Origin of the sequence: Actinomycetospora sp. TBRC 11914, assembly GCF_012933465.1 — a bacterium.
Lineage (GTDB): Bacteria > Actinomycetota > Actinomycetes > Mycobacteriales > Pseudonocardiaceae > Actinomycetospora.
On record NZ_JABBND010000024.1, the window covers coordinates 1 to 57671 of the forward strand.

Annotated in this window: 53 protein-coding genes (1 of these 53 running past the window's edge); 27 read left to right on the top strand and 26 right to left on the bottom strand. The window is 73.5% G+C overall.

Annotated elements, in window-relative coordinates; genetic code table 11:
• Positions 1 to 94 precede the first annotated feature (94 nt).
• Entirely contained in the window at positions 95 to 697 is a 603-nt protein-coding gene (locus HH311_RS27215; protein WP_211190889.1) for a hypothetical protein, read from the top strand.
• Here HH311_RS27215 and HH311_RS27220 read toward each other — a convergent pair.
• Entirely contained in the window at positions 580 to 2082 is a 1503-nt protein-coding gene (locus tag HH311_RS27220) for an MFS transporter (protein WP_312030439.1), read from the bottom strand. The genes HH311_RS27215 and HH311_RS27220 overlap by 118 nt on opposite strands.
• A 147-nt stretch (positions 2083 to 2229) precedes the next feature.
• Between HH311_RS27220 and HH311_RS27225 the strand changes: the two genes are divergently transcribed.
• Both HH311_RS27225 and HH311_RS32880 read left to right on the top strand, forming a co-directional pair.
• Positions 2230 to 2832 carry a YqgE/AlgH family protein gene (locus HH311_RS27225; RefSeq protein ID WP_169186860.1) on the top strand — a complete coding sequence of 201 codons (603 nt, stop codon included), beginning with the start codon at positions 2230 to 2232 and terminating at the stop codon, positions 2830 to 2832.
• Positions 2833 to 2858: 26 nt separating this feature from the next.
• The gene (locus HH311_RS32880) at positions 2859 to 3359 is read left to right on the top strand and encodes a DUF427 domain-containing protein (RefSeq protein WP_169186861.1); all 501 of its coding nucleotides are present in this window, start codon (positions 2859 to 2861) and stop codon (positions 3357 to 3359) included.
• Positions 3360 to 3381: 22 nt separating this feature from the next.
• On the opposite strand, the gene HH311_RS27235 is transcribed toward HH311_RS32880, so the two are convergent.
• Entirely contained in the window at positions 3382 to 3879 is a 498-nt protein-coding gene (locus HH311_RS27235) for an SdpI family protein (RefSeq protein ID WP_169186862.1), read from the bottom strand.
• A 214-nt stretch (positions 3880 to 4093) separates the two neighbouring features.
• Between HH311_RS27235 and leuS the strand changes: the two genes are divergently transcribed.
• Together leuS and HH311_RS27245 are read left to right on the top strand one after the other, a co-directional pair.
• Positions 4094 to 7012: a leucine--tRNA ligase gene (leuS, locus tag HH311_RS27240; RefSeq protein ID WP_169186911.1), complete on the top strand. Its 2919-nt coding sequence runs from the start codon at positions 4094 to 4096 to the stop codon at positions 7010 to 7012.
• Positions 7013 to 7195: 183 nt separating this feature from the next.
• Positions 7196 to 8164 (top strand): hypothetical protein, encoded by a 969-nt coding sequence (locus HH311_RS27245; RefSeq protein ID WP_169186863.1) that lies wholly within the window; start codon positions 7196 to 7198, stop codon positions 8162 to 8164.
• 141 nt (positions 8165 to 8305) lie between these two features.
• On the opposite strand, the gene HH311_RS27250 is transcribed toward HH311_RS27245, so the two are convergent.
• Together HH311_RS27250 and HH311_RS27255 are read right to left on the bottom strand one after the other, a co-directional pair.
• Positions 8306 to 9379, bottom strand: coding sequence for an inositol-3-phosphate synthase (locus HH311_RS27250; protein ID WP_169186864.1), 1074 nt, complete (start codon positions 9377 to 9379; stop codon positions 8306 to 8308).
• Between the two features lie 135 nt (positions 9380 to 9514).
• On the bottom strand, positions 9515 to 10111 hold the full coding sequence (locus tag HH311_RS27255; RefSeq protein WP_169186865.1) for a PadR family transcriptional regulator: 597 nt from the start codon (positions 10109 to 10111) through the stop codon (positions 9515 to 9517).
• Between the two features lie 153 nt (positions 10112 to 10264).
• Between HH311_RS27255 and HH311_RS27260 the strand changes: the two genes are divergently transcribed.
• The 9 genes from HH311_RS27260 to dnaB all read left to right on the top strand — a co-directional run bounded on the left by HH311_RS27260 (position 10265) and on the right by dnaB (position 20496).
• Positions 10265 to 10672 carry a DUF5318 family protein gene (locus HH311_RS27260; protein WP_169186866.1) on the top strand — a complete coding sequence of 136 codons (408 nt, stop codon included), beginning with the start codon at positions 10265 to 10267 and terminating at the stop codon, positions 10670 to 10672.
• Between the two features lie 60 nt (positions 10673 to 10732).
• Positions 10733 to 13588, top strand: coding sequence for a transglycosylase domain-containing protein (locus HH311_RS27265; protein ID WP_312030440.1), 2856 nt, complete (start codon positions 10733 to 10735; stop codon positions 13586 to 13588).
• A gap of 18 nt (positions 13589 to 13606) precedes the next feature.
• Positions 13607 to 15274, top strand: coding sequence for a glycosyltransferase 87 family protein (locus HH311_RS27270; protein ID WP_169186867.1), 1668 nt, complete (start codon positions 13607 to 13609; stop codon positions 15272 to 15274).
• A gap of 152 nt (positions 15275 to 15426) precedes the next feature.
• Positions 15427 to 16494: a hypothetical protein gene (locus tag HH311_RS27275; RefSeq protein WP_169186868.1), complete on the top strand. Its 1068-nt coding sequence runs from the start codon at positions 15427 to 15429 to the stop codon at positions 16492 to 16494.
• A gap of 177 nt (positions 16495 to 16671) precedes the next feature.
• Positions 16672 to 17004, top strand: coding sequence for a 30S ribosomal protein S6 (gene rpsF, locus HH311_RS27280; RefSeq protein WP_312030441.1), 333 nt, complete (start codon positions 16672 to 16674; stop codon positions 17002 to 17004).
• Positions 17004 to 17531 carry a single-stranded DNA-binding protein gene (locus HH311_RS27285; RefSeq protein WP_169186869.1) on the top strand — a complete coding sequence of 176 codons (528 nt, stop codon included), beginning with the start codon at positions 17004 to 17006 and terminating at the stop codon, positions 17529 to 17531. The genes rpsF and HH311_RS27285 overlap by 1 nt, the downstream gene beginning before the upstream one ends.
• Before the next feature lie 48 nt (positions 17532 to 17579).
• A complete protein-coding gene (rpsR, locus tag HH311_RS27290) occupies positions 17580 to 17816 on the top strand; it encodes a 30S ribosomal protein S18 (RefSeq protein WP_169186870.1) in 237 nt (78 codons plus the stop codon).
• Between the two features lie 17 nt (positions 17817 to 17833).
• Positions 17834 to 18286: a 50S ribosomal protein L9 gene (rplI, locus tag HH311_RS27295; RefSeq protein ID WP_169186871.1), complete on the top strand. Its 453-nt coding sequence runs from the start codon at positions 17834 to 17836 to the stop codon at positions 18284 to 18286.
• Between the two features lie 794 nt (positions 18287 to 19080).
• The gene (gene dnaB, locus HH311_RS27300) at positions 19081 to 20496 is read left to right on the top strand and encodes a replicative DNA helicase (protein ID WP_312030442.1); all 1416 of its coding nucleotides are present in this window, start codon (positions 19081 to 19083) and stop codon (positions 20494 to 20496) included.
• Between the two features lie 142 nt (positions 20497 to 20638).
• On the opposite strand, the gene HH311_RS27305 is transcribed toward dnaB, so the two are convergent.
• The 6 genes from HH311_RS27305 to HH311_RS27330 are packed head-to-tail and all read right to left on the bottom strand — an operon-like array spanning position 20639 to position 25879.
• Positions 20639 to 21130: an NUDIX hydrolase gene (locus tag HH311_RS27305; protein ID WP_169186872.1), complete on the bottom strand. Its 492-nt coding sequence runs from the start codon at positions 21128 to 21130 to the stop codon at positions 20639 to 20641.
• Positions 21127 to 21984: an SAM-dependent methyltransferase gene (locus HH311_RS27310; RefSeq protein ID WP_248304278.1), complete on the bottom strand. Its 858-nt coding sequence runs from the start codon at positions 21982 to 21984 to the stop codon at positions 21127 to 21129. Before HH311_RS27310 ends, HH311_RS27305 begins: the two co-directional genes overlap by 4 nt.
• 34 nt (positions 21985 to 22018) lie before the next feature.
• Positions 22019 to 23035: a sigma-70 family RNA polymerase sigma factor gene (locus tag HH311_RS27315; protein ID WP_169186873.1), complete on the bottom strand. Its 1017-nt coding sequence runs from the start codon at positions 23033 to 23035 to the stop codon at positions 22019 to 22021.
• A 20-nt stretch (positions 23036 to 23055) separates the two neighbouring features.
• The gene (locus HH311_RS27320) at positions 23056 to 24261 is read right to left on the bottom strand and encodes an MFS transporter (protein ID WP_169186874.1); all 1206 of its coding nucleotides are present in this window, start codon (positions 24259 to 24261) and stop codon (positions 23056 to 23058) included.
• Positions 24262 to 24283: 22 nt separating this feature from the next.
• Positions 24284 to 24616, bottom strand: a complete 333-nt coding sequence (gene cutA, locus HH311_RS27325; protein ID WP_169186875.1) for a divalent-cation tolerance protein CutA — start codon at positions 24614 to 24616, stop codon at positions 24284 to 24286.
• A 9-nt stretch (positions 24617 to 24625) separates the two neighbouring features.
• A complete protein-coding gene (locus HH311_RS27330) occupies positions 24626 to 25879 on the bottom strand; it encodes an MFS transporter (protein ID WP_169186876.1) in 1254 nt (417 codons plus the stop codon).
• Positions 25880 to 25998: 119 nt separating this feature from the next.
• On the opposite strand from HH311_RS27330, the gene HH311_RS27335 reads away from it, so the two are divergent.
• Complete coding sequence (locus HH311_RS27335; protein ID WP_312030443.1) at positions 25999 to 27438, top strand: MFS transporter; 1440 nt, start codon at positions 25999 to 26001, stop codon at positions 27436 to 27438.
• A 155-nt stretch (positions 27439 to 27593) separates the two neighbouring features.
• Positions 27594 to 28448, top strand: a complete 855-nt coding sequence (locus HH311_RS27340; RefSeq protein WP_169186877.1) for an aldo/keto reductase — start codon at positions 27594 to 27596, stop codon at positions 28446 to 28448.
• Between the two features lie 68 nt (positions 28449 to 28516).
• Here HH311_RS27340 and HH311_RS27345 read toward each other — a convergent pair whose 3' ends face one another.
• On the bottom strand, positions 28517 to 30181 hold the full coding sequence (locus tag HH311_RS27345) for an SDR family oxidoreductase (RefSeq protein ID WP_169186878.1): 1665 nt from the start codon (positions 30179 to 30181) through the stop codon (positions 28517 to 28519).
• A 364-nt stretch (positions 30182 to 30545) separates the two neighbouring features.
• Between HH311_RS27345 and HH311_RS27350 the strand changes: the two genes are divergently transcribed.
• The 3 genes from HH311_RS27350 (at position 30546) to HH311_RS27360 (ending at position 33409) form a co-directional block, all read left to right on the top strand.
• On the top strand, positions 30546 to 31142 hold the full coding sequence (locus HH311_RS27350) for a hypothetical protein (RefSeq protein ID WP_169186879.1): 597 nt from the start codon (positions 30546 to 30548) through the stop codon (positions 31140 to 31142).
• A gap of 235 nt (positions 31143 to 31377) precedes the next feature.
• A complete protein-coding gene (locus HH311_RS27355; RefSeq protein WP_169186880.1) occupies positions 31378 to 31971 on the top strand; it encodes a DoxX family protein in 594 nt (197 codons plus the stop codon).
• Between the two features lie 124 nt (positions 31972 to 32095).
• On the top strand, positions 32096 to 33409 hold the full coding sequence (locus HH311_RS27360; protein WP_169186881.1) for a D-arabinono-1,4-lactone oxidase: 1314 nt from the start codon (positions 32096 to 32098) through the stop codon (positions 33407 to 33409).
• Here HH311_RS27360 and HH311_RS27365 read toward each other — a convergent pair.
• Positions 33352 to 35847 (bottom strand): FUSC family protein, encoded by a 2496-nt coding sequence (locus HH311_RS27365; protein ID WP_169186882.1) that lies wholly within the window; start codon positions 35845 to 35847, stop codon positions 33352 to 33354. The two genes, HH311_RS27360 and HH311_RS27365, sit on opposite strands and share 58 nt — an antisense overlap.
• A 202-nt stretch (positions 35848 to 36049) precedes the next feature.
• On the opposite strand from HH311_RS27365, the gene HH311_RS27370 reads away from it, so the two are divergent.
• Complete coding sequence (locus HH311_RS27370) at positions 36050 to 37927, top strand: acyl-CoA dehydrogenase (protein ID WP_169186883.1); 1878 nt, start codon at positions 36050 to 36052, stop codon at positions 37925 to 37927.
• 121 nt (positions 37928 to 38048) lie between these two features.
• Entirely contained in the window at positions 38049 to 39464 is a 1416-nt protein-coding gene (gene argG, locus HH311_RS27375; protein WP_169186884.1) for an argininosuccinate synthase, read from the top strand.
• A gap of 38 nt (positions 39465 to 39502) precedes the next feature.
• Here argG and HH311_RS27380 read toward each other — a convergent pair whose 3' ends face one another.
• The 5 genes from HH311_RS27380 to HH311_RS27400 form a co-directional block, all read right to left on the bottom strand.
• On the bottom strand, positions 39503 to 40393 hold the full coding sequence (locus HH311_RS27380; protein ID WP_169186885.1) for a DUF1206 domain-containing protein: 891 nt from the start codon (positions 40391 to 40393) through the stop codon (positions 39503 to 39505).
• Positions 40386 to 42344, bottom strand: a complete 1959-nt coding sequence (locus HH311_RS27385) for a VanW family protein (RefSeq protein WP_169186886.1) — start codon at positions 42342 to 42344, stop codon at positions 40386 to 40388. The genes HH311_RS27380 and HH311_RS27385 overlap by 8 nt, the downstream gene beginning before the upstream one ends.
• On the bottom strand, positions 42341 to 42667 hold the full coding sequence (locus HH311_RS27390) for a co-chaperone GroES (RefSeq protein WP_169186887.1): 327 nt from the start codon (positions 42665 to 42667) through the stop codon (positions 42341 to 42343). Before HH311_RS27390 ends, HH311_RS27385 begins: the two co-directional genes overlap by 4 nt.
• Positions 42668 to 42910: 243 nt before the next feature.
• Positions 42911 to 44101 carry an ATP-binding protein gene (locus HH311_RS27395; RefSeq protein WP_169186888.1) on the bottom strand — a complete coding sequence of 397 codons (1191 nt, stop codon included), beginning with the start codon at positions 44099 to 44101 and terminating at the stop codon, positions 42911 to 42913.
• Positions 44102 to 44506: 405 nt separating this feature from the next.
• Positions 44507 to 45190, bottom strand: a complete 684-nt coding sequence (locus tag HH311_RS27400; RefSeq protein ID WP_169186889.1) for a TetR/AcrR family transcriptional regulator — start codon at positions 45188 to 45190, stop codon at positions 44507 to 44509.
• 92 nt (positions 45191 to 45282) lie between these two features.
• Between HH311_RS27400 and HH311_RS27405 the strand changes: the two genes are divergently transcribed.
• The gene (locus tag HH311_RS27405) at positions 45283 to 45822 is read left to right on the top strand and encodes an SCP2 sterol-binding domain-containing protein (protein WP_169186890.1); all 540 of its coding nucleotides are present in this window, start codon (positions 45283 to 45285) and stop codon (positions 45820 to 45822) included.
• A gap of 10 nt (positions 45823 to 45832) precedes the next feature.
• Positions 45833 to 47044 carry an acyl-CoA dehydrogenase family protein gene (locus HH311_RS27410; protein WP_169186891.1) on the top strand — a complete coding sequence of 404 codons (1212 nt, stop codon included), beginning with the start codon at positions 45833 to 45835 and terminating at the stop codon, positions 47042 to 47044.
• Positions 47045 to 47157: 113 nt separating this feature from the next.
• On the opposite strand, the gene HH311_RS27415 is transcribed toward HH311_RS27410, so the two are convergent.
• From HH311_RS27415 to HH311_RS27445, 7 genes are all read right to left on the bottom strand, one after another.
• A complete protein-coding gene (locus HH311_RS27415; RefSeq protein WP_312030444.1) occupies positions 47158 to 48354 on the bottom strand; it encodes a site-specific integrase in 1197 nt (398 codons plus the stop codon).
• Between the two features lie 39 nt (positions 48355 to 48393).
• Entirely contained in the window at positions 48394 to 48582 is a 189-nt protein-coding gene (locus HH311_RS27420; protein ID WP_169186893.1) for a helix-turn-helix domain-containing protein, read from the bottom strand.
• The gene (locus tag HH311_RS27425) at positions 48579 to 50273 is read right to left on the bottom strand and encodes a replication initiator (RefSeq protein ID WP_169186894.1); all 1695 of its coding nucleotides are present in this window, start codon (positions 50271 to 50273) and stop codon (positions 48579 to 48581) included. The genes HH311_RS27420 and HH311_RS27425 overlap by 4 nt, the downstream gene beginning before the upstream one ends.
• Positions 50270 to 51808 (bottom strand): FtsK/SpoIIIE domain-containing protein, encoded by a 1539-nt coding sequence (locus tag HH311_RS27430; protein ID WP_169186895.1) that lies wholly within the window; start codon positions 51806 to 51808, stop codon positions 50270 to 50272. The genes HH311_RS27425 and HH311_RS27430 overlap by 4 nt, the downstream gene beginning before the upstream one ends.
• A 129-nt stretch (positions 51809 to 51937) precedes the next feature.
• Positions 51938 to 52405, bottom strand: coding sequence for a WhiB family transcriptional regulator (locus tag HH311_RS27435; RefSeq protein WP_312030445.1), 468 nt, complete (start codon positions 52403 to 52405; stop codon positions 51938 to 51940).
• Positions 52402 to 52677, bottom strand: a complete 276-nt coding sequence (locus HH311_RS27440; RefSeq protein ID WP_169186896.1) for a hypothetical protein — start codon at positions 52675 to 52677, stop codon at positions 52402 to 52404. Before HH311_RS27440 ends, HH311_RS27435 begins: the two co-directional genes overlap by 4 nt.
• Positions 52677 to 53114 carry a plasmid replication, integration and excision activator gene (locus HH311_RS27445; RefSeq protein WP_169186897.1) on the bottom strand — a complete coding sequence of 146 codons (438 nt, stop codon included), beginning with the start codon at positions 53112 to 53114 and terminating at the stop codon, positions 52677 to 52679. The genes HH311_RS27440 and HH311_RS27445 overlap by 1 nt, the downstream gene beginning before the upstream one ends.
• 139 nt (positions 53115 to 53253) lie before the next feature.
• On the opposite strand from HH311_RS27445, the gene HH311_RS27450 reads away from it, so the two are divergent.
• The 4 genes from HH311_RS27450 (at position 53254) to HH311_RS27465 (ending at position 55921) form a co-directional block, all read left to right on the top strand.
• Positions 53254 to 54474 carry a helix-turn-helix domain-containing protein gene (locus HH311_RS27450; RefSeq protein WP_169186898.1) on the top strand — a complete coding sequence of 407 codons (1221 nt, stop codon included), beginning with the start codon at positions 53254 to 53256 and terminating at the stop codon, positions 54472 to 54474.
• A 46-nt stretch (positions 54475 to 54520) separates the two neighbouring features.
• Positions 54521 to 54997: an NUDIX hydrolase gene (locus tag HH311_RS27455; protein WP_169186899.1), complete on the top strand. Its 477-nt coding sequence runs from the start codon at positions 54521 to 54523 to the stop codon at positions 54995 to 54997.
• Between the two features lie 261 nt (positions 54998 to 55258).
• A complete protein-coding gene (locus HH311_RS27460) occupies positions 55259 to 55621 on the top strand; it encodes a hypothetical protein (RefSeq protein WP_169186900.1) in 363 nt (120 codons plus the stop codon).
• A gap of 108 nt (positions 55622 to 55729) precedes the next feature.
• Positions 55730 to 55921, top strand: coding sequence for a hypothetical protein (locus HH311_RS27465; protein WP_169186859.1), 192 nt, complete (start codon positions 55730 to 55732; stop codon positions 55919 to 55921).
• 340 nt (positions 55922 to 56261) lie between these two features.
• On the opposite strand, the gene HH311_RS27470 is transcribed toward HH311_RS27465, so the two are convergent.
• Both HH311_RS27470 and fxsT read right to left on the bottom strand, forming a co-directional pair.
• Positions 56262 to 57269: a tetratricopeptide repeat protein gene (locus HH311_RS27470; protein ID WP_211190890.1), complete on the bottom strand. Its 1008-nt coding sequence runs from the start codon at positions 57267 to 57269 to the stop codon at positions 56262 to 56264.
• A 32-nt stretch (positions 57270 to 57301) separates the two neighbouring features.
• Positions 57302 to 57671, bottom strand: partial view of an FxSxx-COOH system tetratricopeptide repeat protein gene (fxsT, locus tag HH311_RS27475; RefSeq protein ID WP_312030447.1) — the final stretch only. Its footprint extends 1151 nt past the window's final position; the window shows 370 of its 1521 coding nt (coding positions 1152-1521); the start codon falls outside the window, past its right edge — the gene reads right to left on this strand; it ends in the stop codon at positions 57302 to 57304.

A 57671-nucleotide genomic window follows, 5' to 3' on the forward strand; every position in this document is an offset into this window, starting at 1 on the left:
GCCCGGTGGGCTGGATGAGGTGCCCCTCGCCGCACCGGGCCCACGGCCGGTCGGGCCTCGGGAACCGCCGCGCCCCGGCCGACGTCGGGAACCCGTGATCCGCTACCACTTCGGCACCGGCCGCGGGCCCGTGCACCGGCACGCCTCGCCGGCCGACCTCGACCTGCCGGGCGGCGCCGTGGACGGCCGCCCCGACGCCGTGCGCCTCGACTTCGACGGCGACGGCCGGGCCGACGACGCGCTGTGGGACACCGACGGGGACGGCACCGCGGACCGGGCCCTGCTCGACCTCGACGACGACGGCCGCCCGGAGCGGGCCTTCACCGACCCCTCCGGCCGCGGGGTGTGGGACGCGCCGGCCGACGTGGCGCTCCGGCCGCTCCGCTTCACCGACGTGCGCGGGCGCGCGGGGAGTGCCCGCCCGGAGATCGACACCGACGGCGACGGCGTCCCCGACGGCGCGGTCGTGGACGTCGACCACGACCCGTCGACCCAGGAGACCGTCTGCGACCTCGACGGCGACGGGGTGGGCGAGGAGCTGCTGGTCGACGCCGACGGGGACGGGCTCGCCGAGCGCGCCTACACCACGTCCGACGTGGCCTCGCCGCGCTGGGACGTGCTGCTCTCCGACGTCGACCGCGACGGGGCGGCCGAGGTGGTGGTGACGGAGGGCGCGGCGGGCTGGCTGCCGCCGTGAGCGTCGTCGGGGCCGCGGCCGGCGCCGGAGCCGGCGCCGGGGGTGTGGCGCCGGGTCGTGCGCAGCGCGACCTCGTGGACGACGAGCCCGAGCAGGTACACCGCGGCCGCCGTCGAGATGAGCGGCACCGAGCGGCCGTCGAGGGGCGAGAACAGCGCGGCCAGGGCGACGGCGAGGACGTAGGTGACGTTGAAGACGGTGTCCGAGAGCGCGAAGACCCGACCGCGGTGGGCGTCGTCGACCTCGCGCTGCACCGCGGCGTCCGAGCACAGCTTGATCGCCTGCCCGACGAGCCCGAGCAGGAACGACGCCCCGAGCAGCGCGGGCAGCGTCATCGGCAGCCCGAGGACCAGGAGGGTGGCCGCCGCCAGCACGAGCATGATCCGGACGGTGGCCGGCCGACCCACCCGGGCGGTCAGCCACGGGGTCACCAGGGCCGCGACGCCGAGCCCGGTGGCCGCCGCCACCACCGTCTCACCGAGGCCGGCGACCCCCGCGTGCAGCGCGCCCCAGTCGGTCAGGCCGCGGCGCATGAGCAGCAGCATCACCAGCGTCGCGATGCCGAACGCCAGCCGGTGCGCGGCGACCGCCCAGAACGCCGCGACGACGCCGGGTGCCGCCCGGGCCGCCCGCCCGCCGTCGGCGAGGCCGTGGGCGACGGCGCGCACCGCCCGGACCGCGGTCTCGTCGGGCCCGGCGTCGTCGGGACCGAGCGCGCCGCGGGGGAACCCGAGCGCGACCAGGACGATCACCACCGACCCGACCACCGACACCGCGGTCGCGATCCCCGAGCCGGTGTCGCCCGTCCCGATCACTCCGGTGAGGGCGAACGCGCAGGAGGCGCCGACGGCGGCGGCGACCGCCCCGCTCGTCGTCACCAGGGAGTTCGCGGCGACGAGGCGGCGCGGCACGACGACGTGCGGCAGCGCCGCGGACAGGCCGGCCTGCACGAACCGGCTGACCCCGATCGTCGCGAGAGCGCCGAGGTAGAGCCAGGCGCCGGTGACGCCCGCGGCGACCACCGCCGCCGTCGCCAGCGTCAGGAGCGCCTTGAGCACGCCGGCGACGACGAAGACCCGCCGCCGGTCCCAGCGGTCGAGCAGGGCTCCGGCGAACGGGCCCACGAGCGAGTACGGCAGCAGCACGACGGCGAGCCCCATCGCCACGAGGACCGGGTCCGACTGGCGCTCCGGGTTGAACAGCACGGCGCCGCCGAGGGCGGCCTGGAAGACACCGTCGCCCCACTGGGCCCCGAGGCGGACCGCGAGCAGCCGCACGAAGCCCGGGTGGGCCACCAGCTCGCGGCGCCGGACCCGCTCCGTGCCCTGTCCTCCGTGCACGGACGACCCGGCGTCCTGCTGCGGTGCGGAGGGAGGAACGGACACGCAGCAGCACGCTACGCGCCTGCCCGCCGGAACGGACTCGGACGCCCGGACCGGGCATCCCGGCTCCCCGTCGCGGCGGACGCCGGATCGGTGTGACGGCGGGTGGCCCGGCTGCCCGGCGGTCGGCCGGGGTGCCACGATGGGTGCGTGGCGGAGGGAACGAGGGACGAGCCCACCGAACGCTCGGCCGACGCCGTCGAGGCCGGCACGCTCCTGGTCGCCGCGCCCACGCTGACCGACCCGAACTTCGTCCGCTCGGTGGTGTTCGTGATCGACCACCGGCCGGAGGGGACCCTCGGCGTCGTCCTGAACCGGCCGAGCGAGGTCGCGGTCTCCGACGTCCTTCCCCACTGGGGCCCGTTCACGACGCGGCCCAGCGCGGTCTTCGTCGGCGGCCCGGTGGAGCAGAAGACCGCGCTGTGCCTGGCGGCGCTGCGGACCGGGGAGGACCCGGCGCGGACCGAGGGGGTCGTGGGGGTCCGGGGGCCGGTGGCGCTGGTCGACCTCGACGGTGACCCCGACTCGCTCGCGCCCCGGGTGCGCGGCCTGCGGGTGTTCGCCGGCTACTCGGGGTGGGACCGGGGGCAGCTCGCGGCGGAGATCGGGCGCGGGGACTGGTATGTCGTGCCCGCCCTGCCCGACGACGTCCTCGCCCCGCCCCGCCACGACCTCTGGGGCGGCGTGCTGCGGCGCCAGGGCGTCCCGCTCGCGCTGCTCGCCACCCACGTCGCGGAGCCGACGCGCAACTAGCCCCGCTCGCACGCACACTCGACACCGTGGCGATCACGCGCGAGCAGCCGGGGCCGGGCCAGGAATCGGTGTGGGACTACCCCCGCCCGCCGCGGACCGAGCCCGACCACCGGCGGGCCGTCGTGACCCACGCGGGCACGGTCCTCGTCGACACCACCGACCTGGTCCGCGTCCTCGAGACCAGCCATCCGCCGACGTTCTACCTGCCCCGCACCGCGTTCACCGACGGCGTCCTGCGCCCGGCCGAGCGCCGCACCGTGTGCGAGTGGAAGGGCACCGCGCGGTACGTCGACGTCGTGCTCCCGGGCACGACGCTGGCGGCGGTCGGCTGGTGGTATCCCGAGGGGGACGTCTCCGCGACCTACCCGGAGCTCGCCGACCGCGTCGCGCTCTACCCGGCCCCGTTCGACGAGATCACCCTCGACGGCGAGCGGGTCGTCCCGCAGCCGGGCGGGTTCTACGGCGGCTGGATCACGGCCGACGTCGTCGGGCCCTTCAAGGGCGGCCCGGGCAGCTGGGGCTGGTAGGGCTGGTCGGGCTGGTTGGTCCTCAGCCCTGCTGCGCGCCGGCCCGCGGGCACAGCGCGCACGCGCCGCCGCACGTGCCCGCGCCCGAGCCGCAGTCGGCGGCCTCGGCCCCGGCGTCGCCGGTGCCCTCGTCGAGCGTGCACGGCCCGGCCGCGAGGCCCTCGGCGGCGAGGGTCTGCTCCCGGTCGACCGCCGCGAACCGGGACCCCACCGCGCCCGCGACCCCGGTGAGCACGACGAGCCCCACGAACCCGACGACGACGAGCGTCACCGCGGCCGCCGTCGTCGGCGCCAGCAGCGCGACCAGCCCGGCGGCCAAACCCACCACGCCCGCCGCCGCGAACGCCGGCGCGGCGACCTGGTTGGCGCGGCGGAACGAGTCGACGCGGGACATCGTCCAGACGGTGCGCACCCCGATCACGCGGTTCCGCGGCAGCCGGTGCGCGGCGGCGAGGATCCCGACGACGAGGACGGCGGCGGCTGCGACGACGAGCACGACGGCCAGGACGGGGACGACCATGGCCCCAGAGTAGGCTCGGGGGCCGAGGGACCCGGCCGTGACGTCCGCTTCTCGCCGCGGATCGTCGGCGCGGGCCGCCCCGGTCGCCGCAGCCGCCGCGCGGGCGCCGGGCGCAGCGCATCGTGTGGTGACCAGGAGGAACGCCGTGACCGCCCAGCCCGACGTCGCCCGGAGCGGGAACCCCGGGTCCGACGCCTCCGAGCCCGGCCGCGGCGTGCCGCCGTACCGCTACACCGCCGCGCTGGCCGGGGAGATCGAGGCCCGCTGGCAGGACCGCTGGGAGGCCGAGGAGACCTTCGCGACGCCGAACCCGACGGGGCCGCTGGCTCCGCCCGACGATCCGGACGGCTCGACCCTCGACCCGGCCGAGAAGTTCTACCTGATGGACATGTTCCCGTACCCGAGCGGCGCGGGGCTGCACGTCGGGCACCCGCTGGGCTTCATCGGGACCGACGTGCTGGGCCGGTTCCTGCGCATGTCCGGGCGGACCGTGCTGCACACGATGGGCTTCGACGCGTTCGGGCTGCCGGCCGAGCAGTACGCGGTGCAGACCGGGACGCACCCGCGGACCACCACCGAGGCGAACATCGAGCGCTACCGCGCCCAGATCCGCCGGCTGGGCCTGGCGCACGACAAGCGCCGTTCGGTGGCCACCACCGACGTCGAGTTCTACCGCTGGACGCAGTGGATCTTCCTGCAGATCCACGGGTCGTGGTTCGACGAGGCCCAGGGGCGGGCGCGGCCGATCGCCGAGCTCGAGGCGGAGTTCGCCTCCGGTGCGCGGCCGCTGCCCAGCCATCTGGTCGAGCAGGGCCGCGCCTGGTCGGCGCTGTCGCGGCCCGAGCAGGACCGCGTGCTGGACGGGTTCCGGCTGGCCTACCTGGCCGAGGCGCCGGTGAACTGGTGCCCGGCGCTGGGCACGGTGCTCTCCAACGAGGAGGTCACCGCCGACGGGCGCTCCGAGCGCGGCAACTTCCCGGTGTTCCGGCGCCGGCTGCGCCAGTGGATGATGCGGATCACCGCGTACGCCGACCGCCTGGCCGACGATCTCGACGGCGTCGACTGGCCGGAGTCGGTCAAGGCGATGCAGCGCAACTGGATCGGCCGCTCGCAGGGGGCGCAGGTGCGCTTCCGGGTGGTCGGCTCGGACCGCGACGTCGAGGTCTTCACGACGCGGCCCGACACCCTGTTCGGCGCGACGTACATGGTCGTGGCGCCCGAGCACCCGATCGTCGACGCCATCGCGCCGGCCGCGTGGCCGTCGCCGAACACCGGCGAGGAGCTGGACGGCCGCTGGACCGGCGGTCACGAGACCCCCGCCGAGGCGATCGCGGCCTACCGCCGCGTCGTCGCCTCCCGCTCGGACCTGGAGCGCCAGGAGGCCCGGGAGAAGACCGGCGTCTTCACCGGGGCGTGGGCGGTCAACCCGGTCGACGGCCGACCGCTGCCGGTCTTCGTCGCCGACTACGTCCTCATGGGCTACGGCACCGGCGCGATCATGGCCGTGCCCGGCCAGGACCAGCGCGACTGGGACTTCGCGACGGTGTTCGGCCTGCCGATCCGCCGCACGGTGCAGCCCCCGGAGGGCTTCGACGGGGAGGCGTACACCGGCGCCGGCCCGGCGATCAACTCCTCGAACGACTCGGTGTCGCTCGACGGTCTGCCGATCGACGAGGCCAAGGCGACGATCATCGACTGGCTGTCGGCGCGCGGCGACGGCGAGGCCGTCGTGCAGTACAAGCTGCGCGACTGGCTGTTCAGCCGGCAGCGCTACTGGGGCGAGCCGTTCCCGGTGGCCTACGCCGCCGACGGCGAGACCGACGGCGGCCCGTCGATCCCGCGGGCCCTGCCGGACTCCGACCTGCCGGTGGTGCTGCCCGACGTCGACGAGTACTCCCCGAAGACCTTCGCCCCCGACGACCGCGACTCGGCGCCCGAGTCGCCCCTGGCCCGGGCGACCGAGTGGGTGTCGTTCGCCGAGGACCTGCCGTCGGACCCGGAGCGCGGGTGGGCGCAGTACGTCCGCGAGACGAACACCATGCCGCAGTGGGCGGGCTCGTGCTGGTACCACCTGCGCTACCTGGACCCGTTCAACTCCGAGCGCTTCTGCGACCCCGAGGTCGAGCGGTTCTGGCTGGGTCCGCGCCCGGACCGGTTCGGGCCGGGCGACCCGGGCGGGGTCGATCTGTACGTCGGCGGCGTCGAGCACGCCGTGCTGCACCTGCTCTACGCGCGCTTCTGGCAGAAGGTGCTGTTCGACCTGGGGTACGTGTCCGCGTCGGAGCCCTTCCGCCGGCTGTTCAACCAGGGCTACATCCAGGCCTGGGCCTACACCGACCACCGCGGCGTGTACGTGCCGGCCGAGGAGGTCGTGGAGGACGTCGACGGGTCCGGATTCACGTGGAACGGGCAGCCGGTCTCCCGCGAGTACGGGAAGATGGGCAAGTCGCTGCGCAACGTCGTCACCCCCGACGAGATGTGCGCGACCTACGGCGCCGACACGTTCCGGCTCTACGAGATGTCGACCGGCCCGATGGAGGCCTCGCGGCCGTGGTCGACCCGCGACGTCGTCGGCTCGCAGCGCTTCCTGCAGCGGGTCTGGCGGCTGCTGGTGGACGAGCAGGACGGCTCGCTGCGGGTGGACGAGGCCGGTGAGCCGTCGACCGACACGCTGCGCCTGCTGCACCGGGTGATCGACGGGGTCCGGACGGACTTCCCGGCGATGCACTACAACACCGCGGCGGCCAAGCTGATCGAGCTGGCCAACCACCTGACCAAGACCTACCCCGAGGGTGGGCTGCCCCGGTCGGTCGCGGAGCCGCTGGTGCTCATGCTCTCGCCGCTGTGCCCGCACCTGGCCGAGGAGCTGTGGTCGAAGCTGGGCCACCCGCGGTCGCTGGCCTACGAGCCGTTCCCGGTGCCGGACGAGGCGCTGCTCGTCGAGGAGACCGTCGAGTACCCGATCCAGGTCAACGGGAAGGTCCGCTCGCGGATCACGGTGCCGGCGTCCGCGACCGAGGACGAGGTCCGGGCGGCCGCGCTGGCCGACCCGAAGGTCGTGGAGCTGTTGGGCGGGGCCGAGCCGCGGAAGGTGATCGTGGTCCCCGGCCGGCTGGTGAACATCGTCAAGTAGGCGCGGCGCCCGTTCGTTTCCCGCGCGAGGGGAGCCCTCGTGCGGCTAGAGCGACCGGATCCTCCCCTCGCGTTCGCGGGCCGCCCCGGTGCGCGAGGGGAACCCTCGTACGGATAGAGCGACCGGATCCTCCCCTCGCAACAGTGGACGGATCCGAGCGCCGCCGGACCGCGTCAGCAGGTCATGCCGAGGAGAGCGAAGATCGATTGGCGGGCCGTCCGTGAGGCGGCGCCCCACGGGTCCGTCCGGCGGGCCGAGCTCCACGAACTGGGCGTCAGCTCGGGGACGATCGCGTGCCGCACGGATTCCGGGCTCTGGGAGAAGGGCCTCCGGGGCCAGGTCCGCCTGGTGACCGGTGAGCCGACCGAGGAGGAGCGCCTCGACAGTGCCCTGCGGCTCGCCGGCGACGGCGCTGTCGTCAGCGGTGCCGCGGCGTGCCGGCTCTTCGGGCTGACGAAGATCCCCGCTGATGCCACGATCCTGGTGCTCGTCCCGCACGAGCGCCGCCGGAGCGACGACGGCCACGTCGTGCTCGAACGGACCCGCCGGCCGGTGCCCGCGATCATGCGCGGCGGCTTCCCGTGCGCGCCCCTCGAGCGCGCCGTGCTCGACACGGCGCGCCGGATGCGCCGCCTCGACCCCGTGCGGGCGCTCCTCGCCGAGGCGGTGCAGCGGGGGTTCACCACCGAGCCCCGGCTGTCCGCGGAACTGGCCGAAGGCAGCCAGCGGGGCACGCGCCTCCCCCGGATCGCCCTCGGGGAGATCCGGGACGGGGTCCGCTCCGCCCCCGAGGCGTGGGCCCGCGAGATCGCACGGGAGATGGAGGAACACGAGGGCTTCCCGCGCATCCAGTGGAACCGCGCGATCCACCTCGACACCGGCGAGCGTCTCTTCGATCCCGACGGCTGGATCGACGAGGTGGCGGCCGCGTGGGAGATCGAGTCGGTGGAGTACCACCTGTCGCCCGAGGACCAGGAGCGCTCCTACCGACGGCGCGCGCTGATGAACCGCCACGACGTCGTGCTGGTGGAGCACCGTCCCAGCCGGCTGCGCATCGCACCCGCCGAGGTCAAGGCCGACCTGCGGGCCGCCTATCACCGGGCACTGCGCCGACCCCGTCCACCGGTGGTCGCCCGGGACCCGTCGTCGTGAGGGGAGGATCGAGTCGCTCTATGCGGCCGAGGGTTCCCCTCGCGCCGGCGACAGGGCCAGCGCGAGGGGACGATCCGGTCGCTCTATCCGCACGAGGGCTCCCCTCGCGCGGGGATGGACAGAACGGGCCGGGAGCGGCCCTCAGTCCTCGCCGCGGATGAACGCCTCGACCCGGTCGTAGGCCACCGAGTCGCGGTACTGCTCCGGCGGCGACTTCATGAAGTACGACGAGGCCCCGAGCAGCGGCCCGCCGATGCCCCGGTCCTTCGCGATCTTCGCCGCGCGCACCGCGTCGATGATGATCCCGGCCGAGTTCGGGGAGTCCCAGACCTCGAGCTTGTACTCGAGCGACAGCGGCACGTCGCCGAACGCGCGCCCCTCGAGGCGGACGTAGGCCCACTTGCGGTCGTCGAGCCACGGCACGTGGTCCGACGGGCCGATGTGGACGTTGCCCTTGCCCATGTCGCGCTCGATCTGCGAGGTCACCGACTGGGTCTTCGACGTCTTCTTCGACTCCAGGCGCTCCCGCTCGAGCATGTTGCGGAAGTCCATGTTGCCGCCGACGTTGAGCTGCATCGTGCGGTCGAGGTGCACGCCGCGGTCCTCGAAGAGCTTGGCCAGCACCCGGTGGGTGATGGTCGCGCCGACCTGGGACTTGATGTCGTCCCCGACGATCGGCACCCCGGCCTCGGTGAACTTCGCCGCCCACTCCGGGTCCGACGCGATGAACACCGGCAGCGCGTTGACGAAGGCGACGCCGGCGTCGAGGGCGCACTGCGCGTAGAACTTGTCGGCCTCCTCGCTGCCCACCGGCAGGTAGGAGACGAGCACGTCGGCGCGGGACTCGCGCAGCGCGGCCACCACGTCCACCGGCTCCTCGTCGGACTCGGTGATGGTCTCGCGGTAGTAGCGCCCGAGGCCGTCGAAGGTGTGCCCGCGCTGGACCGTCACGCCGGTCGGCGCGACGTCGGCGATCTTGATCGTGTTGTTCTCGCTGGCGGTGATCGCCTCGGCCAGGTCCTGCCCGACCTTCTTGGCGTCCACGTCGAACGCGGCCACGAACTGCAGATCGCGCACGTGGTAGCCGCCGAAGTCGACGTGCATGAGCCCGGGCACACGGGTGGCCGGGTCGGCGTCGGCGTAGTACGTGACGCCCTGGACCAGCGAGGCGGCGCAGTTGCCCACGCCGACGACGGCCACACGGACCTGACCCATGGATGGTCTCCTTCGCTCTTCGTTCGCCCCGGTGGGTGATCTCGGTGGTCGGGGCGTGTCTGACGTACTGGTGGCGGCGCGGGCCGCCGGCGTGGTCCCGGCCGGACGACGACGTCCGTGGGCCGGGCCGCCCGGTCAGTCCGGCGGTTCCACCGCCGGGTCCGCGGTCGGTGGCACCGGGCGCTCGGCGCCGCCCGCCTGGCCGAGCGACCGCTCGTGGTCGATGAGCTCGTTGAGCCACCGGACCTCGCGCTCGGTCGTGTCGAGCCCGATGCGGTGGAGCTCGCGGGTGTAGCGGTCGATCTGCTCCCCGGCCCGGGTCATCGTGGTGCGCAGGCCGTCGCGCCGCTCCTCGACGCGTCGGCGCCTGCCCTCGAGGATGCGCATGCGCACCTCCGCAGGGGTCCGGGAGAAGAAGGCCAGGTGCACGCCGAAGCTCTCGTCGTCGCACGCCTGGGGGCCGGTCTCGGCGAGCAGTTCGTCGAGACGATCTTTCCCCTCCGCGGTGATCTCGTACACGCGCCGTCCCCGGCGGCCCCAGCTCCCGCGCACCGTCGACTCCGGGTCGCGCTCGGCGATGAGCTCCGCGCGCTGGAGCCGACGCAGGGTCGGGTACACCGAGCCCCACGAGAACGCACGGAGCGATCCCAGGCGGGCGTGGAGCTGCTTGCGCAGCTCGTAGCCGTGCATGGGCGCCTCGTGCAACAGGCCGAGGACGGCGAGCTCGAGCACTCGGCCCACCTCCCACGACGGGTCCCGGATCGCCGGCGGTGTCGACGACCTCTCGCCTCACCATATCGCGCCGATACATCGCGCCCCGGTCCGCGACGACCTCGTCACACGACGGCAGCGCAGGCCCGCGACTCGCTGGCTACGCTGAGGCGCGTGCGGACTCCCCGTCAGGTCGTCGACTACGCGCTGCGTCGTCGCGCGCACCTCGCCGACGTGGCTGCCGGGCGCACCTCGACCGAGGACGCCTGCGACGCCGGGGCCTACCTCCTGCAGGCCGCCACGTACCACGGCACGCCGACCTCCACGCCGTGCCCGCTGTGCCGCCGCGACGAGGTCGTCAATGTGTCGTGGGTCTTCGGTGAGCGCCTCGGTCCGGTGTCCGGTTCCGCCCGATCGGATGACGAGATCGCTCGACTGGACGACGCGGCCGGGGAGTTCACGGTGCACGTGGTGGAGGTCTGCCGTACGTGCCGCTGGAACCACCTCGTACAGTCCTACGTCTTGGGAGCGGACGACGCCTCGGGCGGCGGCCGCCGTCGGCGTCGGACGGCCTCGCCCTGACGCCCCGGCGGGCGTGACGGGGCCGGTTCCGCCGACCATGCCGTCCCCGGGAGGCGCCACGTGACCGACGACCGTCGTACGGACCGTCGTCCCGTCAGCGGCTCCGCCGCCCCACCGCGGCCCGGGCCGAACCCGCCGCCGGGCCCGCCCCGCAACCTCCCGCCGGGATGGAGCGCCGTCCCGCCGTCGGAGCGGTCCGGACAGCCGGCCCCCCACGGCGCCGCCAACGGCCAGGCCTCCAACGGCCACGCCGCCAACGGCCAGGGCCCCAGTGGCCAGGCCCTCAACGGCCAGGGCCGCACCGGGCAGTCGGGACCGCCCGCTCCCGGACCCCGTCCCGGCCAGGCCCCGCCGCCCGGACGTCCTGCCCCGCACCCCGTCGGCGGCCGGCACCTCGAGCCGTCCGTCGACGACGGCCCGACCGCCCCCAACCGCCCGAACGGCGCGGCGGCGCGGAGCGCGGCCGCCCCGGCCACCCGCGTCGGCGCCCCGGCCACCCGGCTCGACGAGCGCCCCGACTCCTGGGGCGCCGAGCGTCCGGAGCCCCGGCTCCTCACCCACGACGGCGCCCGTCCGCTGGCCGCCACCGGCGCCACCCGCATCGGCGGCCGGCCGGGCACCGCCCCGACCGTCGCCACCGACGTCGTCCAGGGCAGCGCCGCGCCGGGCCGCACCCGGCCCCCGGACGACCCGCCGTCGGGCCCGGGAGGCCCCGGCGGCGGCGACGGGTCCGACGGCGAGCCGCCGAGCCGCCGACAGGCGAAGCTCGCGGCCCTCACCCCGCGGCAGCGCCGCTGGCGGCGGGGGCGCCGGATCGGCTACGTCGTGGTCGGTCTCGCGATCCTCGGGCCGATCCTCGCGTTCGCCATCGGCTGGATCGTCTTCCGCATCCCGTCGCCGGACGACGCGACCAACAACCAGGTCGCCACGATCGACTACTCCGACGGCTCGACGATGGCGAGCCTCGCGCAGGCGCAGGGCAACCGGATCAAGGTGCCGCTGACCCAGGTCCCGGTGTGGGTGCAGCACGCGGTGGCCTCGGCCGAGGACCGCAGCTTCTACACCAACTACGGCTTCGACCCGATCGGCATCGCCCGCGCGGCCTGGAACCAGGCGCAGGGCGGGACCGGCGGCGGCTCCACGATCACCCAGCAGTACGTCAAGAACGTGCTGGTGGGCGACGAGCACTCCTACTGGCGCAAGTACCGCGAGGTCGTCATCGCGGCGAAGATCAACCAGGAGGAGTCGAAGGACCAGATCCTCGAGAACTACCTGAACACCATCTACTTCGGCCGCGGCGCGTACGGCATCCAGGCCGCCTCGCAGGCCTACTACGGCCGGGACGTCAGCACGCTGACCCCGGCCGAGGGCGCCGTCCTCGCGGGCCTGATCCAGGCGCCGTCGAAGTGGGACCCGGCCGTGGACCGCGCCGGCTCCGAGCAGCGCTGGAACTACGTGCTCGACGGCATGGTCGACCAGAAGTGGCTCTCGGCCGCCGACCGCAAGGCCGCGGTGTTCCCCGACGTCCTCCCGCCCTCGGCCCGCAAGACCGGGATCCCGGACAACGACCGCGGCCACATCGTCTCCGCGATCAAGGACGAGCTCGCCTCCTACGGCATCACCGAGCAGCAGGTGAACCAGGAGGGCCTCAAGATCGAGACGACGATCGACCCGAAGGTCCAGCAGCAGGCCGCCGACGCGGCCGCGAAGACCCTCCAGGGACAGCCGGCCAACCTCCGGACCGCGCTCGTCTCGGAGGATCCGCGCACCGGCGCCGTCGTGGCCTACTACGGCGGCAGCGACGGGTCGGGCTTCGACTACGCCCAGACGAGCCGTCAGCCCGGGTCCTCGTTCAAGCCGTTCGTGCTCCTCGCCGGGCTCGAGCGCAACCCGCCGATCGGTCTCGGCACGACGTTCGACGGGTCCACCCCGCAGACGATCGCGGGCACGAAGGTCGAGAACTCCGACGGCGAGAGCTGCCCGAACTGTGACCTGAAGACGGCGATGACGCTCTCGATCAACACCGTCTTCTACCAGCTCGGCGTCCAGGTCGGCCCGCAGAAGGTCGCCGACGCGGCCCACCAGGCCGGGATCAGCGCCCCCCTGACGGGCCCCACCGGCGGCATCGCGATCGGCGACAAGGAGGTCCGCCCCGGCGACATGGCGTCGGCGTACGCCACCTTCGCCGCCGACGGCATCTACCACCGCCCGCACATGGTGACCCGGGTGACGACGGCGGACGGCCGCATCCTCTACGACGGCGGCGTCACCGCTCCCGAGCAGCGGATGAGCCAGCAGCTCGCCCGGAACGTCACCGAGTCGATGCTCGACGTGGCCTCCCACTCCCAGATCCCGCTCGCGGCGGGCCGGCCGGTCGCCTCGAAGACCGGCACGGTGCAGTCCTCGCAGCAGGGCCAGAACAACGACGCCTGGACGGTCGGCTACACGCCGCAGATCTCGACGGCGGTCTGGGTCGGGACCGACGACAACTCGCCGATCAAGACCAAGGGCGGCGCGCCGATCTACGGCCGCGGCGTGCCGGGCCAGATCTGGCAGAAGTTCATGAACCAGGCGCTGCGCAACGAGCCGGTCCAGCAGTTCTCCGACTTCGAGGCGATCGGCACGCCGCCGGCGCCGCCGGCCCCCGCCACCCCCACGCCGGACCCGAACAACCCGAACGGCAACAACCAGATCTGCGTCAACGGGGTCTGTATCCCCAACCCGAACGGCCAGAACGGCAACAACGGGCAGAACAACAACGGGCAGAACAACGGCAACAACCAGAACAACGGCAACAACCAGAACAACGACAACGGCGGCAACAAGAACAAGAACAACGGCGGCAACGGGGACAACAACGGGAACAACGACAACGGCGACAACGGTGGCGACCTGTTCCCCGACGACGGCGGCTAGACCGTCCCGCGTGCACCGGTGACCTCCCAGGCCCCGCCCGAGCGCGGCCGGACCCACGACCCGGCGTCGCTCGACCCGTCGTCGCGGGTGCTGCCCGCGCACGAGGACGGCTTCGTCCGCGCGGCCAGCGCCGCCACCGGCGGCCCCCTGGGCTCGCACGCCGTCGTCGGCCGCACCGGCTTCTTCACCCCGCTGCGGGTGGTGCTGCTGCTCGCGACGATCGTGCTGGCGCTGGGCTGGTTCGCCAAGGCCCCGTGCCTGCAGCAGTACGTCGACGACAACGGGCAGACCCAGCTGGACTGGCGCGACAGCCGCCAGTACGTCGCGATGTGCTACTCGGACACGGTGCCGCTCTACACCGCGGAGCGGCTCGACTCGGGCGGCGTCCCCTACGTCACCAGCTGGGTCGACCAGCGCGACGACGGCACCACCCAGGTCCGGTACATGGAGTACCCGGTGCTCACCGGGTTCTTCCAGTGGGTCAACGCGCGGCTCGCGGCGGGCTGGCTCGCGGCCGGGGTGCTGCCGGGCGCGCTCCCCGTCGTCGTCTACTTCGACCTCTCGGCGTTCTGGCTCGCGCTCGCGTGGCTCGGCGCGATCTGGGCGCTCGTCCGCCTGAGACCAGGCCGCCCGTGGGACGCCGCGATCGCGGCGACCTCGCCGCTGGTGGCCGTGCACGCGTTCACCAACTTCGACACCCTCGCCGTCGCCGGCGCGACCCTCGGCATGCTCGCCTGGTCCCGACGACGACCCGGGCTGGCCGGCGTGCTCCTGGGCCTGGGAGCGGCGGCCAAGCTCTACCCGCTGTTCGTGCTCTTCCCGCTGCTGCTGCTGTGCCTGCGGGCGGGCCGGATGCGGAGCTGGTGGCGGGTGACGGCGGCCGGGATCGTGACGTGGGCCGTGGTCAACGTGCCGGTCGCGGTGATCGCCCCCCGGGGCTGGTGGGAGTTCTTCCGGCTCAACTCGACCCGCGCCGCCGACCCCGACTCGATCTACAACGTCGTCTCGGGCCTGACCGGCTGGCCGGGATTCGACGGCCCGCTCCCGCCGGAGGCGACCCCGAGCGTGCTCAACGCCGTCACCGGGGTGCTCTTCGTCGTCTGCTGCCTCGGCGTCGCGGAGCTGGTGCGCCGCGCGCCCGTCCGGCCACGGCTCGCCTCCGTCGCCTACCTCGTGGTCGCGGCGTTCCTGCTCACCAACAAGGTGTGGAGCCCCCAGTACTCGCTGTGGCTCGTCCCGCTGGCGGTGCTCGCCTACCCGCGGTGGCGACCCCTGCTGACGTGGATGGCGATCGACGCGTTCGTGTGGGTCCCGCGGATGTACTACTACCTCGGGACCGCGAACAAGGGCCTGCCCGCGCCGTGGTTCTACGGGGCGGTACTGGTGCGCGACCTCGCGGTGATCGGCGTGGGGGTGCTCATCGTGCGAACGGTCCTGCGCCCCGAGCTCGACCCGGTGCGCCTGCGCCCCGGACGCCCCGGACCGCCCGTGACCGGCGCGGATCCCGACGGGGGCGTCCTCGACGGCGCCCCCGACGCCGGGTGGTTCGCCGCCTGGCGGCCGCGTCCCCGTGACCGCGACGCGCCGCTCGCCGCGGCGGGAACGACCACACGATCCGGGTGGGGTGCAGCCCCGCGCGGCGCACCGGGTCCCACCGCGCGTGGCCCTACCGTGACGGACCGGTGACTGGCGCGTCACCTCCGGAGCAGTGGCTCGTTGAGCGGACCGTCGGGAAACCCGTCCGACGTCGTCGTGGGTCCGGAGCGCGCGCCGCGCCCGGACCCGTGGCCGCGTGCCGGAGCGGGACCGCACACGTCGTTCCACGTAAGGGGTCCTGCATGGGAACGCGGTTCTCGCGTCTGGTGTCCGTCGCCGCCGCCGGAGGTGTCCTCACCGGCTCGTTGCTGCTCGGCGGCGGGATGGCGCTCGCGGCGCCGACCGCCCCCACGCCGACCGCCGGCGGCCAGGTCGTGCCGGCCGCGTGCGGCACCACCGTCGCCGCCCGGCCCGGCGACACCGTCCAGGTGACGCCGCTGCTCGGGCTGCCGTTCAACGTGCCGATCGGCAGCTCCGCCGGCCCGCTGCAGTCGATCAGCCAGTCGGTCGCCGGCTCGCTGTGCCAGGTGCAGGTCCAGCTCGTGCAGCCGGTGACGACCGCCGTCGCCGCGGCCGCGCCGGCCCTCCAGCCGGTGACCGGCGCCGTCGAGCAGGGCTCCCGGACCGCGCTGGGTGGCTCGGCGCCCCAGTCCGCGGCGGCCCCCGCCCAGGCGCCCGCCGCCGCGCCGGCCGCGGTCGCGCCGGCCGCGCCCGCCCCGATGGCGACCACGCCGCTCGCGCCGAGCGCGCTCGCGACGCCGTCCCCGGCGTTCGCGCCGTCGTTCAACTCGCTGCCCTCGTCGTTCCTCGGCTCGGCCTCCCCCAGCGCCGGGTCCGGCCTGACCACGGGCGCCCCCTCCTACGACGCCGGCCAGCTCCTCGGGTCCGCCTTCCCTGGCCTCAAGGCCGGCGCCCCCGCCTACCTCGGCTACGACCCGGCCAGCGCGGTGACCACCGCCAGCCAGGTCCAGGCGCTGCCGGTCGACGGGATGTCGAAGGGCATGGGCGTGCCGGTCATGCTCGCCGTCCTCGCGCTCGCCGGGGTCGCCGCGTTCGTCGTCCGGGCGCTGGTGCTCCGCCGCACGGCCGCGGCATCCGCCGCCGCGCAGGCCGAGCCGGTCGCGGACGAGGCCCCGGTGCACGACGACGGGTACGCGCCCTACGACGCGGACGCCACGGAGCTCGTCGACGACGGGCTCTCGGCCGAGGCGCTCACCGCGCTGCACTCGCCGGCGCCGTCGTCGCCCGCGGTCGGCTTCCCGCGGCCCGACCTCGAGGACACCGAGCTGATGGGAACCGCGCGGCGCTGAGCCGCGTCCGACCCCCGAGGGGGTCGTGACGAACGTGGACCGACCCGGGCGGGTCGGGGCCGGTGGGAGCACCGGTCCCGGCCCGCCCGTCGTCGTCGGCGGAGGACCACGTACGCTGGACCGACCGAGAACCCTCCTGCCACGGATCGTCCGTGGCCGCCAGCCCATGGGAGGTGAGTGGTACTCGTGCGCCACTACGAAATGGTCGTGATCCTCGAGCCGAGTCTCGACGAGCGCACCGTGCAGCCGTCGCTGGAGACGTTCCTCAACGTCATCCGCAAGGACGGCGGGACCGTCGAGAACGTCGACGTCTGGGGACGTCGGCGTCTCGCCTACGAGATCGAGAAGCACGGCGAGGGCATCTACGCCGTCCTCGACGTGAACTGCGAGCCGGCCACCATCAAGGAGATGGACCGCCAGCTCGCGCTGAACGAGTCGGTGCTCCGCACCAAGGTCATGCGTCGTGACCCCGCCGCTGCGACGCGCCGGGGCAAGGCCGGCGCTGCCTGATGGCGGGCGACACCGTCATCACCGTGGTCGGCAACCTCACCGCCGACCCGGAGCTGCGGTTCACGCCCTCGGGCGCCGCCGTCGCGAACTTCACGGTCGCGTCGACCCCCCGCACCTTCGACCGCCAGAGCGGCGAGTGGAAGGACGGCGAGGCGCTGTTCCTGCGCTGCAACATCTGGCGCCAGGCGGCGGAGAACGTCGCGGAGAGCCTCACCCGCGGCTCCCGCGTGATCGTGCAGGGACGGCTCAAGCAGCGCTCGTTCGAGACCCGCGAGGGTGAGAAGCGCACCGTCATCGAGCTCGAGGTCGACGAGATCGGCCCCTCGCTGCGCTACGCCACGGCGTCGGTCACCAAGGCCAGCCGCGGGAGCGGCGGCGGTGGGTACGGCGGCGGCAACGGCGGCGGTGGCTACGGCGGAGGCGGTGGCTACTCCGGTGGCCAGTCCGGCGGCGACGACCCCTGGGCCTCGGCGCCCGTGGCGGGCTCGTCCGGAGCCGGCGGCTACGACGACGAGCCCCCCTTCTAGAGCACCCCTCGCACCATCCCCAGAACTCGGCTAGGAGAAAGAAACACCATGGCGAAGCCGCCGGTGCGCAAGCCCAAGAAGAAGGTCTGCGCGTTCTGCAAGGACAAGAACCAGGTCATCGACTACAAGGACACCAACCTCCTCCGCAAGTACATCTCGGACCGCGGCAAGATCCGCGCCCGCCGGGTCTCGGGCAACTGCTCGCAGCACCAGCGGGACGTCGCCGTCGCCGTGAAGAACTCGCGCGAGATGGCGCTGCTGCCCTACACGTCGACCGCGCGCTGAGGAAGGGGACCCACGCGATGAAGCTCATCCTCACCGCCGACGTCGCCAACCTCGGCGGCCCGGGCGACCTGGTCGACGTCAAGGACGGCTACGGCCGCAACTTCCTCCTGCCCCGCGGCCTGGCGATCATCGCCACCCGCGGCGCCATGAAGCAGGTCGAGACGATCCGCCGGACCCAGGAGGGCAAGCGGATCCGGGACCTCGACCACGCCAAGGAGGTCGCCGGCGAGCTGCAGGGCGTCGGCACCGTCACCGTCACGGCGAAGTCCGCGGGCCAGGGCGGCAAGCTCTTCGGCTCCGTGACGCCGGCCGACATCGTCGGCGCGGTGCGCTCGTCGGGCGGACCGAACCTCGACAAGCGCCTGGTCGACACCAAGGGGCACATCAAGACCACCGGTGCCCACCAGGTGACCGTCCGGCTGCACCCGGACGTCGCCGTCGAGCTGCCGCTGGACGTCCAGGGCGCCTGACCCGGCCGCAGCGACTCCTCGGGCCCCGGACCGCCACGTGCGGTCCGGGGCCCGACGTGTGTCCGGGGGTCGATGGTGGAGGGGCCGGTCGCTGAGTCGGCCGGTGATGGAGGGGGCGGGGGGCCGACCGAGGGGTACACGGCGCAGCCGCGGAGCGGCGCGGCGGTGACCCATGTGCTCGTGATCATGCGACGGCCGGTGCCGAGGGTGGCGCCAAAGCCAAAAGTGAAGGGCACCCGGCGCAGCCCGGGACCGGCGGCACGCGGCGTGCTGTGCCCGTGATCACCGACGGGCGGCAGCGAGATCGTCGAGCTCGTCCCGGAGCGGTCTGCGAGCGGTCCCCCCGACCGGGGCGCCGGGCGGTCGCCACCGCGTCACCCGGCCGTCCGGCGCCGGACGTCCCCCGGTCGTCTCGCCACGGGCCGCAACCGCGCCGACACGCCGAGCGGTCGCGTGCGACGACATGCCGATCCACTTCCTGTCCACAGGACGCACAGTCCACTGAGCTGCGACGACGGCTCCTGGGGACGAGTTGCCAACAGGTTGTCCCCAGGTGTGCCCACCCGCGGGCCCTGTGCATCCCCGTCCGTCCCCAGGCCATCAACACCGACATCAACACCACCGCCTGGCCCGCCCGCGCCGACGGCCCCTAGCGTGCGTCCGGCACCTCGTCCCGGCCTCGGTCCGCGCGGTCGGCGACGGTGTCGGTGCCCCGCGGTAGAAGGGGTGCGCCGGACGTGACGGGGCGGGTGCGGGACGCCCCGGGGCCGGCAGCGAGCAGGGAGGAGCGGTCCGTGGCGGTGCTCGACGAGCGGGGGGCGGCGGGTGGCCGGGACGGCGGGTACGACCGATCGAGGTCGTCGGGCCAGGACGGCGCGCGCCCGGAGTTCGACCGGCAGCCGCCGCAGGACATCACCGCCGAGCAGTCGGTGCTCGGCGCGATCCTGCTGAGCAAGGACGCGATCGCCGACGTCGTCGAGCTGCTGAAGCCGGACGACTTCTACCGCCCCGCGCACCAGACGGTCTACGAGTGCGTGCTCGACCTCTACGGCCGCGGCGAGCCGGCCGACCCCGTCACGGTCTCCGCGGAGCTCGAGCGGCGCGGGGAGCTGCTGCGGATCGGCGGGGCCCCGTACCTGCACACCCTCATCGCCGCGGTCCCGACGGCGGCCAACGCGGCCTACTACGCGGAGATCGTCGCCGATCGCGCGATCCTGCGGCGCCTGGTGGAGGCCGGCACGCGGATCGTGCAGCTGGGCTACCACGGCGGCGAGGGCGCGGACACCGACGACGTCGTCGACCGGGCCCAGGCCGCGGTGTACGAGGTGACCGACCGGCGGGTCACCGAGGACTACGTCGCCCTCGAGGACGTCCTGCAGCCGACGATGGACGAGATCGACGCCATCGCCTCGCGCGGCGGCGTCTCCTTCGGCGTGCCGACCGGTTTCACCGACCTCGACGAGGTCACGAACGGTCTCCACGCCGGACAGATGATCATCGTCGCGGCGAGGCCCGGAATCGGGAAGAGCACCCTGGGAATGGATTTTGCCCGCTCCGCGAGCATCAAGCACGGCCTGACATCGGCCTTCTTCTCCCTGGAGATGGGCCGCACCGAGATCGTCATGCGTCTGCTGTCCGCCGAGGCGAAGATCCGGCTGGCCGACATGCGCTCGGGCAACATGACCGACGACGACTGGACCCGCCTCGCCCGCCGGATGAGCGAGATCTCCGAGGCGCCGATGTTCATCGACGACTCGCCCAACATGACGATCATGGAGATCCGGGCGAAGGCGCGGCGGCTCAAGCAGCGCCACGACCTCAAGCTGATCATCCTCGACTACATGCAGCTGATGACCTCGGGCAAGAAGGTCGAGAGCCGGCAGCAGGAGGTCTCGGAGTTCTCCCGACAGCTCAAGCTGCTGGCCAAGGAGCTCGAGGTGCCCCTGGTCGCGATCAGCCAGCTCAACCGTGGCCCGGAGCAGCGCACCGACAAGAAGCCGATGCTCTCCGACCTGCGCGAATCCGGGTCGCTGGAGCAGGACGCCGACATGGTCATGCTCATCAGCCGGCCCGACGCCTTCGAGCGCGACGATCCCCGCGCCGGCGAGGCCGACCTGATCCTGGCCAAGCACCGCAACGGCCCCACCGCGACGATCACGGTCGCCCACCAGCTGCACTACAGCCGGTTCGCCGACATCGCACGGGGCTGACCCCGCAGCGAGCAGCATGATCGTTTCCCCGTAGCGGATCCGGACGCCCGGGCCCCGGATCCGCTACCGGAAGACGATCACGGGGCGGCACGGTCCCCGACGGCTCGGGGGAGCCACTCCGGCGCACGCACCCCCGCGCGGCCTACGGCCCAATCTGCAGGTGTACCGGGTGCTCGGGCAGCGCGAACAGCAGGTCGGCCACCGGCCGCGGTCGTACGTCGAGGTCGGCGAGCTCGGCCGCCGACACCCACCGGAACACCGACCCCGGGCCCTCCGCCCCGACGAACTCCGAGCCGACGAACTCCGACCCGTCGGGCAGGCCGTCCGCCGCGCACTCGCCGTAGAACCCGACCTCGTGCACCGCTCCCCGGCCCGGGACCGTGAAGAAGTTCTCCGCGATCACCCGGACCCGCACCTCGCCCGGCGTCAGGCCGAGCTCCTCCCGTAGCTCCCGGCGCAGCGCCTCCGCGGCGGGCTCGCCGAGCTTCGCGCGGCCGCCCGGCAGGAACCAGTGGTCCTGGCCGTCGGTGCGGGTGAGCAGGACGCGCCCGGCCCGGACCAGGATCGCGCCGACCCGCAGGCTGAAGAGCCCGCCGGAGGGCGGGGTCCAGCTGACGTCGGGCGCGGCGCTCACCGCGCGGCGGGGGCGCGACCCACGGCCGCGTAGGCGCCGATCGGCTCGACGCCGGGCTGCTCCACCGGCCAGTCCACGGGGTCGACGAGCCCGGGGACGACGAGCTCGAACCCGTCGAGCAGCTCCCGGATCTCCGCGCGGTCGCGGAGCACGACGGGGGTCGCGGCCCCGCGGTAGCCCCGCTGGATGTCGCGGACGGCCTCCGCGAGGACGGGGTCGTCCTGGTCGGCGCTGCCGTGGTTGAGCGCGAGGACGCTGCCGGGCGCGAGCGCGGCCCGGTAGCGACCGAAGATGCTCGGCAGGTCGTCGTCGATGAAGTGCAGGACCGCGATCGCCAGGATCGCCACCGGCCGGTCGAAGTCGAGCAGTCCGGCCACGCCCGGGTCGCGGAGGACCGCCTCGGGCTGGCGCAGGTCGCCCTGCACGACGCGGACCCCGTCGAGACCGGCCGTGAGGTCGCGGGCGTGGTGGACCGCCACGGGCTCGAAGTCGACGTAGGCGACCCGCGCGTCCGGCCGGGCCGCGAGCGCGATCTCGTGGACGTTGCCGACGGTCGGGACGCCCGAGCCGAGGTCGAGGAACTGGTCCACGCCCGCCGCGAGGCACCAGCGCACGACGCGGCCGAGGAAGTCGCGGTTGAGCCGGCACACCCGGGGCATGTCCGGGTTGGCGGCCACGATCGTCGCGGCCTGGGCGCGGTCGCTGGCGAAGTTGTGGGCGCCCCCGAGGAAGTAGTCGTAGATCCGGGCGGCGTTGGCCCGCTCGAAGTCGATCCCCACCTCGGACATCGTCATCATGCTGGCGAGGTGCGTCCCGACCCGCGGCGTGCCCTCGTCGTCGGAACCCTCGCCCATCGCCTGCCCGCCTCTCCCCGACCCCGGTCCGGAGTCAGTCCAGCACGGACGGCAGCCCCAGCGCACGGAAGATCCGGGGACCGATGAAGGAGGTGAGCCCGGCGACGGCGTCCTCGCGCAGGGTGAGCACGGTGACCGACCAGGCGCGGTGGACGCCGGCCGGTCCGTCGCCGCGCGTCGCGGGACCGTCGAGGTACAGCGCGACGGCGGGCTGGCCGTTCGCGCTCGTCGGGACCGCACGCCACGACCCGCAGTCGCCGAGCGGCACCGCCCGGGCGAACGCCATGACGTCGTCGCGACCCCGGTACCACTGCGGCAGCGGCGGCATCGACCACGTGACGTCCTCGGTGAGCAGCGCGAGCAGGGCCGGCGCGTCACGGTGCTCGAGCGCCCGCGCGTAGCCCTCGACGACCCCCCGCAGCCCGCCGTCGCCGAGCCGGGAGAGGGTGCGCTGCTGGGAGACCGGCGGGACCCGCTCGGCGACCAGGCGCCGTGCGCGCTGCAGCGCCGAGTTCACCGACGCCGTCGTCGTCGCCATGATCTCCGCGATCTCGGCGGCCGGGTACCCCAGCACCTCGAACAGCAGCAGGGCGGCGCGCTGGTTGCCCGGGAGGTGCTGCAGGGCGGCGACGAAGGCGAGCTCGACCGACTCCCGCTCCTCCACCGCGAGGGCGGCGTCGGGGTAGGGCGTCAGCCAGGCGACGTCGCTCGCCGGCGCGGCGTCGAGGACGGGTTCCGCCGACGCGGGCCCGAGATCCATCGGCAGCGCGCGCCGCCCGCGGGCCTCGGCGAGGTCGATGCAGGTACGGGTGGCGACCGTGTACAGCCACGACCGCACGCTGCTCCGCCCCTCGAACCGTGCGATCCCGCGCCAGGCCCGCAGCAGGGCGTCCTGGAGCGCGTCGTCGGCGTCGTGGGTCGAGCCGAGGATGCGGTAGCAGTGGGCGTGGAGCTCGCGGCGCAGCGGCGCGACCACGCGCTCGAAGGCGGCGTCGTCGCCCGCGCGGGCGGCGGCGAGGTCGTCGTCGGGGATCGTCGGGGCGCCCTCCACCCCGCCGAGTCTGCCTCCTCCTACGTGCGCTGCGGGAGCCGCACGACGACGACCGCCGTCGCCGCCAGCAGCGCGACCAGGAACGCCACGGTCGCCGACCAGCCCGCCGCGCCGAACACCACCCCGCCGAGGGTGCCCCCGACCGACGAACCCACGTAGTAGCTGAACAGGTACATCCCCGAGGCCACCGCGCGGCCGTGCGTGGCCCGCCGGCCCACGGCGGCCGAGGCGACCGCGTGGCCGGCGAAGAACCCGACCGTGAGCAGGGCGAGCCCCCCGACGACGAGCGCGAGCACCGGCGCCAGCATCGCCAGCGCCCCGAGCGCGGCGACCCCGGCCGCGGCGAGCACCGTCGCGCGGGTCCCCCACCGGCCGGAGAGCCGGCCGGCCGCGGTGGAGGTGACCGTGCCGACCGCGTAGAGCACGAACACGAAGCCCACGACGAGGTCGGGCAGCGAGAACGGCGGGCCGAGCAGGCGGAACGCCACGTAGTTGTAGGCGCAGACGAACACGCCCATGATCAGCAGCCCGACCGCGAAGAGTCGCCGCAGCACCGGGTCGCGCAGGTGGGCGGCCACCTCGCCGGCGAGCTCGCGGGCGTCGACCGCGGTCGGGGCGAAGCGACGGGACGGCGGCAGGACCAGCCAGAACGCCAGCAGGCACAGCCCGGAGACGACGGCGATCCCGCCGAGGGCCACGCGCCACGACCCGGTGAGGTCGTCGATCGCGCTGACCACGATCCGGCCGCCGAACCCCCCGACCGAGTTCCCGGCGATGTAGAGGCCCATCGCCCCGCCGAGGTGGCCGCCGTCGATCTCGTCGGCGAGGTAGGCCATCCCGACGGCGGGCAGGCCCGCGAGCGCCACACCCTCGAGCGCCCGGAGCACCAGCAGCAGCCAGAAGGACGGCGCGACCGCGGCGGCCAGACCGAACACCACCGCCCCGAGCAGCGACCACAGCATCACCGGGCGCCGGCCCCACCGCTCGGAGAGGGCGGAGGCGGGGATGACGGCGAGCGCGAGCCCGCCGGTCGTGACGGACACGGAGAGCGACGCCGTACCGGGCGAGACCGCGTAGACGTCGACCAGGCGCGGCAGGAGCGGCTGGGTCGCGTAGAGCAGGGCGAACGTCGTGAAGCCGGCGAAGAACAGCCCGACGGAGACCCGCCGGAAGCCGGGCTCGCCCCGGCGCAGGCCGGGTTCGACGACGCTGGCGGTGACGGACATCGTTGCCCAGGCTAAGGGCTCGTCAGCCGCCGCGCGTCGTCTCGTCCGTCACCCACCGCAGGTACGGCCCGTGCCCGCCGACCACCGGCACCGCGATCACCTCGGGGACGTCGTAGGAGTGCTCGGCCACGAGCCAGGCGGTGAGCTCGTCGACCCGCGCGGCCGCCGTCTTCACCACCAGCTGCCACTCCGTCTCAACCGACACCGAGCCCTCCCACCGGAACGCGCTGCGGACCGGGCCCACGATCTGCACGCAGGCGGCGAGGTGCGCCTCGACGAGGCCCCGCGCGAGCCGCTCGGCCTCGTCCTCGGAGTCGGTGGTGGTGACGACGACCGCGGTGTCGGGGGTGCTCACGGCACCGTCCTACCGGACGTGCTCCTCCTCGTGCGCCCCGAACACCTTCCCCTTGGCCTCGGGCCCCACGAGCAGGACGACCGCCGTGAGGACCAGCACCGGCACGATCACCGCGGCGAGGGCGAACGACCCGCCGTGGTCCTCGGCGAGCAGGCTCTGGAGCGGGAGCACGAACGCCGCGAACGCGTTGCCGAGCTGGTAGGTGACGCCCGGGTAGAAACCGCGGACCTCGTCGGGGGACAGCTCGGCGAGGTGGGCTGGTACCACGCCCCAGCCGCCCTGCACGAAGACCTGCAGCAGGAAGGCGCCGAGGGTCACCAGGCCGAGGGCCGTCGAGTACGCGAAGAGGAACGCGACCGGGATGCCGAGGACCGCGCAGAACGCCGCGGTGCGCCGGCGGCCCCAGCGCTCGGAGAGCGCCCCGAAGTAGGCCCCGCCGAGGATCGCGCCGATGTTGTAGATGACGGCGACGACGGTGACCGCGGTCGTCCCGGCGTGCAGGTCCTTCTGCAGGAACGTCGGCACGTAGTCCTGGGTGCCGTGGCTCATGAAGTTGAACAGCGTCATGAGCACGATGAGGTAGAGGAAGCGGCGGAGCACCTTCGGCTGCAGGAAGACCCGGCCCGGCCCGACCTGGGTCAGCTCCACCTTCTCCTGGGTGCGCTCCCACGCCTCGGACTCGCCCACACGGGTCCGGATCAGGAAGGCGATGAGCGCCGGGATCGCGCCGAGCACGAACAGCCAGCGCCAGCCGAGGGCCGGGGTGATGACGAAGTTGGCCAGCGTCGCGAGCAGGTAGCCGACCGGGTAGCCCTGCTGGAGCAGGCCCGACCAGAAGCCGCGCTTCTCCGCCGGGATCTTCTCGAGGGCCAGCGAGGCACCGAGGCCCCACTCGCCCCCCATCCCCAGTCCGAACAGGAACCGCAGCACGATCAGCACGGTGAAGGTCGGCGCGAGGCCGGAGAGCACCTCCATCACCGAGTAGAAGAGGACGTCGACCATGAGCGGGATCCGGCGGCCCTTCTTGTCCGCCCAGATCCCGAACAGCAGCGCCCCGATCGGGCGGGCGATCAGCGTGACCGTCGTGAGGAAGGTGACCGTCGTCAGCGACTGCCCGAACTCCTTCGCGATCGCCGAGAACACGAAGACCACGAGGAAGAAGTCGAAGGCGTCCATCGCCCAGCCGAGCCAGGCCGCGAGGAACGCGTTGCGCTGCTCCCGGGTCAGACCGCGTGCCTGCTCGAACAGCCCCGTCCCCGCCATGCGGGCAACTTAGGCTGCGCAAGCACCGTCGTCATCCCGGACGTCCGGATCCTCCCCGAGGCACGGATCGGACCGGACTCACACCGGGGCACCGTCGTCGGCGGCCTACGCTCGTGAGCGTGGGCAACGATCTGGACCGGCAGGACACGTCGACCCTGCGGCGCCGGATCCTCGTGCTGCTCATCTGCTGCACGAGCCTGCTCGTCGTCTCGATGGACAACACGATCGTCAACGTCGCGCTGCCGGTCATCCGCACCGACCTCGGGGCGTCGATCACCAGCCTGCAGTGGACGATCGACGCCTACACCCTCGTGCTCGCCTGCTTCCTCATGCTGGCGGGCGCCACCGGGGACCGGGTCGGGCGCAAGCGCACCTTCCAGGTCGGGCTGGGGCTCTTCGGGCTCGGGTCGCTGCTGTGCAGCCTGGCGCCGTCGGTGGGCTGGCTGATCGGCGCCCGCGCGATCCAGGGCCTGGGCGGGACGATGCTCAACCCGATCGCGATGTCGATCGTGACCAACGTGTTCACCGACCCCCGCGAGCGCGCCCGCGCCATCGGCGTGTGGGGCTCGGTGGTCGGGATCTCGCTCGGACTCGGCCCCGTGCTCGGCGGGGTGCTCACCGAGACCGTGGGATGGCGGGCGATCTTCTGGGTCAACGTGCCGGTGGTGATCGTCGCGATCGCGGCCACCGCCCGCTACGTCCCCGAGTCCCGGGCGCCCCACGCCCGCCGTCCCGACCCGGTGGGCCAGGTCCTCGTCGTCCTCCTGCTCGCCTCGGTGGTGACCGGCGTGATCGAGGGCACCCGCGTCGGCTGGGGCTCGCCGCTCATCCTCGGGCTCGGCGGGCTGGCGCTCGTCGCCCTGGTCGCGCTGCTGATCTGGGAGCGCCGGCGCCGGGAGCCGCTGATCGAGCTGCGCTTCTTCGCGAGCGTGCCGTTCTCCTCGGCCACCGTCGTGGCGGTCTGCGCGTTCGCGGCGTTCGGCTCGTTCCTCTTCCTCTCGACGCTCTACCTGCAGGACGTCCGCGGCCTGTCCGCCCTCCACGCCGGGCTCGCGCTCCTGCCCGCCGCCGTCACCGCCACGATCTGCGCCCCGCTCTCGGGCCGGCTGGTCGCCTCACGGGGTCCGCGCACCCCGCTCGTGGTGGCCGGGCTCGCGACGACGGCGGTGGCGGTCGTGATCGCGCTGGCCGGGCCCACCACGCCGTTCTGGGTGCTCCTCGTCGCCTACGGCGTGTACGGGATCGGGTTCGGGCTGGTCAACCCGCCGATCACCAACACCGCGGTCAGCGGGATGCCGCGCACCCAGGCCGGGGTGGCCGCCGCCGTCGCGTCGACGAGCCGCCAGATCGGCCAGTCCCTCGGGGTCGCGGTCAGCGGCACCGTCGTCGCCGCGGCCGCGAGCGTCGCCGTCGGCCTCTCCGCCGCGTGGTGGGTCGTGGCGGCCACGACGTTGGTCATCGCCGTGATCGGGGTGCTCGCCACGACGGCCCGGGCCCACGCCACCGCCGACCGGGTCGCCGACCTGTTCGCCGAGGACGCGGAGCCCGCACACGCCTGACCAGCGGCGATGTGACACCGATCGGTGTCACGTCCCGCGTCGGAAAGGGTGAACGATCTCACGCGCGCCGTCGTGGGACGTCGGCCACTGGCATGGACGCGGTGCGGGTGGCCGGTGGGAGTGTGGGGGCTTCGCAGGGGGAAAGGAGATGCCACGTGACGACGACGGAGTCTGCGGCGGCCGCTGCCGGAACATTCGAGCTCGGTGGCGAACTGCCGGTGCGTCGACTCGGGTACGGCGCGATGCGCCTGACGGGCGAGGGCATCTGGGGCCCGCCGAAGGACCCGGACAACGCGGTCGCGGTGCTGCGGCGCGCGACCGACCTCGGGGTCGACTTCGTGGACACGGCGGACTCCTACGGTCCCTACGTCAGCGAGGACCTCGTCCGCGAGGCGCTGTACCCGTACCGCGGGGTGACGGTCGCGACCAAGGCCGGCCTGCTGCGCACCGGGCCGAACCGCTGGATCCCCTGCGGGCGGCCCGAGTACCTGCGCCAGGAGTGCGAGATGAGCCTGCGCCGCCTCGGCGTCGAGACCATCGACCTCTTCCAGCTCCACCGCGTCGACCCGCACGTCGCGGCCGACGAGCAGTTCGGGCTGCTCGCCGACCTGCAGCGCGAGGGCAAGGTGCGCCACGTCGGGCTCTCGCAGGTCGCGGTCGAGCAGATCGAGGCCGCGCGGCAGATCGTCGACGTCGCCTCGGTGCAGAACCGCTACAACCTGGTCGACCGGTCCTCCGACGCCGAGCTGCGGTACTGCACCGAGCACGGCATCGCCTTCATCCCGTGGGCCCCGGCCGACGCCGGCAACCTCGCGAAGGAGGGCAACGCCGCGCACGACGCCGCGGTGTCCCTCGGGGCCACCCCGGCGCAGGTGGCGCTGGCCTGGCTGCTCCAGCGCAGCTCGGTGATGGTGCCGATCCCCGGCACCGCCTCCCTCGAGCACCTCGAGGAGAACTGCGCGGCGGCCGCCCTCGAGCTGCCCCGCGACGTGGTGGACCGCCTGGACTAGGTGGGCGGAGCCCCCGTGAGCACTTTCTGGTGCCATGGCACCAGAAAGTGCTCACGAGGCGAAGCCACCTATCGCCGCCGCGCCTTCTCCGCGTCCCGCAGCGCGCGGTCCCGCCGCCGACGGCGCCACACCGCCACCGGGCTGCGCCCCGTGGCCGGCTCGGCCAGCGGGCCGCGGTGCTCCTCGAGCTCGGCGGCCGCGACGATGCGGCGTTCCATGCCGCCGAAGACCAGCACGTGGAACGGCGCGATGACCCACCAGTACGCGTGCCCGGCGAGACCGCGCGGCAGGAAGACCGCCCGCTGCCGGTAGAGCGACCCGCCGGGGCGCGGCGCGACGCGCAGCTCCAGCCACGCGAGCCCGGGCGCCTTCATCTCGGCCCGCAGCCGCAGGAGGTACTCGCCGTCCTCGAGGTCGGCGACGGAGGCCGAGGCGTCGGAGCCCGCGGCGGCCGCCCCGGAGCCGTCAGCGCCGTTCGAGCCCTCGACGCACTCCTCGACCCGCCACCAGTCGAGCGCGTCGCCGACCTTGAGGCGGTCCGCGTCGCGCCGCCCGCGCCGCAGGCCCACCCCGCCGACCAGCCGGTCCATCACCCCGCGGGCCCGCCAGCCCAGCGGGAACGAGTACCAGCCGCGGTCGCCGCCGATGCCGGCGATGACGTGCCACAGCGTCTCCGCCGACGCGGCCGCACCCCGCTCCCGCACGTCGGTGTAGACCGTGCCGCCGGCCCAGTCCGGGTCGGAGGGGAGCAGGTCGGAGGGCATCGGGTCGGACGGGGCGTAGCGCGCGTTCGCGCCCGACCACCGCGTCTCCACCTGGCCCTCGCGGATGCGCGTCAGCGCCAGGTCCACCGCGGTCCGGAAGCTCGTCAGGCCCTCCGCGGGCGGGTCGACGAAGGTGTCGATGTCGTGCTCCGCGGCGACCACCTCGTGGACGAGGGAGTCGATGAGGGGCACCGCGGTCGACCGGGGCACCGGCGTGACGAGGTTGACCCAGTGCGAGGACAGCCGCGGGGTGAGCACCGGCACCGGCAGCATCGTGCGACGGGGCAGGCCCTCGACCTCCGCGAACCCCTCCATCATCTGCAGGTACGTGAGCACGTCGGGGCCGCCGATGTCGAAGGTGCGGTTGACCTCGGGCGGCAGGTCGACGACGCGGGTCAGGTAGTGCAGCACGTCGCGGATCGCGATGGGCTGCACGCGGTGGTGCACCCACGACGGCGTCAGCATCACCGGCAGCCGCTCGGTGAGGTAGCGCAGCATCTCGAAGCTCGCCGACCCGGAGCCGAGGATGACCGCGGCCTGCAGCACGGCGGTCGGGACCCCGGACCGGAGGAAGATCTCCCCGACCTCGGTGCGGGACGAGAGGTGCTCGGAGAGCTCCACGCCCTCGGGGTGGATCCCGCCGAGGTAGACGATGCGCCGGATCCCCGCGGTGCGGGCGGCCTCGGCGGTGATGAGCGCCGCGCGGCGGTCCACCTCGGCGAAGCCGGACTCCGAGAGCGAGTGGACGAGGTAGTAGAGGACCTCGGCGCCCTCGCAGGCCTCCCGCATCGAGTCCGGGTCGAGCACGTCCCCGCGGACCACCTCGACGCCGTCCTGCTGCGCCCAGGGGATGTCCTTCGTCTTCGCCGGGGTGCGGACCACGCACCGGACGGTGTGGCCCTCGGCCACGAGTCGCGGGGCGAGCCGCCCGCCGATGTAGCCGGTCGCACCGGTGACCACGCATCGCACCGGCGCATCGTCGCGCCGTGGGGGCCTTCTCGCTCGACGGGGTGCGCCACCACCGTGCGCACCCACTCGATCCGGTTCACGACCCGCCGTACGCGTGTCCCCCACCCGGAGGGCTCACCCGGGTGGCTCGGTCGAGCAGGTCGACGTCACCCACGGTGAGCGGTGCCCGCAGAGGCGGTCGACCGCCCCTCCTGCCCCGGTGGAGTGACACACGGTCAGGGGGAGTTCCGGCGTGTCGCGGTTGCTTCGGCGCGTCGCCCACAAGGTCCGGGGCAGGCCTGCCGTTGCCCCGTCTGTCACGGGCGAACGGGGCCGTTCGCCGCAGCGACGGCACAACCGTGTGGTGCAACGGCGGAGGTGGAACATGTGGGTCTGGCGAGAGGAGACCGTGCGCGGCGGATGGCGCCTCGACGCCACGGGCTCGTGGACGTACGACGAGCCGGCGCGGCTGGAGCGGGTCCGCTCGCCGCGCGCCGACCGCGACGTCGAGGCCGAGCGGTTCGCGCGGGAGCGCGCCGCGCGGGAGCAGCGGGCGCGCGCCGAGCAGCGGCGCCCCGCGCTCGCGGCGGTGCCGCCGCTGGCCGAGCTCGAGGCGACCCCGATCTTCCGGTCGGTGGCGCACGAGTCGCGGGCCTGGCGCGAGGACCGGTACGAGCCGCGCCGGGCCGAGCGGCGGGCCGAGCGCCGGGCCGAGCGGTGGGACCACCGCGACCGCTGGGACCACGACGAGCGTCCGCGGCGCGCCGAGCCGGCGATCCCCGAGCCCCACCCCGGGTCGGGGCCGTTCCCGGCCCAGGGGCACCGGCAGCGGGGGCTCGCGCCGGTCGACGCCGTGCCGCCGCCGGCGTGGAGCGAGGACGACCGTCCGCGCTCGGCGGAGGACGAGATGCGCCGCCGCGCCGAGCGTCGTCGCCGGCCGCGGACCGAGCCCGAGAGCGGTCGCCACGTCCTGCGTCGCTGAGGTGCCGGTCCGGACCCGTCGGGGGTGTCCGGAACGGCCACGACGCACGGCCCGGTGACACCGGTACGAGGGGCGCCTCCGCGCTGGGGAGCGGACGGAGGTCGCCCCTCGTCGTGCGTCCGGACACGCACGCACCGGGTCCCCGGGGCGTGGGTGTGGGCGTGGTGAGGTGTGCCCCGACCCGGGGCCGGGTATCGCCCCGGCCACCTGATCCCAGCCGTCGGAGGTCTACCCCATGCTGGTCCGTCGCCTCGCCCGGCCCCTGCTGGCCGCGGTGTTCATCAAGGGCGGGATCGACACCCTGCTCAACCCCGAGCCCCGCATCAAGAAAGCCGCGCCCAAGGTCCAGCAGGCCCAGAACGTCGTGGGCGACAAGCTCCCGCCGCAGGCCCCCACCGAGCCCGAGCAGCTCGTCCGCATCGACGCGGGGGTCAAGATCGGGGCGGGCGTGCTGCTCGCGCTGGGCAAGTTCCCGCGCGTGGCCTCGCTGCTGCTCGCCGGCAGCATCATCCCCACGACGTACACCGCGCACGCCTTCTGGGAGTACGACGGCGAGGACCGCGTCGCCCAGGAGCAGCACTTCCTCAAGAACCTCGGCCTGCTCGGCGGGCTGATCCTCGCCGCGGTCGACACCGAGGGGAAGCCGTCGCTGGGCTGGCGCGCCCGCCGGGCCTCGCGCAAGCTCGCGAAGCAGACCCGGGAGCTGACCGGGAGCTCGGACGGCCCCGACCTCTCGGAGTGGGCCGAGAGCGCCCGGTCCGCCGCGGGCACGACGGCGGCCACGGTCCGCGACGCGACCGACGTCGCCATCGGCAAGCTCGTCGCCTGACGCCACGCCGCACGACGACGGCCCCGGGAGCGACGCCGCACGCGTCGCGCCCGGGGCCGTCGTCGTCCCCGGCACCCGGTCGAGATCCCCGCACGCCCGCCCCCGGGGTCCTAGGGTGAGCCGGATGTGGACCAACTGGTCGGGCGGGCAACGGTGCCGGCCCGTCGCGACCGCGCGGCCGCTCGACGAGGCCGGGGTCGCGGGGGTGGTGCGCCGCGCCGCCGAGCGGGGCCACACGGTCCGCCCGGTCGGGTCCGGCCACGGCTTCTCCGACCTCGCCGTCACCGACGGCGTCCACCTCGACGCGTCCGTCTTCTCCGGCATCACCGCCGTCTCCTCCGACGGGCGCGGGGACCGCGCCACGGTGCGCGTCCGGGGCGGCACCACGGTCGGTGACCTGCAGGAGGCGCTCGACGAGCGCGGCCTCGCGCTCCGGGTCCCCCTGGACCTGCGCGGCCCCACCGTCGGCGGCGCGCTCGCGGTGGGCGCCCACGGCAGCGCCCCGCGCGGGGGGTCGCTGTCGGAGGCGGTGCTGGGGATGCGCCTGGTCGACGGGCGCGGGCGCGTGCGGGACGTGGCCCGGGCCGACCTCGACGCCGCCCGGACCTCCCTCGGCGCGCTGGGTGTGGTCCTCGACGTGGAGCTCGCGGTCGTCCCGGCCGCGCCGGTGCGGGTCACCCGCTCGTCCCGGCCGGTGGAGGAGGTGCTCGACCCGGATTTCTGGGAGGGCCACGACCTCGCCGAGGCCGCGTTCTTCCCGTCGGCCCCGACCGCGCTCGCGCGCTGGGCCGAGTACGTCGACCCGGCCGAGGTGCCGGCCGAGGAGGCCGACGAGGAGGACGACGAGCCGCGGGAGCGCACCGTCGGGGTCACCAGCGCCGGGGCCACCGGCCGGACCGCGCTGGGCGGGGCGGTCGTCGTCGAACGCGCCCTGCCGCGTCTCGCGCCCTCGCTGAACCGGGTCGCCTCCCGGCTGGCCCGGACGGTCTCCGCGACGGGGGCGGGGCACCGGGTGCTCTCCGACCCGCCGGCGGTGCGCTACGAGCAGACCGAGTGGGCGCTGCCCCGCGAGGGCCTGCCCGACGGGGTCCGCGCGCTGCTCGGCGCCCTGGCTGACGGTCTCGAGACGGGACTGCCGGTGCGGATGCGCTTCGGCGCGGCCGAGTCGGGCTGGCTGCACCCCGCGCACGAGCGGGAGACCGGGTGGGTCGCCGTCCGCGTCCCCCGCGGCACGGACCCGGGACCGGTGCTGGGCCGCGCCGCCGAGGTGCTCCGCGCGCACGGGGGCCGTCCGCACTGGGGCACCCGGCACGACTCCACGGCCGCCGACGTCGCGGCCGCCTACCCGCGGCTGCCCGACTTCCTGCGGGTCCGCGACGACTACGACCCGGACCGGGTGTTCACCAACCCGGCGCTGGCCCGGCTGCTCGGCGACTGACGGACCTCCTCCGCCTCCTCGTCCTGCGCCGCGCCGAGGTCGACCGCGAGGGCCACCACGGCCTGGTCGATGCGGCGCAGCAGACGGGCGACGACGAGCATGTCCTGCCGGCGGTGCGGGTCCTCCACGCGCGCGGCGTGGCCCTCGGCGGCGTCGATCGCGTCCTCCGCCGAGTGGACCAGCACCCGCCCGCCGTCCGAGCGCCGCCGGCCGCGGACCACCACGTCGCGCAGACCGTCGAGGTTGGCCCGGACCGCCCGCAGCGCCGGGGCGAGGGTGGGCCGCCAGCCCGGGTCGGGGCTGTGGCCCAGGTCGGCGGCGATCCGGGCGAGCGAGCGCGCGTAGTGGTCGACGACGACGAACACGCGCAGCGCCCGGCGGTGGCTGGAGCGTCCCCGGCGCCGCGGGGTGTCGACGAGCAGGGGCCGGGCCCGGGCGCGCACGGCCGCGAGCTTGGTGTCCATGTCGCGGGCGCGCTCCAGCGGCGGGGTCGCCACGGTGTCGCCCACCAGGGTGCCGACCGCGCCCGCGAGGACCTCGTCGGCGACGTCCACGAACTCCTCGGTGGCGTCGCCGAACGCCGCCCGCGTGCCCTTGGGCAGCACGATGAACGCCGCGAGCACGCTGGCCACCACCCCGAGCAGGGTCTCCTCGATGCGCAGCACGAGCGTCTGGACGCTGAAGGCGCCGATCAGCCCGTACACCAGCGCGAGCACCGCGGTGATCCAGAAGGCGAGCATGCCGGGCGAGACCCGCACCAGGTAGAGCGCCAGGAACGCGCAGGCGAAGAGCAGCACCAGCGAGAGCACGTGGTTCCCGGACGTCAGCGCCGCGAGGGCCATGCCGGCCGCGACGCCCCCGACGGTCCCGACGACGCGTCCCCAGCCCCGAGAGAGCAGGTCGCCCCGGCTGGTGGTGTTGGCGAAGACGACGAAGGCCGCGATCACCGCCCAGTACCACCGCTGCGGGGAGAGGAACTCGCCGGCGACGATCGCGAGGGTGGTCCCGACGCCGACCTGGACCGCCTGCCGGGTGGTGAGCAGCAGCCCGGCCTCCCGACGCGGCTGCGCTCCGGCGGCCCCGTCGTCCCCGGGACCCGGCGCCGCGACCGGTCCGGACCCGGCGTCGTCGTCGGGGCGGTCGGCGCGGTCCGGGCGCCCCTGCCCGATCCCGTCGTCGGAGGCCTCCCGCGCGACGGCGACCGGCGAGGCCGCCGCCGGCCGCGCCGGCTGCGGCACCCCGGGCAGGGGCATGCCCTCGGTGACCGGCTCCCCGGGGCGGGCCGGGGCGTCGCGCTGGGCGTACTCGACGGAGTCGGCGACCCGACGGACCGCGAACGCGGCGCGCTGGACCCGTTCGTGGCCGCGGCGGGTGTCGGCGACGAGGCCCGCCACCGCGCCGCGTGCGTCGGCCAGCTCGGCGAGGACGCGCCGGTGGGGCACCCGGCGCTCGAGGGCGCGCCCGAGGTGGAGCACCCCGGTGCGCAGCGCGGTGAAGGCGAGCGGGGTCGCCCGCTGGTCGGCCTCCCCGCTGCCGGGTGCGCCCGAGCGGGCGAGGCGCCGGACCGCCACCCCGAGGCGCTCGAGGCCGAGCTCGGCGTCGACGATCCGCAGCGCGAGCAGCTCGTTGTCCAGCCCGGGCCAGACCCGCTCGGCGTTGGTGCGCTCGAGCTGGTCCTCGACGAGCAGCGCGGTCTCGTTGAGCCGGCGGCGGGCGCGGTAGAGCCGCTCCAGCACCGCGTCGCCCACCTGCTCGTGCTCGCTCCCGGCGGTCCGGCCGGGCCCGGGGGCGCCGTCGCCGGCGGCCTCCTGGGCCGCGGCGAGCACGTCGTCGACCCGGCCGACCATCTCGTGGGCCCGCGCGCGGAAGGCGTCGACGAGCCGGCGCAGGGTGCGCTCCGGGCGCTCGGCGAACAGCACGCCGCGCAGCAGCAGCGTCGAGCCCAGCCCGACGAGGACCGCGAGGCACAGCGCGGGGATCTGGGCGGGCTGGGCCTGGAGGAACTGGGTGAAGAAGAACGGCATGAACGCGGCCATGCCGAGCGCGAAGCCCCGCGGGCCGAAGCGCCGCACGTAGACCGCGGTGACCATGACGGCGACGAACACGACGTCGGCGGCGATGCGCTGCGACGAGAGCAGGGTCCCGACGGTCGTGGCGGCGAGGGCGGGCAGGGCCATGAGCGCGGTGGTGACGCGCTGGCGGGGCAGCGAGGTCTCGTTGACCGCCAGGTTGGAGATCATCGCGAGCACGCCGGCGAACAGCACGATCGTGACCGGCTCGCCGGCGAGGACCGTCGCCCGGCCGAGCGCGACCAGGCCGGCCGCGAGCGCCATGGAGGCCACCGCGATCGAGGCGAGGCGCAGCCGGGACAGCCCGGGGTCGGCGGTGACGAGCAGCGTGCGCAGCGACTCGAGCGCCCGCGTCGTGGCCAGCCGCACCGTCGCCGACCTCCCGTTCGACCCGACGCCGTCCGAGCAGGGAGTGTCCCACGCCGCACGTCCGGAGGCGGGGGCGAACACGACCCGACGACCGGGCCCTCGACACGGTTACCACCCGGTAATAAGCTCGGGTTACCCGCCGGTACGAGCCGGCTCGTGCGTCCTCCCGGGCGCCGACCAACGAGTGTGGAGCGAGACCCGCATGAGCCACTACCGCGCCAACGTCCGCGACATCGAGTTCACCCTCTTCGAACTGCTGCGCGTGCAGGACCACTTCGGGAGTGGCCCGTTCGCCGAGACCGACGAGGAGACCGCGCGCGACCTGCTGCGCGAGGTCGCGGCGCTCGCGGAGGGCCCGCTCGGGGAGTCCTACGTGTCCGGTGACCGCAACCCGGTGCGCTTCGACCCGGCGGAGCACGCGGCCTACCTCGACGAGGGCATCAAGAAGTCCTACCGCACGATGTGGGACGCGGAGTGGTGGCGGCTCTCGGCCGACAACGAGCTCGGCGGGATGGGCGTACCGCCGTCGGTGCAGTGGTCGGCGGGCGAGATGATCCTCGGCGCCAACGCGCCGGTCTTCATGTACATGGCGGGCCCGAACTTCGCCTCGGTGGTCTACCGCAACGGCACCGAGCAGCAGAAGCACTGGGCGCAGCTCATGGTCGACCGCGGCTGGGGCGCCACGATGGTCCTCACCGAGCCCGACGCGGGCTCCGACGTCGGCGCCGGCCGCACGAAGGCGAAGGACAACGGCGACGGCACCTGGTCGATCGAGGGCGTCAAGCGCTTCATCACGAGCGCCGACCAGGACATCACCGAGAACATCATGCACCTGGTGCTCGCCCGCCCCGAGGGTGCGAAGCCGGGCACCAAGGGCCTCTCGCTCTTCCTCGTCCCGAAGTTCCACTTCGACCCGCAGACCGGCGAGCCGGGTGAGCGCAACGGCGCCTTCGTCACCAACGTCGAGCACAAGATGGGGCTCAACGCCTCCGCCACCTGCGAGGTCACCTTCGGCGGGAACGGCGTCCCAGCGACCGGCTGGCTGCTCGGCGAGGTGCACGACGGCATCGCGCAGATGTTCCAGGTCATCGAGTACGCCCGGATGATGGTCGGGACGAAGGCCATCGGGACGCTCTCCACCGGTTACCTCAACGCCCTCGAGTACGCCAAGGAGCGCATCCAGGGCGCCGACCTCACCCAGCAGACCAACAAGGCCGCGCCGCGGGTGCCGATCACGAACCACCCCGACGTGCGCCGCGGCCTGATGCTGCAGAAGGCCTACGCCGAGGGGCTGCGGGCCACGTACGCGTTCACCGCGACCTACCAGGACACGATCCGTCGGGGCACGGCCGCCGACGCCGAGGCCGGGGACGTCTCCGCCGAGGACGTGGCGCTGGCCGAGAAGGTCAACGACCTCCTGCTGCCGATCGTCAAGGGCGTCGGCTCCGAGCGGGCCTACGAGAAGCTGACGATCGCGCTGCAGACCCTGGGCGGCTCGGGCTACCTGCAGGACTACCCGATCGAGCAGTACATCCGCGACGCCAAGATCGACTCGCTCTACGAGGGCACCACGGCGATCCAGGCGCAGGACTTCTTCTTCCGCAAGATCGTCAAGGACAACGGCCAGGCCCTCATGCACGTCGCCGGGCTGATCCAGTCCTTCCTCGACTCCGAGGGCGGCAACGGCCGGCTCAAGGAGGAGCGCGCGTTCCTCGCGACCGCGCTCGCCGACGTGCAGGGCATGCTCGGCACGATGATCGGCTTCCTGACGTCGTCGCAGGAGGACGTCACCAACCTCTACAAGGTCGGCCAGCACGCGGTCACGTTCCTGATGAGCGTCGGCGACATGCTCATCGGCTACCTGCTGCTGCGCGGTGCCGAGGTCGCGATCGCCGCGCTCGACTCAGCAACGGAGCACGCCGTTAGGGGGTCGGCGGGCCGGGACACCGCGTTCTACGAGGGCAAGGTCGCCGTGGCGCGCTTCTTCACCCGCACCGTGCTGCCGGAGCTGACCGCCCGGAAGGCCACGGTCGACGGCGCCGACAACGCGATCATGGAACTGGACGTCGCCGCCTTCTGATCCCCGGTCTCGTGGCAGCGAAGCGTCGTTGCTTGCATCCGATGCAAGCAACGACGCTTCGCTGGCATCCGGGGACGGGTGACTCCCGGGTCACACGACCTCGGCAGATAGGTTCACGCCCGTGTCGAAGGTGCTGACCAGTCTCCCGGCCGGCGAGCGGATCGGGATCGCGTTCTCCGGCGGTCTGGACACGTCGGTGGCGGTCGCGTGGATGCGCGAGCACGGCGCGGTGCCCTGCGCCTACTCGGCCGACCTCGGTCAGTACGACGAGGAGGAGATGGGCACCCTGCCCGACCGCGCGCAGCAGTACGGCGCGGAGATCGCGCGCCTGGTCGACTGTCGCGGCCCGCTGGTCGAGGAGGGCCTGGTGGCGCTGCAGTGCGGCGCCTTCCACATCCGCTCCGGCAGCCGCGTCTACTTCAACACCACCCCGCTGGGCCGCGCCGTCACCGGCACGCTGCTGGTGCGCGCCATGCAGTCCGACGGCGTGTCCATCTGGGGCGACGGCTCGACGTACAAGGGCAACGACATCGAGCGGTTCTACCGCTACGGGCTGCTCGCGAACCCGCGGCTGCGCATCTACAAGCCCTGGCTCGACGCGGCGTTCGTCGACGAGCTCGGCGGCCGCGCCGAGATGTCCCAGTGGCTCATCGAGCACGACCTGCCCTACCGCGCGAGCAAGGAGAAGGCGTACTCCACCGACGCCAACATCTGGGGCGCCACGCACGAGGCGAAGACCCTCGAGCACCTCGACGAGTCCCTGGAGATCGTCGAGCCGATCATGGGTGTCCGGTTCTGGGATCCCGCGGTGGCGATCGAGCCCGAGGACGTGACGATCCGGTTCGAGCAGGGCTATCCCGTCGCCATCAACGGCGTCCGGTACCACGACCACGTCGCGCTGGTCATCGAGGCCAACGCGGTCGGCGGGCGGCACGGCCTGGGGATGTCCGACCAGATCGAGAACCGGATCATCGAGGCGAAGAGCCGCGGCATCTACGAGGCGCCCGGCATGGCGCTGCTCTTCGTCGCCTACGAGCGGCTGCTCAACGCGATCCACAACGAGGACACGATCGCGAACTACCACACCGAGGGCCGCCGGCTGGGCCGGCTGCTCTACGAGGGCCGGTGGCTCGACCCGCAGTCGATCATGCTGCGCGAGAGCCTGACCCGGTGGATCGGGCGGACCGTCACCGGCGAGGTGACGCTGCGCCTGCGCCGGGGCGAGGACTACTCGATCCTGCGCACCGAGGGCCCCACGCTCTCCTACCACCCGCACAAGCTCTCGATGGAGCGCACCGAGGACGCGGCGTTCGGCCCGGTCGACCGGATCGGCCAGCTGACGATGCGCAACCTCGACATCGCCGACTCCCGCGAGAAGCTCGAGCAGTACGCCGCGATGGGGCAGCTGACCGGGCAGGCGGCCTTCGTCGGCGAGATCGAGCCCGGCCGCGCCGGCCAGATCGCCGGCCGCGGCGAGGGCGAGGAGGTCGACGAGTCCGCGCTCGACCGGGCGGCGATGGAGAGCGGAACAGATTAGGTGCGCTTCGCGCACGTGCTCACGAGGCCGCAGGCCACCTAGATCCGCCGCGCCCTGGCCTCCCCGAACAGGTAGAGCCCGAACGCCACGAACCCGACGGCCACCACGAACAGCAGGAACGGGCCGAAGGGCTGCTCGGCCAGCGTCTTGAGGGCCGCGTCGATCCCGCCGGCCCGTGAGGGGTCCGCGGTGGAGGCGGCCGTCGCGAAGAGCACCGCCATGACCCCGAAGGCCACCGCGCGCAGGGCGTGCCCGGCGACGCCGACCCACACGAACGGTGTCCGCAGCCACGCCGGCAACCGCGAGCGGTCGAGCTCCTCGAGGAAGTCCCGCCGGACCCCCGTCCAGCACGTCGCGACCGCGGCGATCGCCACGACGAGGGCGACGAGCCCCACGAGCGCCCGACCGGCGGGCAGCGTCAGCAGATCGGCCGTGGCCTGCCGGGATCCGCCCGTGCTCGAGCCGGACGAGCCGGTGACCAGCAGCCGCACCCCCAGCGCCGCGACGCCGAACACCGCGAGGGCCCGGGCGCCCGACCCGATCCGCTTCTGCGTCCGGTCCCAGCCCGAGGTCCACCGGAAGCCGGTGAGCGCCGCGAGGCCGTGCCAGATCCCGAACGCGACCAGACCGACCACGATGACGCCGATGAGGACGAGCCCGAGCGGCTCGGCCGCGATGGTCGCGAGCGCGCCCTGCTGGTCGGCCTGGCCGCCGCGACTCCCGAGCGCCACCTGGACCGCGATCACCCCGACGAGCAGGTGGACGATCCCGTAGCCGACCAGACCGACCCGTCCGAGGAGCTCGACACCGCGGGCCGGGGCCTCCCCCTCGCCGCCGCGACCCAGCCCCGCCAGCCCGCTGCGGACCTCGCGGGCCGCCTCCTCGACCTCCTCGCCGACCCGGCCCGAGTCCTCGGCCCCGTCAGCCACAGGTGATCTGCGGCTCCGGGTTGTAGTGCGCGGTCCGCGGCTCGGACTTCGTCTCGCCGGTCTTGACGTCCTTGAGCACCCGGGTGTCGGTGATCGTGAAGCCGTCGACGCCCTTGGAGGGCTTGCACTTCGGGTTGCCGGCGAGGTCACGCGTCCCGGCCGGAATCGGGTTCGTGCGCGGACCGGTCTGCGACGTGACGTCGTAGCGCTTCTGCCCGAGGATCTGGACCTTGATCGACGACGGCGTCCACAGCGTCCGGATGAGGATCGGCGTCGGGCCGTCGTTGCGGAACTTCAGGTCGATCACGCCGTCGAACACGGTCGCCTCGCGGCCCGCCGGGTAGCGGCTGATGTAGTAGCTGTGCTCCTTGTGCTCGACCTCGTCGAGCCCGGCGAAGTACGTGGCGTTGTAGAGCGTCGTCGAGAACTGCGAGATGCCGCCGCCGACGCCGCGGTCGGGGACACCGTCCTCGATGATCCCGGCCTCGACGTAGCCCTGGGCGGCCTCCCGGGGGCCGGTGAAGTCGTTGAGGCTGAACGTGTCGCCGGGCTTCACCGTTGCGCCGTTCACCTGCTCGGCGACCCGCTTGATGTTCTGCCCGGAGTCGGCGGCGAAGCCGCTGGTCTGGAACTCGCCGATGACGGTCGCCGGCCCGATGGCCTGCAGCGACTCGGTGGTGACCTTCGGGGGCGTCGTCGTGTAGACGGCATTGACCGCCCGGCCGACGGCGGGCGGCGGCGGCGCGGGGGTGCCGCCCGGCGCGGTGGGCGGCGGGGTGAAGGTGGTCGGCGGGGCGGCATCGGCCGGCTTCGCGAGGGCGTCGACGAGGCCCGCGAACGTCTTCGGGTAGTCGATCTCCCGGCCGGTGACCGCCGGGACCACGGTCGCCGCCGCGCCCTGGAAGGTGAACGACGCGTCCTTGGGCTCGGCCTCGGTGGACCCGAGGTCGCGGTCGACGACGGCCTGGGCGGTCGGCACGTCGACGCGCGGGCGCAGCCCGCCGGCACCGTCGGGGTCGAACTTGAGGAAGGTCCCGATCTCGGTGGGGCTCAGGGTCGCGTTGCGCCCGCTGCCGACGACGTAGGCCGGCCCGGCGACCGCGGGCCCGGCCACCTCGCGCAGCGCGGTATCGATGCCGTCCTGGGTCACCGACACCGGCTGCGGCGTCACGGGGAGGGCCACCGGCGCGGGGTCGAGCCAGTGCTCGAGCACGACGCCGGGCGCCGCGGCGGCGTCGACGACGTGGCCGGGCGCGGAGGGGACCCCCACCGGGCGGGCGTCGTCGAACCGGATCGTGCCCTCGACCGAGGGCTTGTCGAGCTGGGGCCGGACGCGGTCGATGGCCTGCCCCACCGCGACCGGGTTGCCCTTGCTGACCGGGGGGACGTCGCGGTCGGAGAACAACGACGCGAGGCGGGTGAACGGGTTCAGCGGCTGCTCGCCCGCCTGGTCGATCGTGGCGTCCAGGTCGAGGTCGAGCCCGGCCGTCCGCGGGTCCAGCGCCGCCGTGGCGGCCTCCGGTCCACTCCCGGCGACGAGGGTGACCGGGCGCGCGACGCGCGGGCCCAGCTGGGTGCGCAGCACGTCCTGGGCGGCGAGCCGGTTCATGCCGCCGATCTCGACGCCGCCCACGGTGACGCCGCGCGGCACGTCGGTGGCCGACACGAGCAGATCGACGACGTAGAGCAGCGCCAGCAGCCCCGCCACCGCGCCGCCGCCGATGAGCGCCCGGCGCCGGAGCCGGCGGCGGTCGGCGGGTGGGGTGTCGTCCGGGCCGTCGACGGAGGCCAGCTGCACCGTCGCCTCGGCGTCGGGATCCCGCTCCGGCTCGGCCGCGAGGGACCGGGTGGCGTCGCCGTCGAGGGGGTCGCCCTCGACCTGGCCACCCCCGAGGGGCTCGCCCTCGGTGCGGGTGCCGCCCGGGGTGGTCGGATCCGGAGGAGTCGTCACAGGTAGAGCCCCGTCCCGCTCGTCGGCTCGGTGGTGGCGCTGGCGATGGCGTGCACGTCGCGCTCGCGCAGGACCACGAAGGTGCGGCCGTCGATCTCCACCTCGGCGTGGTCCTCGGGGCCGTAGAGCACGCGGTCCCCGACCTTGACCGTGCGGACGTGGTTCCCCGTGCCGTAGACCTCGCCCCAGGCGAGGCGCTTGGAGACCGACGCGGTCGCCGGGATCACGATGCCGCCGGTGCTGCGGCGCTCGCCCTCGCCCGGCGTCGGCGACACGAGCACGCGGTCGTGCAGCATCTGGATCTCAAGCCGGGGGTCCGACACGCCGGAATCGTACGGGGAGGCCCGGATCGCCCGGTCCGCCGGTCGTCCCGCGCCCGGGACGCCCGCGTCCGGGCACGAAGAAGCCCCGTGGCCCTGCCAGGTCGGGGGTCCGGCAGCGCCACGGGGCTCGTGTGGTGTGTCGTCCCGGCCCCGGCGTTCGTTACCCGTCCCGGCAGGTTCACCCGGCCGGCGCAGAAACGCGCCGCCGGTCCACGCTCCGTGCCCGGACGGCGGCGTCCGTGTCTAGTGGCGCCCGAGCAGGAACCGGCCGAAGTGCGGCACGGTGAACGCGATCCAGCCGCGCTCGGCGGAGAACACCAGTCCCTTGCGCAGCAGGCTGTCGCGGGCCGGGGAGAGCGACGAGGCCCGTTTGCCGAGGTGCTTCGCGAGCGCGGAGGTGAGCACCGGGTCGTCGGTGCCCTCGGCGAGCTCGGCCATCCCCTGGAGGTACTCCCGCTCGGCCGGCGTCGCCCGCTCGTAGCGGGACCCGAAGAAGCCGACGGCGAGCTCGGCGCCCGCGTCCGGCGCCGCGACCCGCACGTCCTCGGCGTCGATCGGGCTCTGCACCGCGGCGTCCCAGGCGGCCTTGCCGTAGGCCTGGACGAAGTAGGGATAGCCGCCGGAGACCTCGTAGAGCGCGTCGAGCGCCTCCTGGGTGAGCTTCGCGTCCTCGCGCTCGGCCGGGGCGGTGAGCGCGAAATCGGCGTCGGCGCGGTCCAGCTGGCCGATGCGCACGTAGCGGAAGAGCCGCTCGGAGTACGACTTCGACGCGGAGAGCACGGCCGGGAGGTGCGGCAGGCCGGCGCCGACGACGACGAGCGGCGCCCCGGACTGCGAGAGCTCGTGGCAGGCCGCGCACAGCGCCGAGACGTCGTCGATCCGCAGGTCCTGCATCTCGTCGATGAGCAGGGCGACGCCCACCCCGACGTCGGCCGCGAGCTCGGCCACCACCGCGAACAGCTCGACGAGGTCGATCTCGATGTCGCCGGAGTCGGCCCGGCCGGAGAGCACGGGCGCGTCGATCCCCGGCTGCCACCGGTCCTTGAGCTTGGCGTCGGACGGGGTCGCCTTGAGCGCGAACGCCTTGAGGACGCCGAGCGTCTCCTCGACGCGGTCGGGGGCGCGGTGGCGGACGGCGAGGTCGCGCACGGCGCGGTGCAGGGCGGCGGCGAGCGGGCGGCGGAGGTCGGCGTCGGGGCGGGCCTCGATCTTCCCGGCGCCCCAGCCGGCGCGGACGGCCATCGAGCGCAGCTCGCCCAGCAGCACCGTCTTCCCGACCCCGCGCAGGCCGGTCAGCACCAGGCTGCGCTCCGGGCGGCCGCGGGCGACCCGCTCGAGCACGACGTCGAACGCGTCCAGCTCCTTGTCGCGTCCGGCCAGTTCGGGCGGGCGCTGGCCCGCGCCGGGGGCGAACGGGTTCCGCACCGGGTCCATGCCCTCGGAGAGTATGGGCCCGTCTAGTGATCACCGGATACGTCGGGAGAAACGGCGATCGGCGTGTCGCCCGATCGGGATGTCTACGGTCGTCTCGCCCGGGCGCTAGACGGCGGGATACGACGCGATCCGAGCGAGGGGCACCATCGCTCGATCTATCCGCCCGGAGGTGCCCTTCGCTCGGAGCTCGGTCGCCGCGCCGTTCCGAGCGAGGGGCACCACCGCTCGATCTATCCGGCGGTGGCCGCCCCTCGCCGGGACTGCGGTCGCCGCGCCGTTCCGAGCGAGGGGCACCACCGCTCGATCTATCCGGCGGTGGGCGCCCCCCGCCGGGGCCTCGGTCGCGGGTTCGTTCCGAGCGAGGGGCACCGTCGCTCGATCTATCCGAGCGGGGGTGCCCTTCGCTCAGGCGCCGGGACCCCCGGCACCGCCGCGCAGTCGGTCGAGGCCGGGCCAGACGACGGCGGTGAGCATCCGCGCGAGGACGTCGGCCGGCGGCTCGTCCGATGCCGGGTGCCCGTCGCCCCCCGCGGTCGCGCTCCGCTGGGCCGCGTCGCCCCCGCCGAGCCACCAGTCGGTCAGGCCCTCCGCGGCACCGACGAGGGTGTGCGCGATCGGCTCGGCCGCGGCCACCGACCCGCCGAGCTCCGCGGCGAGCAGCTCCGCCGCGCGCCGGACGATCCCCCGCCGGGCGGCGTCGACCTGGCCGGCGAACTCACCCGTCGAGGCCTGCCGGTAGAGCACCGTCCAGCCCTGCCGGTGGGTGGTGACGGCGTGGAAGAACGCGCGCAGCGCGCGGTACAGGCGTGCCTCGGCGTCGTCGGGACCCGTCGTCGTGACCCCGGACCCGACCGCCGCCGTCATCGCCGTGACCAGCCGGTCCGCCTCGCGGGCCAGGCAGGCGGCGAACAGCTCGTCCTTGGTGCCGCCGTGGGCGTAGACGAGCGGCTTCGAGACGCCGGCGCGGGCCGCGATCGCGTCCATCGACGCGCCGTGCAGCCCCTCCTCGGAGAACACCGCGATCGCCGCGTCGAGCACCTGGCGGCGGCGCACCTCCGGGGCGAGGCGGCGGCGAGCGGTGCGGGTCACGCTTGCATCTTATCTACTACTGCGTAAAGTAGCGACTGTTCGCGGGACCGCTGGTACCGCACATCCCTGACGACGACGCCGGAGAGAAGGCCGTGGCCGAGAAGATCGACGTGAACGAGCTGGGTCGCAGCGTCGACCTCAAGACGCTGTCCGACGAGGACCTGGTGGACGCCATGCGCAACGCGCTGGCCGAGCCCGAGTCCGCGAAGAACGTGGACGCCTCGATCTTCGCGCGGCTGGTGAAGGGCGCGAAGAAGTCGCAGCTCGAGGCGCTGATGAACTCCGACGCCCGCCGGCCCGTGATCGACGCGATCTTCGGGCGGATGAGCGAGTTCTACTCGTCGTCGGGGGCGAGCGCGAAGCGCCAGGTCGTGCACTGGCACGTCACCGGGGCTCCCGGCGGCGGCAGCGACGACTACCAGACCGTGATGCAGCACGGCACCTGCACGGTGTCGACCAGCCTCGACGAGGAGCCGCGCACCGAGCTGTTCATGAACGGCACGGAGTTCCTCAAGGTCGTCACCAACAACGCCAACCCGATCACCCTGTTCATGACCCGCAAGCTCAAGGTCTCCGGGGACGTCGGGTTCGCGACCGCCCTGCAGAAGATGTTCACCATCCCCTCGGCCTGAAGGACCCCCCATGGCTTTCTCGATGGAACTGTCCGAGGACCACACCGACCTGCGCGACTGGGCGCACGGCTTCGCCGAGGAGGTCATCCGCCCGGCGGCCGAGGAGTGGGACGAGCGCGAGGAGACCCCCTGGCCGGTCCTGCAGGAGGCCGCGAAGATCGAGCTCTACAACTTCGAGACGCTCGCGTCCTTCTGGGGTGACGAGACCGGGCTGTCGCTGCCGATCGTCAACGAGGAGCTCTTCTGGGGCGACGGCGGCATCGGCATGGCGATCTTCGGCACGACCCTCGCCGTCGCCGGCATCTTCGCCTCGGGCACGCCCGAGCAGATGGTCGAGTTCATCCCGCAGTGCTACGGCGACGCCGACGACGTCAAGGTCGGTGCCTTCTGCTCCTCGGAGCCGGAGTCGGGCTCGGACGTCTCGGCGATGCGGACCAAGGCCGTCTACGACGAGGCCAAGGACCAGTGGACGCTCTCGGGCCAGAAGGCCTGGGCCACCAACGGCGGGATCGCCAACATCCACGTGGTGCAGGCCGTGGTCGACCCGTCGCTGGGCAGCCGGGGGCAGGCCGCGTTCGTGGTGCCGCCGAACACGCCGGGCCTCGAGTCCACGCGCAAGATCAAGAAGATGGGGCTGCGCGCCTCGCACACCGCCGACGTGTTCCTCGACGACGTCGTCGTCCCCGGCTCCTGCCTGCTCGGCGGGAAGGACAAGCTCGACGAGCGCCTGGCCCGGGCACGGGAGGGCGCCAAGTCCAAGGGCTCGGCGGCGATGCAGACCTTCGAGCTCTCGCGCCCGACCGTCGGGGCCCAGGCCGTGGGCATCGCCCGGGCGGCCTACGAGTACGCGCTCGAGTACGCCAAGGGCCGGGAGACGTTCGGCCGGCCGATCATCGACAACCAGTCGATCGCCTTCACCCTCGCCGACATGAAGACCGAGATCGACGCGGCACGGATGCTCGTGTGGCGGGCCGCCTGGATGGGGCGCAACGGCGTGCCGTTCGAGGCGGGCGAGGGCTCGATGTCGAAGCTGAAGGCCGGCCGGACCGCGGTGTGGGCCACCGAGCGGGCCATCCAGATCCTCGGCGGCGCCGGCTACTCCCGGGAGCACCCCGTGGAGCGCATGCACCGCGACTCGAAGATCTACGACATCTTCGAGGGCACCGAGCAGATCCAGCAGCTCGTCATCGCCCGCTCCATCTCCGGGCGCCACATCCCCTGACGCTCCCCAGCGGCATCGGCGCCGGTCACGAGGGTTCTCCTCGTGATCGGCGCCGTCGTGTGTCCTCGCCGTACGTCGTCCCCGGCGTGCGGTCTTCGTCAGCAAGCTCATGATCAGGCCGTCGTCAGGCCGTCGGAGGTATGCACGGCGGCCCCGAGCAAGGCGTCCACGGCCTGCCGAGCGCGAGCGTGGCTCGACGGCACGAGGTGGGTGTAGGTCCGGAGCGTGAAGCCGGGGTCGGTGTGGCCCAGGTACTCGGCGACCTCCTTGATCGAGACGCCGCCGGCCAGGAGCGTCGAGGCGTAAAAGTGCCGCAGGGCGTGCATACCGTCGGTCCGAGGTTCGTAGGCGAGCTCGGCGGTCCGGAACGCCCCGCGCCACATCACCTTGTTGAAGTGGTCGCCCGAGTGGGGCGCGCCCCGCTCGTTGGTCAGCAGCAGCTCGACCTCGACGGTGCGCCCTCCCGGCTCCAACCACGGCAGCCGGACCCGGACCGGGGGAAAGGCCCGACGATGTGTCGCGACGGCGCCGCGGACCCTGTCGGGCAGCGGGACGCTCCGGGACTTGCCGCCCTTGGGTGGGGCGAAGACGAGCTGACCGCGGATGATCCGCAGTTGCCGAACGACGTGCACCACCGACTCTACGGCGTCGACGTCACCGGGCGAGAGCCCGAGTACTTCACCCTGACGCAGGCCGAGCCCGGCCCCGAGGTCGACCGCGAGACGCCACCGCTCGGCCAGCCCTTCCTGCACGGCGCGGACTCGTTCCACCGGCCACGGCACGACGCGGCGGCTGGATCGCCGCGGCTTCTTGATGCTCCGTGCCTGACAAGGATTGTCACGAATGAGCTTGTCCTCGACGGCGGCGTTCATGATCGAGGAGAGCGTGTCGAAGAGGACCGCCCGATACGTCCCGTCGAGTCGTCGCTCCTCCAGCCATGCGAGCCAGTCACGCACGCGGGCCGGCCCGACGGCATCGACCGGGCGCCGGTCGAAGAATGGGTAGAGCTGGCTGCGCAGCCGGCTCTCGATGGACTGTCGGGAGGACGCGTCGCTGGACTGTCCCTTGACCCAACTCTCCGCGTACTCGCGGAACGGCAGCTTGCCGGCGTCCGGGTCGAGGTAGGTCCCCGCGCGGACACCGGACTCCATCTCCCCGAGGAAGTCCTCCGCGGCCTTCTTGCGTCGGTCAGGGAACGACTTCGACCGCTCTCGGCCCTCGGGGTCGATGTAGCGCACCTTGTAGCGAAGGCCGGTGCCGTGCAGGTCGGTGCGCTCTCGTCGCGTCTCGCCGGTGAGCTCGTCCCGCACGGTCCGGAACCAACGGTCTTGTACGTGGCCCATGAGTGATCACGCCGCTTCGGGCTGGGTCGCCCATGCCCGGACCTGATCAGGCGCGTACCGGAGGTGACGACCGATCTTCCGGACCGGAGGACCCTCGCCGCGCCACTTCCACTGGTAGAGCGTCTTCACAGGGATGCCGAGGTAGGCCGAGACGTCGTCGACCGACCAGAGACCCTCCGTCGGTGTGGTCGTCATGCTGCTGCTCCTTGATCGTGAGTTGCCGAGCTGACGTCGTCCTTGGCTTGGTCGTACTGCTGGCGCCATCGGCGGCGTTGGGCGATCGATCGGAGGAGTAGTTCGAGCCGGTCGGGTTGGTCGGGGTCTTGGGGTCCGATGAGCTGCCAGGTGTAGCGCTCGGAGTCGGCTTCGTCGGTGTCGTGTTCGGGCTTGGCGCCGACGGCGCCGAGGACGCGCAGGACGTGGGTGCGGCGTTCGCCGCGGTGTTCGGTGAGGGTCTTGCCGGACCACTTCCGCGAGACGAGGCAGCGGCGGCCGCCGTATCCGAGGTGTCCGGCCTTGTGTGCCTTGGCCTTGCACTTGCCCGGGGCGAGCCCGGCCCGGGCGCCCTTCGGGGTGATGCCGTACAGGAGCCAGTTCGGGCAGGTCTCTGAGCACGGCTCGTACCGGAGCGCGTCGACGAGCCGGTCGACGTGATGTTCGGCGGCCGGCGTCTCCGGTGCGTGGCACTCGGCGACGCCCTTGGTCAGGTACTTGGTCAGGTAGCCCAGCGCCCGTTCGGCTTCGCCGGTCTCGCCGAGGACGCCTTGAACGTCGACCTGTGGGCCGAACCCGAGCACGTGGGCGGGGATGGCGTCGTCGCCGGTGGTGTGGGTGTCGAGGGCCTGCTCCCAGGTTGGGAGCGGGAGCCCGGTGTCGGGGTCGACGTAGCAGGAGTGCTTGCGGGTCTCGTCCCAGACTGGCGGGTTCTCCACCGTGTAGACGGGTTGGTCGGCTGGGGGCCACCAGACTTGGTGGTAGGTGGCGGCGGCGACCTCACGGATCAACTTGCGCGGGAGGGTGCCGCGGATGGCGGCGTGCAGGTGTGGTGCGCCGCGGCGTTGGGGTTCGACGGCGGCGAAGTACTGGATGTTCCAGCCGGCGGCTCGGCGCAGGTTCTGCCAGAACCGATCGACGAGCTTGCCGAAGTGCAGCGCGTCGCGGGCGGCGCGGCGGTAGTCGTAGCGGTCGGGGTCGCGTGGGGCGCCGTCGGAGCGGACCGGCCCGTACGAGGGCAGGGTCATCGTCACGAAGGTCGAGGGCCGGTAGGTCCGCCCGTTGGGGGCCTCGAACACCCGCCCGGTGGTCTGGGCGCGGACCTTGTGCCGAGGCAGGTTGGGGGCGTCCTGACGGCGTCGGGTGCTGCGGGTCCTCCGCTTCGGCCCCTGCTCCCCGTCGTCTTCTTCGCCGCGCGGATGGCGGGGGGTGGTGAGGGTGCCGCGGATGCCTTCGGCGCGCAGCAGGGCGTCGGCTTGGTCGATGGCCGCCTCGAGGTCGCGGGCGCGGTCGGTGTCGCCGTGCTCGAGCGCGGCGGCGTGGTCGTCTTCGAGGTCGGCGCGGTGGCCGAGCAGGGCCCGTTGCCGCACGGTGGGTTCGGCGGTGGTGATGGTGGGTTCCTCGGACAGGTGCCAGCCTTCGCGGGCCTGGTGCATCCGCAACCGCCGCGCCCGAGCCGCGCACGGTCCACAGACCGCCGCCCGGGTGGCCCCGCAGGGGATCGGGACCACCGTGGCCTGTCCGGTCTCGGTGTCGATCCGTCGGACCGCGAGCGGACGCACGCAGGCGCCGACCTCTTCGGCGTGCGTGATCGCCAGTTCCCGGGCGAGTGGGGCGGTGATCTTCCCGACCGGCACCGGCCCCGGCTCCTGGACCGTCTCGGGGGCGGTCATCGGCGGGCCTTGCGGCGCGGCCGAGGGGTGTCCTCGGGCTGGTCGGCGGTGTCGTCGAGGATTTCGCCGTCGATGACGTCCGGGACCAGCCGGGAGGGGGTGGGGTAGGTGTCGGCGAGCCAGGCGAGTTGGTCGTCGTCGACGAACCCGGCCCTGACCTTGGTCACGGTCGGGGAGCCGTCCTCGATGACGTAACCGATCCCGGGCGCGGTGATCGGGATGCGGTCGGCGGTGGCGCCGCGGTCGCGGGCCCCGTCGCCGAGGACCATCGCCACCTCGGACTTCTCGGACAGGCGTAGGGCGATGCGGGTGGTGAACAGGTTCCGCAGCTCCAGGACGTCCTTGCGGGGGTCCTGCACACACCCGACCACCGAGACGCCGGGGGCGCGGCCCTTGGTCAGCAGCCGGCCCAGCGCGAGCTTGGCCCGATCACGCAGCTGCCGATCCCCGAGATAGGCGGTCAGCGAGGCGATCTCGTCGACCACCACCAGGTAGAACGGCTCGGCGACCGTCGGGACGTGCTGGCGGGAGACCCCGCGGAGCTCCTTGGCTCGGGCCTGGACGAGGTCGGCGGCCAGTTCCAGGGCCTCAACCATCTCGGCATCCGTTTCGCACGCAAGGTGCCAGAACAGGCCGGGGTAGAGCCCGAACTCCATGCCGCCCTTCGGGTCGATCCCGATCACCCGCACCGACCCCGCCGCAATCGCCGGCGCGAGCTGAGTGAACAACGCCGCCACCACCGTCGACTTCCCCGCCCCGGTCGCGCCGGCGACGAGGAGGTGGCGGCCGCGGAGCTGGAGCAGCCACGGCGTGCCGTCCTCGCGCTGCCCAAGCTCCAGCGCGGACAGGTCGACATCATCGGGAGTGCGGGGTGGCGCGACGCCGTCGAGCAGGGTGTCGGCGGCGATCACCCGCAGCAGACACCACCCCCGCCGCGTCGGGTAGGGCAGGACGCGGACCTCCAGGGCATGGAACTCCGAGCGCAACGCATCACAGCGTTCCGCGAGGTCCTCGGCGGTCACCCCGGGACAGAGCTGCACCGACAGGACGTCGGCATAGCGACCCAGCTGGACCCACCACAACCGCGGAACCCGAACGGTGTGGTGGGCGTCGCGGGCGGCGAGCCCGCAGGAGGCCAACAGGTCGCTCCAGGTCCAGCGGTAGCGGACGCGGCGGGCGAACCGGTCCGCCCGGGACTCGACGAGCCGGTCGAACGAGTCCGGCCACATCCATCGCCACCCAGCCCCAGCTGCGAGCAACACCGCGGCGAAGGCGAGGCCGGCCATGCGGCCCTCCAGGTTCCACAGCACCACGACCCCGGCGAACGCGGCGCCGACGAGGGGGACATAGGCCAGGAACCACACGGCCATGCCCGCGGCCCACACCGTCAGGGCGATCAGGCGGACGGTGGCGGCCAACGCGGACCGGCGGAGGCGGGCGCCGAGGGTGATGGGGCGTTCGATGCGGGTGGGCTGGATGTCGGCGCGGCGGCGGACGGTGGTGCCGCGCAGCGCGGAGGTGTCGAAAAGCTGCAACCCAAGAAGCGGAGACATCAGGAGGCCTTCCGGGAGCGTCCACACCGGGTGGGGTGCAGGGCGGTGAGGGGGAAGAGGGGCTGTTGGTCGAGGTGGCCGGCACACCGTCGTCGGTCGCGGCGGGGGCGGTCATCGCTGAGGCGGGCGCGGCAGACCTCGCAGCGCGCGGCGACTATCTCGACGGCGCTCACGCCACCGCGCCCGACGGCTCGGCATGTCGGCGAGGGCGTCGAGGTGGCGGGCGTGGTCGCGGAGCTGCACGTAGAGCCGGCCCCGCTCGGTGGCGGACAGCCCGCCGAACACGCCATAGCGCGCCAACGGGGGCTCGCGGGTCATCGCCTCAGCCAGGCACGCCGCCTGCACCGGGCACCCGGCACAGACCTGCTTGGCCTGCTCCACCCGGGCAGCGCCGAGGAGTCCGGTCTCGGTGGGCGGGAAGAACACCGTCTCGTCCATCCCCGCGCACGCGGCGTCCTCGTGCCAGTCGGGGACCGAGCCGCCCTCGAAGACCAGCTCGCGGACCAGGGACCGCAGCCGCTCACGGGTCATCCGCCGCACCGAGCGGACCGGGCGGGTCGTCGGGTCGACGGTGCTCACGCCGCACCCCCCGAAGCAGGACCGGGTACGCGCGCCGCGACCGTGGCGGCGGGAACCGTCCAGCGCTCGCACGCCTCGACGAACACCTGCAGGGCGGCGAGCAGGGAGCGGGCTGCTTCCAGCTCCTCGTCGCTGACCTCGTCGAGGTGCCGCGGGGTCAGGGTGAGCACTGTGCGGGCGTCCTCGACGACGTCGAGGATCGGGGTCTGATCCGGCGGGGTGATCACCTCGGCCCGCCCGATCGGGGTCAGGCGCACCGACAGCCCGCGCATCAGGCCACCGCCTCAGCCGACTTGCCCGACGACGTGGCGTGGCGGCGGTTCTGGCCGGGGGCGTGCATCCCAGTCGCGCGCAGGCTGAACGCCACCCGCGGTCGCGGGCTGTTGGAGTCCAGGTACGGGGTGACCTCCAGGCCCTCGAACTCCACCGGCCGGAACGGCAGACCGGGCAGCGCTTCCGGGGGCACCGGCTGCACCTCGGCCGCGATCTTCACCGTCACCGACCGCTCGGCCTTGCGGGCCTCGGGGTCCGGGTCGTGGACCCCGACCTCCCACAGCGGCAGCCCCGTCACGGTGTCGTGCTGCTGCACGAACTTGTCCTTGCTCGACCGATCGAAGTCGCGGACGGGCTCTGCGCCGTCGGTGGTCAGGAACGCGCCGTGCGGGAACACGTCTTCCATCGCCACCCGCAGACGCCGCTTGATTGCCATGATCGATTGCTCCACTTCGCTGAATCGAGACCCGCTGGTCGGGGTCTGCGTCTAGCGTCGGAGCGGTCACGGGGGTCGACCCGGAAGAAAATTCCGGGGTCCTTCGCCGGGGCGGAGGGAGGTTGTTGCCATGCGAGGCATGACCGAATCACTGACCATCGGCGAGCGCGTGGCGTTCTACCGCCGCCGTCGCGGCCTGTCCCAGAGTGTCGTGGCCGGGCTGGTCGGCCGAACCGAGGACTGGCTGAGCAAGATCGAGAACAACCGGGCCGAACTCGACCGGCTCTCGGTGATCCGGAAGTTCGCCGACGTCCTCGATGTCTCGCTCGGTGACCTCCTCGGTGAACCGACCTTGCTCGACTGGACCGCCGAGAGCGGAACGAGCACCGTCCCCGCTCTCCGCGCCGTGTTGATGGACTATCGCCAGCTCAACAGCGTCTTGCGTCGGGCTTCGGTAGCGACCGAGGCACCGGCCCTGGACAACATCGAGCGTGACGTCGCAGCGGTCTTCGACGCCTACCAGGCGTCCCGGTTCGGATTCGTCACCACGCGTATGCCGCTGCTGCTCACCGACGCGCTCGCCGCCGCCGACTTCTACGACGGACCGGCCGGCGAACGCGCACACGCAATGCTCGCACTCGCCTACCAGGTCTCGGCGTCCACGCTGACGAAGCTGGGGGAGTGCGATCTCGCGTGGATGGCGGCTGACCGTGGACTCGCCGCAGCGCAACGCTCCGGGAGCCTCCCCGTCATGGGGTCTCTGCTCCGGTCGGTCGTGCACTCCCTGCTCTCGACCGGCCGCTACGACGCCGCGGTCCAGCTGACCGCCGACGGCTCCGACCATCTCTCGGGCTCACTCGGCGGCGCCGACACCCGACTCTGGTCGGTGTATGGGTCGCTGTTCCTAGCGGGGGCCATGGCGTCGTCTCGCATGGACGATCGCGGCATGACCCGGGACTTCCTCGAGCAGGCGCAGCGGGCCGCCGGTTACCTCGGCGCTGACGCCAACCACATGTGGACCGCCTTCGGCCCGACCAACGTCGCCATCCACCGCGTTGCGACCGCGATGGAACTCGGCGACGTGCAGGTCGCGGCCGACCTCGGCCCCACGGTCGACACGTCCGGCCTCCCAACCGAACGGCGGGTCCGCCACGCCCTGGAGACCGCGCGCGCCCTCTCGGTGTCCGGACGACGCGACCAGGCACTCGTCACCGTTCTCGACGCGGAAAGGCTCGCCCCCGAGCAGGTCCGCCACCACTTCATCAGCCGCCAGCTTGTGCTCTCGTGGATGAAGAACCCTCGCGGCACCGTCACGACCGAGTTGGGCGCTTTGGCCCATCGCCTGCGGCTCGCCGCTTGAACAGGCACACCTGAGCCGGCGCCCGGCCGTCAGTACCCTCACGGGCATGAGCGCACCGGAGGACTCGTTCGCTACGCCGCGCGTCGCGGCCGGAGCCTTCTTCCTCGATGCCTCGGGTCGGGTCCTGCTCGTGCACCCGACCTACAAGGACACCTGGGACATCCCCGGCGGGTACGTCGAGCGAGGCGAGTCGCCAGCGTCGGCCTGTCGACGCGAGGTACGGGAAGAACTCGCTCTCGATCGCGAACCGCTTCGCCTGGCCGCCGTGGACTGGGCTCCCAACGACCGCGAGGGTGACAAGCTGCTGTTCGTCTTCGACTGCGGTCCGCTCGGCGAGGACGAGGCCCGTATCCAGCTCGACGGGCGCGAACTCGACCGCTGGGAATGGGTCGGACGCGACCGACTCGACGAGTACCTCATCCCCCGTCTTGCCCGCCGCGTCGGCTCACTGATGGCCGGGGACACCGAAGGTGGAGCGTACTTCGAGCACGGTGTTCCGTTCCCTGGGCCGGCGCTGGTCTGATCCTGGGTCGCCTCCGCGCTCATGGCCGCGCGGGGCCGAGGCCAACCGCGATGGACCGCCTTCGGCGGGCGGTCTGTCGGCCCCGGAGCGTCACACGGGCGTCCTCACGTTCAAGGGTGCTTCGCATCGCTGCGCGACGGACTCCGTCCGCCCTTGATCGCGAGCCTCGACGCCCGTGCTCAGGCGCTCCAAGCGCGGCGGGGGCAGCACCCCGCCACCACCTCCGGGGCCGACAGACCCCGGCTGCGCTTGGAGGCCCCCATGACCATGCTTCGCGATCTCCTCGCCACCTGGGAGAACTGGTCCGCCCGCGACACCCTGACCCGCGCCCTCAGTACCGCGACCACCGAACACGACCGCGACGTCCTCCGACGTGGGCTGCACACGACTCCTGACGTCGACCCGCTCGACGCACTGCGCGCCGGCTCCGAGCTCGTCGCGCTGCTCCGCGGCTGGCAGTGGCAGGCCGTCTACGCCGCCCGACGCGCCGGTTCGTCCTGGAACCATGTCGCGTGCGCGCTCGACATCACCGCCGAGCAGGCCCGTGCGGACTACCTCGCCGCAGTCGTGCAGCAGGAGCGCCACGGGATCAGCGACGTCACCGCCTACCGCGAGGTCCTGTAGCCGCCGCCGTGCCGGGTTGACCTCTCTTCAGGAGAGCCCCACCAGGACCCCGGCCCTGTGCTCCACCCGGACCCCGGCGCTGTGCTCCAGGACCCTGGAACTGTGGTTGTGGACAAGGCCGGTACGACCTGCACCTCCGGCACGACCTGCACGACCACCGGCACGACGGGCACGACGGGCACGACGGGCACGAACGGCAAGCCCGGCACCGATATCGTGAAGGGCACCGACGGGACCGGCCACGCCGACAACGGCACCGGCAAGACCGGCACCGGCACGACTGGCACGACCGGCCGCTGACCCGTCCTCACCGCTAGCCCGGCCCCGACACTCGCGGGGCCGGGCCAAACGTCGTCACGGCGCCGCGGCACTCCAGCCACGGCAGAACACCGGGCCCGAGGGCGCTTGCGCAGCCCAAGTAACTCCTAAGGGCGGGCAGCGTCCGTTGCGGGACGCACGCAGGCGCCGACGTCTTCGGCGTGCGCGACCGCGAGTTCCCGGGCGAGCGTGAGCGCGTTGCCGAGTTGACCTCTCTTCAGTCAAGGCGGCGCCTCCGGCGCCGCGCCGGCACGGCCCTCGGCCCTGGCCTCCCGCTCCGCTTCGGCGGGCCGGGGCCTGCCGGCTGCGCACCGTGGCGGACCTAATTCTTCGAGGGCCGGTCCTCGTTCGCTTGTCGGCGCTGACGTACTTCCTCGTCAAGGGTGCGGGCCTGCTCGTGGTCCCCGAGCGCGTGCAGGTCGGTGGCGAGGTTGTTGGCTGAGGTCAGGGTGTCGGGGTGGTCCTCGCCCAGGACCCGGCGGCGGCGGGTGAGGGTGTCCTCGTTGAGGGTGCGGGCCTGCTCGTAGTCCCCGAGCTCGCGCAGGTCGATGGCGAGGTTGTTGGCCGAGAGCAGGGTGTGGGGGTGGTCCTCGCCCAGGACCCGGCGTTTACGGGTGAGGGTGTCCTCGTTGAGGGTGCGGGCCTGCTCGTAGTCCCCGAGCTCGCGCAGGTCGAGGGCGAGGTTGTTGGCCGTGCTCAGGGTGTCGGGGTGGTCCTCGCCCAGGACCCGGCGGAAGCGGGTGAGGGTGTCCTCGTTGAGGGTGCGGGCCTGCTCGTAGTCCCCGAGCGCGTGCAGGTCGAGGGCGAGGTTGTTGGCCGAGCTCAGGGTGTCGGGGTGGTCCTCGCCCAGGACCCGGCGGGTGCGGGTGAGGGTGTCCTCGTCGAGGGTGCGGGCCTGCTCGTAGTCCCTGAGCGCGCGCAGGTCGTTGGCGAGGTTGTTGGCCGTGCTCAGGGTGTGGGGGTGGTCCTCGCCCAGGACCCGGCGGGAGCGGGTAAGGGTGTCCTCGTCGAGGGTGCGGGCCTGGCCAAAGCGCCCCACCGCGCGTAAGTCGATGGCGAGGTCGTTGGCCGAGGACAGCGTCGTTTGGTGGTCGGGGCCGAGGCGCGCGAGGTTGCGTTCGTGGGCTTGTTCAAACAGCGGCAGCGCGCGCCAGGGGTCACCGCGGGTCTGGAGGTAGTCGCCGCTTTTGGTCAGCAGCCAGCACGCCTGGTCCTCGTTGGCGTGGGCGTAGGACCCGGTGCTGACCGCGAGGGCATGGGGCAGCAGTTGCGCCCACACCGGCCAGGTCTCAGGGCTGTTCCACGGAACCTCCGGCGCCTCCGCTCGCACCAACGACACCGCCACCGAACCGAGATGCACGTTCATGGGGCATCGGCGCCGTTGTCGTGTTCTCGATCGTGGCGCTCACGCAGGAGGGCCTGGACCAGGCGGTGAAGGGTCAGCGAGTCGGTGTCGATTCGGGCGAGGGCGCGGCGACGTAGCTGGCCGGTGAGGTCGGTGAAGGCCAGCGGGTCGCCCGCGACCGCTGCGAGGGGGTCGGGCAGCAGGTCGGTGTGGCCGGTGAACAGGCTAAAGGGGATGGGTTCTGGCGCCAGATAGGCGCCAATGGTCAGTAGCTGCAGCGCAGCCGGCTCGTCATCGGCCAGGTGGTCGAAGACCAGCCCCCAGCTCGCGGCGAGCGAGGTTGGGTAGTCGGCGGGCCGGCCGCGGGCGGTGATCTCCCTCGCGCGG

Coding starts and splice junctions, on each gene's coding strand:
- HH311_RS27235 (WP_169186862.1), bottom strand. CDS start 3,879: ATGGTCGTCCCCGTCCTGGCCGTCGTGCTCGTCGTCGCAGCCGCCGCC.
- HH311_RS27245 (WP_169186863.1), top strand. CDS start 7,196: ATGCCGAGGAGAGCGAAGATCGATTGGCGGGCCGTCCGTGAGGCGGCG.
- HH311_RS27250 (WP_169186864.1), bottom strand. CDS start 9,379: ATGGGTCAGGTCCGTGTGGCCGTCGTCGGCGTGGGCAACTGCGCCGCC.
- HH311_RS27275 (WP_169186868.1), top strand. CDS start 15,427: ATGGGAACGCGGTTCTCGCGTCTGGTGTCCGTCGCCGCCGCCGGAGGT.
- HH311_RS27285 (WP_169186869.1), top strand. CDS start 17,004: ATGGCGGGCGACACCGTCATCACCGTGGTCGGCAACCTCACCGCCGAC.
- rpsR (WP_169186870.1), top strand. CDS start 17,580: ATGGCGAAGCCGCCGGTGCGCAAGCCCAAGAAGAAGGTCTGCGCGTTC.
- rplI (WP_169186871.1), top strand. CDS start 17,834: ATGAAGCTCATCCTCACCGCCGACGTCGCCAACCTCGGCGGCCCGGGC.
- HH311_RS27310 (WP_248304278.1), bottom strand. CDS start 21,984: ATGGGCGAGGGTTCCGACGACGAGGGCACGCCGCGGGTCGGGACGCAC.
- HH311_RS27320 (WP_169186874.1), bottom strand. CDS start 24,261: ATGTCCGTCACCGCCAGCGTCGTCGAACCCGGCCTGCGCCGGGGCGAG.
- HH311_RS27330 (WP_169186876.1), bottom strand. CDS start 25,879: ATGGCGGGGACGGGGCTGTTCGAGCAGGCACGCGGTCTGACCCGGGAG.
- HH311_RS27350 (WP_169186879.1), top strand. CDS start 30,546: ATGTGGGTCTGGCGAGAGGAGACCGTGCGCGGCGGATGGCGCCTCGAC.
- HH311_RS27355 (WP_169186880.1), top strand. CDS start 31,378: ATGCTGGTCCGTCGCCTCGCCCGGCCCCTGCTGGCCGCGGTGTTCATC.
- HH311_RS27360 (WP_169186881.1), top strand. CDS start 32,096: ATGTGGACCAACTGGTCGGGCGGGCAACGGTGCCGGCCCGTCGCGACC.
- HH311_RS27370 (WP_169186883.1), top strand. CDS start 36,050: ATGAGCCACTACCGCGCCAACGTCCGCGACATCGAGTTCACCCTCTTC.
- HH311_RS27395 (WP_169186888.1), bottom strand. CDS start 44,101: ATGGACCCGGTGCGGAACCCGTTCGCCCCCGGCGCGGGCCAGCGCCCG.
- HH311_RS27410 (WP_169186891.1), top strand. CDS start 45,833: ATGGCTTTCTCGATGGAACTGTCCGAGGACCACACCGACCTGCGCGAC.
- HH311_RS27420 (WP_169186893.1), bottom strand. CDS start 48,582: ATGACGACCACACCGACGGAGGGTCTCTGGTCGGTCGACGACGTCTCG.
- HH311_RS27425 (WP_169186894.1), bottom strand. CDS start 50,273: ATGACCGCCCCCGAGACGGTCCAGGAGCCGGGGCCGGTGCCGGTCGGG.
- HH311_RS27440 (WP_169186896.1), bottom strand. CDS start 52,677: ATGCGCGGGCTGTCGGTGCGCCTGACCCCGATCGGGCGGGCCGAGGTG.
- HH311_RS27445 (WP_169186897.1), bottom strand. CDS start 53,114: ATGGCAATCAAGCGGCGTCTGCGGGTGGCGATGGAAGACGTGTTCCCG.
- HH311_RS27450 (WP_169186898.1), top strand. CDS start 53,254: ATGACCGAATCACTGACCATCGGCGAGCGCGTGGCGTTCTACCGCCGC.
- HH311_RS27455 (WP_169186899.1), top strand. CDS start 54,521: ATGAGCGCACCGGAGGACTCGTTCGCTACGCCGCGCGTCGCGGCCGGA.
- HH311_RS27460 (WP_169186900.1), top strand. CDS start 55,259: ATGACCATGCTTCGCGATCTCCTCGCCACCTGGGAGAACTGGTCCGCC.